Source organism: Clostridioides sp. ES-S-0010-02 (assembly GCA_020641055.1).
Classification (GTDB): domain Bacteria; phylum Bacillota; class Clostridia; order Peptostreptococcales; family Peptostreptococcaceae; genus Clostridioides.
Window position 1 is genome coordinate 3542055 of sequence record CP067345.1, and the last position, 57671, is coordinate 3599725.

The 57671-nt window shown below is 29.9% G+C and carries 49 protein-coding genes, 1 tRNA gene and 1 other annotated feature (2 of these 51 cut by a window edge); of the genes, 4 read left to right on the forward strand and 46 right to left on the reverse strand.

Annotated elements, in window-relative coordinates; all coding sequences use genetic code 11:
* The 14 genes from JJC01_16485 to JJC01_16550 form a co-directional block, all read right to left on the reverse strand.
* Positions 1 to 175: the beginning of a prepilin-type N-terminal cleavage/methylation domain-containing protein gene (locus JJC01_16485; protein ID UDN57747.1), read on the reverse strand. It extends 635 nt beyond the left edge of the window; only the first 175 of its 810 coding nucleotides appear in the window; its start codon is at positions 173 to 175; its stop codon lies off the left edge, out of view.
* A gap of 46 nt (positions 176 to 221) precedes the next feature.
* A complete protein-coding gene (gene crcB, locus JJC01_16490) occupies positions 222 to 596 on the reverse strand; it encodes a fluoride efflux transporter CrcB (protein ID UDN57748.1) in 375 nt (124 codons plus the stop codon).
* A gap of 38 nt (positions 597 to 634) precedes the next feature.
* Positions 635 to 1810 (reverse strand): tRNA 4-thiouridine(8) synthase ThiI, encoded by a 1176-nt coding sequence (thiI, locus tag JJC01_16495; protein ID UDN57749.1) that lies wholly within the window; start codon positions 1808 to 1810, stop codon positions 635 to 637.
* A gap of 45 nt (positions 1811 to 1855) precedes the next feature.
* Positions 1856 to 3007 carry a cysteine desulfurase gene (locus JJC01_16500; protein ID UDN57750.1) on the reverse strand — a complete coding sequence of 384 codons (1152 nt, stop codon included), beginning with the start codon at positions 3005 to 3007 and terminating at the stop codon, positions 1856 to 1858.
* 656 nt (positions 3008 to 3663) lie between these two features.
* Positions 3664 to 4386, reverse strand: coding sequence for an amino acid ABC transporter ATP-binding protein (locus tag JJC01_16505; protein UDN57751.1), 723 nt, complete (start codon positions 4384 to 4386; stop codon positions 3664 to 3666).
* Between the two features lie 58 nt (positions 4387 to 4444).
* Complete coding sequence (locus JJC01_16510) at positions 4445 to 5122, reverse strand: amino acid ABC transporter permease (GenBank protein UDN57752.1); 678 nt, start codon at positions 5120 to 5122, stop codon at positions 4445 to 4447.
* Between the two features lie 27 nt (positions 5123 to 5149).
* A complete protein-coding gene (locus JJC01_16515; GenBank protein UDN57753.1) occupies positions 5150 to 5965 on the reverse strand; it encodes a transporter substrate-binding domain-containing protein in 816 nt (271 codons plus the stop codon).
* Positions 5966 to 6193: 228 nt separating this feature from the next.
* Positions 6194 to 6408, reverse strand: a binding site (T-box leader).
* 344 nt (positions 6409 to 6752) lie between these two features.
* Entirely contained in the window at positions 6753 to 8819 is a 2067-nt protein-coding gene (locus JJC01_16520; GenBank protein UDN57754.1) for an ATP-dependent helicase, read from the reverse strand.
* Between the two features lie 78 nt (positions 8820 to 8897).
* Positions 8898 to 11927 (reverse strand): EAL domain-containing protein, encoded by a 3030-nt coding sequence (locus tag JJC01_16525; GenBank protein UDN57755.1) that lies wholly within the window; start codon positions 11925 to 11927, stop codon positions 8898 to 8900.
* A gap of 50 nt (positions 11928 to 11977) precedes the next feature.
* Positions 11978 to 13438: an extracellular solute-binding protein gene (locus JJC01_16530; protein UDN57756.1), complete on the reverse strand. Its 1461-nt coding sequence runs from the start codon at positions 13436 to 13438 to the stop codon at positions 11978 to 11980.
* Between the two features lie 92 nt (positions 13439 to 13530).
* Entirely contained in the window at positions 13531 to 13905 is a 375-nt protein-coding gene (locus JJC01_16535; GenBank protein ID UDN57757.1) for a hypothetical protein, read from the reverse strand.
* 179 nt (positions 13906 to 14084) lie between these two features.
* Complete coding sequence (locus JJC01_16540; protein ID UDN57758.1) at positions 14085 to 14825, reverse strand: OmpA family protein; 741 nt, start codon at positions 14823 to 14825, stop codon at positions 14085 to 14087.
* Positions 14826 to 14845: 20 nt separating this feature from the next.
* Complete coding sequence (locus JJC01_16545) at positions 14846 to 15634, reverse strand: flagellar motor protein (GenBank protein UDN57759.1); 789 nt, start codon at positions 15632 to 15634, stop codon at positions 14846 to 14848.
* 95 nt (positions 15635 to 15729) lie between these two features.
* Positions 15730 to 15820: transfer RNA gene (locus JJC01_16550), tRNA-Ser, on the reverse strand.
* Positions 15821 to 16079: 259 nt separating this feature from the next.
* On the opposite strand from JJC01_16550, the gene JJC01_16555 reads away from it, so the two are divergent.
* Positions 16080 to 16844, forward strand: a complete 765-nt coding sequence (locus tag JJC01_16555) for a DeoR/GlpR transcriptional regulator (GenBank protein UDN57760.1) — start codon at positions 16080 to 16082, stop codon at positions 16842 to 16844.
* Positions 16845 to 17044: 200 nt separating this feature from the next.
* Here the strand turns inward: JJC01_16555 and JJC01_16560 are convergent, their stop codons facing one another.
* Together JJC01_16560 and glpK are read right to left on the reverse strand one after the other, a co-directional pair.
* Positions 17045 to 18160, reverse strand: a complete 1116-nt coding sequence (locus JJC01_16560) for an ethanolamine utilization protein EutH (GenBank protein ID UDN57761.1) — start codon at positions 18158 to 18160, stop codon at positions 17045 to 17047.
* 39 nt (positions 18161 to 18199) lie between these two features.
* Entirely contained in the window at positions 18200 to 19726 is a 1527-nt protein-coding gene (gene glpK / locus JJC01_16565; protein UDN57762.1) for a glycerol kinase GlpK, read from the reverse strand.
* A 291-nt stretch (positions 19727 to 20017) separates the two neighbouring features.
* On the opposite strand from glpK, the gene JJC01_16570 reads away from it, so the two are divergent.
* A complete protein-coding gene (locus JJC01_16570; GenBank protein UDN57763.1) occupies positions 20018 to 21115 on the forward strand; it encodes an alanine--glyoxylate aminotransferase family protein in 1098 nt (365 codons plus the stop codon).
* A gap of 358 nt (positions 21116 to 21473) precedes the next feature.
* On the opposite strand, the gene JJC01_16575 is transcribed toward JJC01_16570, so the two are convergent.
* Positions 21474 to 21986, reverse strand: coding sequence for a hypothetical protein (locus tag JJC01_16575; protein ID UDN57764.1), 513 nt, complete (start codon positions 21984 to 21986; stop codon positions 21474 to 21476).
* A 551-nt stretch (positions 21987 to 22537) separates the two neighbouring features.
* Between JJC01_16575 and JJC01_16580 the strand changes: the two genes are divergently transcribed.
* Complete coding sequence (locus JJC01_16580; protein ID UDN57765.1) at positions 22538 to 23416, forward strand: DUF4300 family protein; 879 nt, start codon at positions 22538 to 22540, stop codon at positions 23414 to 23416.
* Between the two features lie 233 nt (positions 23417 to 23649).
* Here the strand turns inward: JJC01_16580 and hisJ are convergent, their stop codons facing one another.
* The 25 genes from hisJ to JJC01_16705 all read right to left on the reverse strand — a co-directional run bounded on the left by hisJ (position 23650) and on the right by JJC01_16705 (position 51669).
* Complete coding sequence (gene hisJ, locus JJC01_16585) at positions 23650 to 24429, reverse strand: histidinol-phosphatase HisJ (GenBank protein ID UDN57766.1); 780 nt, start codon at positions 24427 to 24429, stop codon at positions 23650 to 23652.
* Positions 24430 to 24641: 212 nt separating this feature from the next.
* A complete protein-coding gene (locus JJC01_16590) occupies positions 24642 to 24995 on the reverse strand; it encodes a zinc transporter (protein ID UDN57767.1) in 354 nt (117 codons plus the stop codon).
* A 15-nt stretch (positions 24996 to 25010) separates the two neighbouring features.
* Positions 25011 to 25427 (reverse strand): DUF3842 family protein, encoded by a 417-nt coding sequence (locus JJC01_16595; GenBank protein ID UDN57768.1) that lies wholly within the window; start codon positions 25425 to 25427, stop codon positions 25011 to 25013.
* 18 nt (positions 25428 to 25445) lie between these two features.
* Positions 25446 to 25637: a CooT family nickel-binding protein gene (locus JJC01_16600; protein ID UDN57769.1), complete on the reverse strand. Its 192-nt coding sequence runs from the start codon at positions 25635 to 25637 to the stop codon at positions 25446 to 25448.
* A gap of 150 nt (positions 25638 to 25787) precedes the next feature.
* Positions 25788 to 26603, reverse strand: a complete 816-nt coding sequence (locus tag JJC01_16605) for a lipoate--protein ligase family protein (GenBank protein ID UDN57770.1) — start codon at positions 26601 to 26603, stop codon at positions 25788 to 25790.
* Positions 26604 to 26649: 46 nt separating this feature from the next.
* Positions 26650 to 27588, reverse strand: a complete 939-nt coding sequence (locus JJC01_16610) for a radical SAM protein (protein UDN57771.1) — start codon at positions 27586 to 27588, stop codon at positions 26650 to 26652.
* Positions 27585 to 28457 (reverse strand): radical SAM protein, encoded by an 873-nt coding sequence (locus tag JJC01_16615; GenBank protein ID UDN57772.1) that lies wholly within the window; start codon positions 28455 to 28457, stop codon positions 27585 to 27587. Before JJC01_16615 ends, JJC01_16610 begins: the two co-directional genes overlap by 4 nt.
* Positions 28458 to 28524: 67 nt before the next feature.
* Positions 28525 to 30453 (reverse strand): DUF4445 domain-containing protein, encoded by a 1929-nt coding sequence (locus JJC01_16620; GenBank protein ID UDN57773.1) that lies wholly within the window; start codon positions 30451 to 30453, stop codon positions 28525 to 28527.
* 112 nt (positions 30454 to 30565) lie between these two features.
* Positions 30566 to 30943 (reverse strand): glycine cleavage system protein GcvH, encoded by a 378-nt coding sequence (gene gcvH, locus JJC01_16625; protein UDN57774.1) that lies wholly within the window; start codon positions 30941 to 30943, stop codon positions 30566 to 30568.
* A gap of 86 nt (positions 30944 to 31029) precedes the next feature.
* Positions 31030 to 33156: a CO dehydrogenase/CO-methylating acetyl-CoA synthase complex subunit beta gene (gene cdhC / locus JJC01_16630; GenBank protein ID UDN57775.1), complete on the reverse strand. Its 2127-nt coding sequence runs from the start codon at positions 33154 to 33156 to the stop codon at positions 31030 to 31032.
* Positions 33157 to 33212: 56 nt separating this feature from the next.
* The gene (locus JJC01_16635) at positions 33213 to 34019 is read right to left on the reverse strand and encodes a dihydropteroate synthase (GenBank protein ID UDN57776.1); all 807 of its coding nucleotides are present in this window, start codon (positions 34017 to 34019) and stop codon (positions 33213 to 33215) included.
* 49 nt (positions 34020 to 34068) lie between these two features.
* The gene (locus JJC01_16640; GenBank protein ID UDN57777.1) at positions 34069 to 35436 is read right to left on the reverse strand and encodes an acetyl-CoA decarbonylase/synthase complex subunit gamma; all 1368 of its coding nucleotides are present in this window, start codon (positions 35434 to 35436) and stop codon (positions 34069 to 34071) included.
* 30 nt (positions 35437 to 35466) lie between these two features.
* On the reverse strand, positions 35467 to 36411 hold the full coding sequence (locus JJC01_16645; GenBank protein UDN57778.1) for an acetyl-CoA decarbonylase/synthase complex subunit delta: 945 nt from the start codon (positions 36409 to 36411) through the stop codon (positions 35467 to 35469).
* A 19-nt stretch (positions 36412 to 36430) separates the two neighbouring features.
* The gene (locus JJC01_16650) at positions 36431 to 37201 is read right to left on the reverse strand and encodes an AAA family ATPase (GenBank protein ID UDN57779.1); all 771 of its coding nucleotides are present in this window, start codon (positions 37199 to 37201) and stop codon (positions 36431 to 36433) included.
* A 55-nt stretch (positions 37202 to 37256) separates the two neighbouring features.
* Positions 37257 to 38642: a dihydrolipoyl dehydrogenase gene (lpdA, locus tag JJC01_16655; protein ID UDN57780.1), complete on the reverse strand. Its 1386-nt coding sequence runs from the start codon at positions 38640 to 38642 to the stop codon at positions 37257 to 37259.
* 41 nt (positions 38643 to 38683) lie between these two features.
* Complete coding sequence (locus JJC01_16660; protein UDN57781.1) at positions 38684 to 39565, reverse strand: methylenetetrahydrofolate reductase; 882 nt, start codon at positions 39563 to 39565, stop codon at positions 38684 to 38686.
* Positions 39566 to 39600: 35 nt separating this feature from the next.
* The gene (locus JJC01_16665; protein UDN57782.1) at positions 39601 to 40275 is read right to left on the reverse strand and encodes a methylenetetrahydrofolate reductase C-terminal domain-containing protein; all 675 of its coding nucleotides are present in this window, start codon (positions 40273 to 40275) and stop codon (positions 39601 to 39603) included.
* 31 nt (positions 40276 to 40306) lie between these two features.
* The gene (locus JJC01_16670; GenBank protein UDN57783.1) at positions 40307 to 41179 is read right to left on the reverse strand and encodes a bifunctional 5,10-methylene-tetrahydrofolate dehydrogenase/5,10-methylene-tetrahydrofolate cyclohydrolase; all 873 of its coding nucleotides are present in this window, start codon (positions 41177 to 41179) and stop codon (positions 40307 to 40309) included.
* 91 nt (positions 41180 to 41270) lie between these two features.
* Positions 41271 to 41903, reverse strand: a complete 633-nt coding sequence (locus JJC01_16675; GenBank protein ID UDN57784.1) for a cyclodeaminase/cyclohydrolase family protein — start codon at positions 41901 to 41903, stop codon at positions 41271 to 41273.
* Positions 41904 to 41987: 84 nt separating this feature from the next.
* Positions 41988 to 43664, reverse strand: coding sequence for a formate--tetrahydrofolate ligase (locus JJC01_16680; GenBank protein UDN57785.1), 1677 nt, complete (start codon positions 43662 to 43664; stop codon positions 41988 to 41990).
* A gap of 241 nt (positions 43665 to 43905) precedes the next feature.
* The gene (locus tag JJC01_16685) at positions 43906 to 44685 is read right to left on the reverse strand and encodes an AAA family ATPase (GenBank protein UDN57786.1); all 780 of its coding nucleotides are present in this window, start codon (positions 44683 to 44685) and stop codon (positions 43906 to 43908) included.
* A 300-nt stretch (positions 44686 to 44985) separates the two neighbouring features.
* A complete protein-coding gene (gene cooS, locus JJC01_16690) occupies positions 44986 to 46905 on the reverse strand; it encodes an anaerobic carbon-monoxide dehydrogenase catalytic subunit (GenBank protein UDN57787.1) in 1920 nt (639 codons plus the stop codon).
* 611 nt (positions 46906 to 47516) lie between these two features.
* Positions 47517 to 48428 carry a bifunctional enoyl-CoA hydratase/phosphate acetyltransferase gene (locus tag JJC01_16695; GenBank protein ID UDN57788.1) on the reverse strand — a complete coding sequence of 304 codons (912 nt, stop codon included), beginning with the start codon at positions 48426 to 48428 and terminating at the stop codon, positions 47517 to 47519.
* 326 nt (positions 48429 to 48754) lie between these two features.
* A complete protein-coding gene (locus JJC01_16700) occupies positions 48755 to 49897 on the reverse strand; it encodes a tetratricopeptide repeat protein (GenBank protein ID UDN57789.1) in 1143 nt (380 codons plus the stop codon).
* 17 nt (positions 49898 to 49914) lie between these two features.
* Positions 49915 to 51669 (reverse strand): B12-binding domain-containing radical SAM protein, encoded by a 1755-nt coding sequence (locus JJC01_16705; GenBank protein UDN57790.1) that lies wholly within the window; start codon positions 51667 to 51669, stop codon positions 49915 to 49917.
* Between the two features lie 134 nt (positions 51670 to 51803).
* Between JJC01_16705 and JJC01_16710 the strand changes: the two genes are divergently transcribed.
* A complete protein-coding gene (locus JJC01_16710) occupies positions 51804 to 52010 on the forward strand; it encodes a hypothetical protein (GenBank protein ID UDN57791.1) in 207 nt (68 codons plus the stop codon).
* A gap of 4 nt (positions 52011 to 52014) precedes the next feature.
* On the opposite strand, the gene JJC01_16715 is transcribed toward JJC01_16710, so the two are convergent.
* The 4 genes from JJC01_16715 to JJC01_16730 all read right to left on the reverse strand — a co-directional run.
* Positions 52015 to 52938: a hypothetical protein gene (locus JJC01_16715; protein UDN57792.1), complete on the reverse strand. Its 924-nt coding sequence runs from the start codon at positions 52936 to 52938 to the stop codon at positions 52015 to 52017.
* Positions 52939 to 53190: 252 nt separating this feature from the next.
* On the reverse strand, positions 53191 to 54891 hold the full coding sequence (locus JJC01_16720; GenBank protein UDN57793.1) for an arginine--tRNA ligase: 1701 nt from the start codon (positions 54889 to 54891) through the stop codon (positions 53191 to 53193).
* Between the two features lie 177 nt (positions 54892 to 55068).
* Positions 55069 to 55485 (reverse strand): DUF523 domain-containing protein, encoded by a 417-nt coding sequence (locus JJC01_16725; protein UDN57794.1) that lies wholly within the window; start codon positions 55483 to 55485, stop codon positions 55069 to 55071.
* A gap of 21 nt (positions 55486 to 55506) precedes the next feature.
* Positions 55507 to 57671, reverse strand: the 3' portion of a protein-coding gene (locus JJC01_16730; protein UDN57795.1) for an endonuclease MutS2. The gene runs 214 nt beyond the window's last position; only the last 2165 of its 2379 coding nucleotides appear in the window; its start codon lies beyond the right edge, outside the window — the gene reads right to left on this strand; the stop codon is at positions 55507 to 55509.

Consider the following 57671-nt stretch of genomic DNA (forward strand, 5'->3'; position numbering starts at 1 on the left):
CCTCAGCCACAGCAATAACAATTTGAGTCTTTATATTTTCTCTATTAGAAAGACATGTTACTGCTTTACTTTTCTCTATATTTTTAAAAAGCGCTGGTAACGCAACTATAACCAAAATTCCTATTATAGATATAACTACCAATAATTCAATTAGTGTAAAACCCTTTTTATTCATAATAATCATTCCCATTAAATAAAATTATAGTGTTTAATTTAATCTGCTATACAGTAATAAAGTGTCTACATAAAGTCCTTCCAACAAAAACTCCCAAAATACTTAATGCCAAATTAAAAAATATGTTTAGTCCAAATAATATATAATTCCCACTATCAAAAAACTTTACAGTTTCGAAGCTAAAAGTAGAAAATGTAGTTAGTCCTCCCATTAAACCAGTTGTCAAAAACAATTTTAAATTATTAGAAATAGAATCTGTCCTTATACTCATTTCCATTACAAAGCCAATTAAAATTCCACCCAGAATATTGACCACCAAAGTCCCAAATGGAAACTTAGTTCCTACAAACTTTAGAGATATTAAATATCTTAATATAGCTCCTAAAAATCCACCAATACCAACATATAATACTTGAATCACATATAACACCTACCCCAAATAACTAAATCACTTCCATATTAAAATTCTATGTCTTCAACCTCTATTCCGTCAATTGCATCCTGTACTAATTTTTCAATATCAAGTGACAACTCAGATTTTTCTATTTTTTCTAGTCTAGGTTTAGTAACAGGTTTTCTAGGAGAAAATACGCTACAGCAATCTTCTTCAGGTATTATAGATGTTTCAAAAGTCCCTATTTTCTTAGCTATATCAACTATGTCTGATTTGTCCATAGCTATAAGTGGTCTAAATACTGGTAAATTTACAACAGCATTAGTGCAAGTAAGCCCTTGTATAGTTTGAGATGCAACTTGACCAATACTTTCACCTGTAATCAAAGCATCACAATGTCTTTTTTCAGAAAGTTTTTGTGCTATTCTCATCATAAATCTTCTTGAAAGAATAGTCGCTTCTTCTTCATTACAATTCTCGCCAATTGCTTTTTGTATTTCTAGTATATTTACCTTATGAAGCCTTACTCTACCACAATATTTAGCTAATATCTTAGCTAAATCTTTAACTTTTTCTTGTGACCTTTCACTTGTGAATGGATAGCTGTGAAAATGCACTGCTTCTACTTCCATACCCCTTTTTGCGACCATCCATGTTGCTACTGGACTATCTATACCACCAGACAAAAGAGACATCGCTCTACCATTAGTTCCAAGTGGTAATCCACCGTATCCAGGTATAGTATCACTATAAACCATAGTATGAAATTCTCTGTATTCACATTTTATTTTAACTTCTGGATTTCTTACATCAACATCAATTCTATCTCCTACCTTTGATAATAAGTACCCACCTATATCCATACTCATTTCTTGAGAAGTTAATCTAAAAGACTTATCTCCTCTTCTTGACTCTACCTTAAAAGTTTTATATCCAGCATCTATTTTTTCTTCTAGCATCTTTAAAGCTATTTCTTTTAATGTATCATAATCTTTTTTAGCTCTTACTCCAGGACACACACCTACTATACCAAATACTTTTCTAACTTCTTCAATAACTTCTTCATAATCATAATCTTCTAAATCGACATATATTCTTCCATACTCTTTATATACATTAAATTTGCCAATTGGCTTTAACATATTTCTTATATTTCTTATAAGTCTATTCTCAAATATATATCTATTTTTTCCTTTTACTCCAATTTCTCCATACTTTACTATTAATATATTATACACCATTTCACCTCTTAAACTACTTTCTTCTTATTATTTATACAGTATTCTTTATTTCTTTCTCATTATTGACCTTAAATCACAAATTGATTCTTTTAATACTTTCACAGCTTCAGATATCTCATCTTCTGTATTCATATCAGATAGGCTAAACCTTATTGTTCCATTGATTTCTTCATTTGTAAGACCTATGGCATTCAAAACATGACTACCTTTTTTCTTAGAAGAACATGCAGATCCAGTTGACACATAAATTCCTTTTTGCTCTAGGTAATGAAGTAAAACTTCTCCCTTTGTACCTATAAATGATACATTTAATATATGACATACGCCATCTTCTGGAGAATTAATTTTTATATCTTCTATATTCTCAACTATTTTATTTCTAAATATGTTTTTTAAGTTATTTATCTTCAAAATAACAGCATCTAAATCTTTACTTAATATATTTACAGCTTCTCCAAGCCCATATATTCCAGGTACATTTTCTGTTCCAGACCTAATTCCAATTTCTTGTCCTCCTCCTGTTAGCATAGGCTTTAAGCGATTATTTTCCTTAATATACATAAATCCAATTCCCTTTGGACCATGAAATTTATGTGCGCTTACACTCATAAAATCTATATTGTATTTAGATGGTCTAAAGTTTATTTTTCCATATGATTGAATAGCGTCTACATGGAAATATATCTTCTCTTTTAAAGACTTCAGATATTTTCCAACTTCATCTATTGGCTGTATAGTTCCTATTTCATTGTTAACATGCATCATACTTACTAAACATGTAGCTGATTTTATAGCATTTTTCAAATCTTCTATATTTATCTTTCCATCTTTTCCGACCTCTAAGTAAGTTACTTCAAATCCATCTTCTTCTAAATCTTTTAGTGTGTTTAAAACAGAAGGATGTTCTATATTTGTAGATATTATATGATTTCTTCTCTTCTTATTTAGATTGGCAATACCTCTTATTATAGTATTATTACATTCTGTTCCACCTGATGTAAAATAAATCTCTTTATCTTTCGCGCCTAGAGATTTAGCTATAATTTGTCTTACTTCTTTTATACCTTTTTCAACTTCCACACCTTTTCTATGAACAGAAGAAGGATTTCCATAATCCGTACTAAGTGCATATACCATTTTATCTATAACTTCTGGATAAGGTTTTGTAGTTGCACTATTATCTAAGTATATTTCCAACTTAATTACACCTGCCTTTATTTAAAATCTTCAACTCTAATTATTATACCATTAATTACAGTATTTTTTTTGTTAATCTTTATTAAAAAGATAATCTTAAGTTTATAGAATCTTCTTTCATAAAAATCTAGTTTTTCACTTAACTACAAAATTTTATGCTAAAATATAATATATTTATACTATACCCTACAAAAATACGTGATAACATACAATATATGATAAAATAATATATTATATAAAATAAATATATTATATTATACATATACTTATTTTTGCTATAAAGTCTATTTTTATAAGCTTACTTGTTATAAAAATAACTTTTATAATTTATATCAAAAAAAATATTGATTTTTGTGTCGCATTTTGTTATAATAAATTAAGGTTATCCCCCTGGTAACCCTAGTTAGTTAATATATCTATTCCCAATACCCTTTCATAAGGATATATTTTATATTTATTAAAAATCGAATTAATATCGGAAACTAATTCGATGGAAAAAAAGAGCTTACCCCGAGCTCTTTTTTTTTCTGCAAAAATATAATATTAAGCTAAGATAAAGTTAATGTAAGTATAATTTTAATTTTAAAAATCATATTAATTAGCACTAAAAAAGGATGTATTGAATTTCTAATATCAATACATCCTTTTTTTATATATTATAACACTTTTGCTAAGAATGATTTTGTTCTATCGTGTTTTGGATTTCCAAAGACTTCTTCTGGAGAATCCTCCTCAAGAATACTTCCTCCATCTATAAAGATAACTCTATCTGCAACTTCTTTAGCAAATCCCATTTCATGAGTTACAATTGCCATTGTCATTCCTTCTTTAGCAAGTTCTTTTATAACATCCAAAACTTCATTTACCATTTCTGGGTCAAGAGCAGATGTTGGCTCATCAAATAACATCATATCTGGTTCCATAGCAAGAGCTCGCGCTATTGCTATTCTTTGCTTTTGCCCTCCAGATAATTGTGATGGATATGAATCTTTTTTATCTAAAAGACCAACTCTACTTAATAAAACTTCTGCTTTTTTTTCTGCTTCTTCCTTAGTCATTTTTTTTAATTTAATTGGTGCCAATGTTATATTATCTAAAATAGTCTTATGTGGGAATAAATTAAAGTTCTGAAACACCATACCTATATTTTGTCTAACTTCATCAATATTAGTTTTTTTATCAACTAAATTTTTTCCTTCAAATATTATCTCTCCACCTGTAGGTATTTCTAATAAATTCATACATCTAAGAAGTGTACTTTTACCAGAGCCACTTGGACCTACTATAACCATTATTTCGCCTTTAGCGATTTCTAAGTCTATATTTTTTAATACATTTAAATCTCCAAAAGATTTACTTAAATTTTTTATTGTAATCATATTATCACTTTCCTTTTTACTATTCTATGTTTTCCCTAAATGCTAAACATGCTCTCATCTAGTTAGACACAGATAGTTTCTTTTCTAATAATCCAACTAATCTTGATAGAGTAAATGTTATAACAAAATAAATTGCTGCTGCTACTATTAATGGCTCTAATGCTCTGAATGCTGCATTTTTTACTATATCAGCAGTACGCATTATCTCAACAACACCTATTACAGATATTATTGAAGATTCTTTTACAAGTGTAATAAACTCATTTGCTAATGAAGGTAGTATATTTTTTATAGCTTGAGGTATTATTATATATCTCATAGTTGACCAGTAATTTAATCCTAATGATCTACTTGCTTCCATTTGTCCATTATCAACTGATTGTATACCTGATCTAAGTATCTCTGCCACATATGCACCAGAGTTTACTGACAATGCAAATGCACTAGCTATAAATTCACTTGGTATACCAAATAACATAGGGAATCTTATTCCTAATTGAGGTAATCCAAACCATACTATATATATCTGTACTAATAATGGTGTTCCTCTTAAAATCTCAATATAGATTGATGATATTACTCTTAATACTTTACTCTTTGATATTTTTGCCATACAGATAATTATACCTATTACAAATCCAAAGCATAATGCCACAAGAGAAATTCCTACTGTCACACCTGTTCCTTCCAAAAAAGAAGTCCCAAATCTACTTAAAAAACTAAAATCTAAACTCATAATTTCATCTCCCACATAACTTTCTTACTAATTTGAAGCAGCTTCAGTAGATGCTTCATTTAAAAATTCTTCTATTTTTTTACCATCTTGTAATTCTTTTATTTTTTTATTTAATAATTCTATAAAGTCTTTGTTGTTATCAGCTTTTTTAATTGCTGCTGCCATACCTTCTGTTACATCTTTACCAACTTCAGTATTTGCCATTTTTATTCCATCATATTTTTTAACATTTATTAAAGAAACTGCTTCATTAACAACAACTGCATCTATATTTCCATTTTTTAATTCTGTGATTAGGTCAGGTACTGCTTTTAAAGATTTTGTAGTTGTCATTTTTAGAGTGTTAACTACATATTCTTCTTGAATGCTTCCTGCCTGTACCCCTACTCTAAGTTTTTTCAAATCGTCTTCAGTTTTTACTTTGTCTATATCTGCATCTTTAACTATAACTGCATTTCTACTTAAATAATATAATTCTGAGAAATCAACACTCTTTTCTCTTTCTGGTGTTGGAGACATCCCTGCAAGAACCATATCAACTTGGTCTGCATTTAAAGCACCTATTAATCCATCAAATGACATATCTTTAATTTCAACCTTTACACCAAGTTCCTTTGCAAATTCTTCAGCCAACATTACATCAAATCCTTTTATTGAATCTTTACCATCTACTACTTTATGAAATTCAAATGGTGGGAATTCTGCACTAGTACCAACAACTAATTTTCCACTTTCTTTTATTTGCTCTAATTTTGTTTTTTCTTCTCCACCACTACATCCTACTAGCGATAATGTTAATCCTAATACTAATCCTAAACTTAATAATTTTTTAAATACTTTCATTTTAACTACCCCTCTCTTTTAATTATAATTTTCCCTCAAATTTTTAATACTTTAATGTTTCGAGTTACAAAAAAAGTCCCTCAGTCTTTAATGACTAAGAGACGACTTTACCGCGTTACCACTCTTATTGATAAATACTTATACAACCTTCAAAATTTGTGAATTTTAGCCTTTATAGCTACAGGGATATTTTAATTTTAAAATCAAAAAAGTCCCTTAGCTTTACAGCTAAGAGACGAATTATATCCGCGTTACCACTCTTTTTGATAAGTAAGTACTTATCCTCTCAATCCCTTAAGGCGGGCAAACCAATTATCATACTAACTAAAACTTCTGATAATTTCCTCCAGAGCTCTCTTCACATAGACTTCATTGCTAGGCTTACACCAACCCCTAACTCGCTGTAAATCCATATATGCTACTTTCTCTATCACTGGATTTGTTTCCTTAAATTGTTAATACAATTGTACTTCCTTCTAATATTTTTGTCAATAAGTTTTTTATTTTTTTAATAATTTTATTTTCTAAAATTTAGATATTTTATTACATGCTTGTTGATATTATCCATATATTTATAAATAATGTATTTCTTATTTATTTCTGTTCTTTAGGTAATTACAAATAATATACTTCTTATTTGTTTCTATTTCTTAAATGCTTATAAATAATATTTTTCTTTTTATTTCCATTATTTAAATACTTATAAATAATATTTTTCTTTTTCATTTTCATTGCTTAAATACTTATAAATAATATATCTTATATTTATTAAATTTTATATACTAAGTTAAATAATATGGATTATATTCTTCAATAAACAAGTTTTCAAATCTAAAGTTCGCTCTCTATCTTTAAACTTTATCGTAAACATGTTTCCATCTTTTTTGATTATTTCGCCTTCGTGAAATTTTTTATGGTATACCTTATCACCAACACCAATACTATCAATTTCTTTTTTAGTTGGAGATTTTATATCATTGATAAACAATGATTTATCAACTTTTTTACCATATTTATTTAAAGTAGAACTTATACATAGTTTTTCTTCAGCTCTTGTAATAGCTACATACATAAGTCTTCTTTCTTCTTCTAATTGTTCCTCTTTTTTTTCTTCCTTACAAATATCATATGATTTTTCATGAGGTATTGTTCCTTCATTTGCACCTATAATATAGACATTCCTAAATTCTAATCCTTTTGCACTATGCATAGTTGTAAATATAACACCATCAGTCTGTTTATTCTTGTTATTTTCCATTAACTCAATCTTTACTCTCTCAATATGGTCTAAAAACTCTGTCACTGTATTGAAATTTGTAGCAGAACTCTCAAGTTCGTTTAATATCTCTACAAGCCCATTAGTCTTTATCTTTCTATTGCTACAGTAATCCAAGACATATCTATCATAATCAAGACTAGTTCTAATATAAGATATTGCATTTTTAGGATTTAAAGTATTCAAATAGCTCAAGTCTATCTCCAAATCTGTTATTGTTTTGACTTGTTTGGGATGAAGGTTACATTTGTTTATTAGTGCTGTTACAAAATCTTTTTCATCTTTAACCATATTTACATTATCTTTAGATATATATCTAAATGGCTTATTTATAATTCTTAACCAATCTTTATTTGATTTTGGATTAATACCTATTCTTAAATATGCTAGTATATCCTGACTTGCCCAATGGTCATATATTGTAATTACTGAATCTTTTACTACAAATGGAATTCTCATATCCATAAATACATCTACTAAGGCTCTTGACTGTATATTAGTTCTATAAATTACTGCAAAATCTGAATACTCTACATAATCCTTTTTTATTTCGTCAATTATTTCCTTGGCAATATGCAAAGCTTCTTCCTCTGAATCATATGGAGAAATATAACTCACAATGCCTCCCTTACCTTGACTACATTTAATAACTTTTTCATATCTATTTCTATTTTTTTCTATAAGCCTGTTTGCAGTATTTACTATTTCACTTTTAGACCTATAATTTACATCCAGCACTATTTTTTTAGTATTATTAAAATATTTTTCAAATTCAAGCAAAAAATCTGGTCTAGCTCCTCTAAAACCATATATACTTTGGTCTTCGTCTCCAACCGCAAATATGTTGTTTAGTGGATTACAAATTAACTTTAAAACCTCAAATTGCACTTTATTTATATCTTGGAATTCATCTATCAATATATATTTATATACATTCCTAACCATTTCTAAGGCTGATTTATTATTCAAAAGCAAATAATAAGTCTTTATAAGCATATCATCAAAATCAATCTTATTAACTTTTGATTTTTGCTCTTCATATAAATTATATACTTTTAAAAACTCATCTTTTGTCAACACTTCTGAGCTAAATTCATTCTTATCCATAAGTTCATTTTTTACATAAGATATTTCATTTATAACTTGACCTATATTTTCATCATCATCTGCATTTTCTATATTTAGACTTTTTAATATTGCCTTTATTGTTATCCTCTTTGACTTTTCATCAAATATGCTATCTAAATTGTACCTTTCAAAATACCTCAAAATCTTAAAAAACACAGAATGAAAAGTGCCATATGTTACCTTATTGAGTCTTATATCATCACTTAAACTCAATGCTCTATTTTTCATTTCTACTGAGGATGCTTTGGTAAAACTTATCGCCAATATTCTTGCTGGTGCTATATTTTTGTTTACTACCATATTAGCTATTCTATATGTAATTACCCTAGTCTTACCTGAACCAGGCCCTGCAAGTATCATGCAAGGCCCATCTATATGTTCAACTGCTTCTAGTTGATTTTCATTTAACTGTCTTATATCTATATTTGTTGTGATTATTATATCCACCACCTTAATTTATAATCATCCTATTTTCTTTTTTAATTATAAACTAAAAGTATCCTAAAAATACATTTAATTTTTCTTCTATTAAACTATATCATCTCTATTTTCATAACATATCTTGAGTTCCTGTTTAATTTTATCACTTATATCTTGAGGAACAAATTCTGGTTTACCAATGTAATATCCTTGAATATAATCTATTCCAATAGCTACTAATGCTTCCATTTCACTTTTGGTTTCTACACCTTCTGCTATAACTTTAATATTTCTTTCTTTAGAATATGAAATAAGGTTTTTTAGTATTTTTCTTCTATCTTCATCTTTGTCAATACCTCTTACAATAGACATATCAATCTTCACATAATTTGGCATTATGTACAGTAGTACAGCATCGCCATTGTAACCTGTTCCAAAATCATCTAAAGCAATTTCTATATTCCACTGATTTATATACACTTTCTTTTTGTCAATAAAATCTTCACTAATCTTATCATTCTCTGTTATTTCTAGCACTACCCTATTTAGATAATTACCATATAAATCTTCTATTTCTTCAAAATCAACTTTTGATAAATTATTATTTGGTATAGAATTTAAGAACAATTTACACACTCCAAACTGTTCCCTATATCTCTTAAAAGATTTAAGTGCTTTGAACCATGTGATACGTTCGATTTGATATAACTTAGACTGTGAACGAGCCAATCTAATAACATCCATTGGAGAACTAAAAGTTTCCATTTTGGGTCTCATAAGTGCTTCATATGCAAATACTTCACCTTTACAATCCACAATAGGCTGAAATGCATATTCAACCAATTGACCATCAATTAATTTATTTAACTCTTCTCTATTATGCAACAAGAATGAATCTTTATTATATATATTGACATCAAATTCACTTACTTCGCCTTTAATTGTATTTTTAATTTGATACATAGCAAAATCTGCATATTTCATTAGTTCATCATAGTTAGTTGAATCGCTAGGATACCAAGAAATTCCTGCTGATGCTCTTATTTTAAATTCTGTCCCATCATGAAGCTTTAATAAAGTATTATTCATCTGTATCTTAACAGAGTTAATAATAGTTCTTATGCTATCTTTACTTTCATACCCATATATGAATACATAAAACTCATCCCCTGAAAGTCTAGAAACTATACCATTCCATGATATAAACTTTTTAAGTATATCTGCTGCACATCTAATATATTCATCACCAGCATCATGACCATAGGTATCATTAATATATTTTAAATTATCTAAATCCCACATTATAAATGCAGCTATTTTAATCTCTTCTTTATTTTCAAATTTTTCTCGTACTTGTGAATAAAAAGCTCTCCTATTTAGAAGATTTGTTAAAATATCAAAATCTCTTTCATACTCAATTTTCATTTTCTCAATAAACTCTTTTGTAACATCAACAACAACACCTAATATCTTTAAGTCATCTTCAACAATATTTAATCTTATCCACTTAGAAGTTTTATCTTTAGATTCAAATTTATATATGTATATATTTTCTGTCTTATAATTTTTCTGTAAATATGTATCCATTTCATTCATTTTTTTTATAAATTTACTTTTTGATATATATCCATATTCTTGAAATTCATCATCCGTAGTAAATATACTAAAAAATCCTTTTGTACAAAAAACATTATCTCCATTTTTATATAATTCAAAAGCTCCAATTGGCATATCTGCAATTTCAATAATTTGTGATAATTTTGATGAGGAATCTGCAACATTTGCACTAAGTAGCTCTATGGCTGAAGATAATTCATCTATTTCAGATATGTTTATTTTATCAAGATTTACTGGTTTTGATGGATTACTATTTCTAACTTTATTAACCAAAAGAACAATTGGTTTTGTAAACAATCTCGACGCAATATAAATACCTATAAGCCCTATCACTAAGGAAACTGCAACAGACACTATTACCAAGGTTTCCACTCTTTTTGAAAAACACAATAAACTTTTTTCTTCAATAATTCCCAAAAGAGCCCAACGCTCATTTTCAAATGGAGTATTGGAATTGTATAAATCTAAATATTGTACACTAGCATAAGTACTTTCTTTAATTTTACCATCATCTTCATTTTTAACTTTATATACATTTTTATAAGATTCTTTTTGCTCAAGGTTCGAATGTAAACCATCCCAAAATTTGTCTTTAAATGTATAACCATTCGAAACAACATTTTCAAATGCCAAATCATCATTTCTATCTACGCCTAAAATATAATTACCTTTTTTATTTTCATTTATCTCCCCATATGGAAGCAACTCTCTTAAATAATTTATACCTAAATCTATTCCAAGTACTCCATATACAGTTCCATCTTCATAAATAAGAGGAACTGAATATGTTATAACTCTATCGCCTTCATTTGTTAATAAGAACTGACTTCCCCAGTATCCTAAATTAGAACTTGATGTATTTGGATTATCAATTGCAGCTCTAAATGGTTTATAAAAGAAATTATCTCCTTTTTCCTCATTTTCACTTTTAAAGGAAAACTTTGGAGCCCAATAACTATCCATAGATATTCCAAAACTTCTTGCTATCTCTGAGGAGCCTCTTTCAATTAGCAAATCAGAATTATCATTTGGGTTAAATTTAGGGTCTAGGTCTCTTATATACAATCCTGTCTTACTTATTTCATCTTTACTATTTATTGAATCATATTCAATATCTTTGTTATTTAAAATTATGAAAGAACCTGTAACAGAATTTTTTCTCAAAAGATATATTAAATCTTTTGATATATTTTTTATAATTTCTTTATTAATTTCTTCGTTTATACCCACATCTTTAATTGAGACATTATTTTCATCTAAAACCTTTTTTACAGATGAGTTAATAGCTAGTTCTGTCTCGCTTGTCTTTGACCATCTTTGTAACATCTCATTTTGTATATAATTTTTACGATTAATTACTCTTTCATTTAAAATATCAAATGAATTATCATTTAGTCTTTTAATAGTTCCTCCCCATAAAATTGTGGCACAAAATAAACTTGTTTGAATTAGCATAACAATAATTAGAGGAAATATCATCTTTTTCATTATTGAGTTATTCTTTTTTAGATTATTTTCCATATTTATTCCACCCATACCTTTGTGCATTTTGGTACACGTTGCCAATTCACCTACTCTTTTACAGCATTTTCAAGCTCAGTCTTAAAATTTAAAAACCATGCTGAAAAATTTTCATTATTATTAAATTGTGCTACTGCATTCTCTTTAGAGGTTCCATTTTTTATTAATTCATTTATTTTATTTAAATCTTCTTTAGCTTTATCAATCATTGAATACTCAAGGATTTGTCTGGCTTTTGTCCCACCATCAAATGCTTTATTAGTGTACAACTTACAACTATTAATCTGTTCAATAGATGAAACAATTGAACTTTCCACTTTACTTGATACCTTTAAATCGTCTTTATTCATAACATCCTTTATAACATCCAAATTATTTGTTTTTTTCTTTACTGGTAGATATCCAGAAGCAATAGAGAATTTTACATTAGACTCTTTATCTGTAAACCATTTTAAAAATTCTACTGATGCATACTCTTCTTCTTTAGTAGATTTTGTTACAGCCATTCCTGCCCCTTGTTGTACAGCATATTTTTCTTTATCTTTAAAACGTGGAGCTTGAAAGACAGATGTCTCAATTTTATAACTCTCATTATCATTTAACATTACTTCATCTGGAAAATATGATGCTCCTGAACTAGAGCCAACAAGAGCTAGTATATCTCCTGTTTTTGCATCATCAGAACGGAACTTACCATAAGATGCAAAATATCCATTTATATATGGGACATAAAAATTATGCCATAATTTTTTCATAACCTTTTCATCAAGATTCAATGTAACTTTTCCATCTTTAACTGAAAAAATTTCTACTCCTAACTGCTTACTTCCTATAATAATATAATTTGCTAGAGCATCTCTTCCAAAAAATGCTTTACCATCATTAGGCTCTTTTGTTAAACTATCTGTCCATTCATAGTATTTCTTTGATGTCTCTACTAATCCTTCAATTGTTTGTATATCATTTATATTTGAATTTGTTGCTTTGGCAAACTTATCCCAATCTGTCTTATTTAACATCAAAATCTCAGTAGACTTTGCAATCGGAAAAAGCTTAAGTTCGTTATCAGAATTTAGTCTACCTTCATCTACATATTCTTCTATATACTCATTTAATTCATCCTTACTTATGTACTTATCAATATCTACTAGTAGTTTTAATTTATCCATTTCATATGCAGTATCTGAGTACGCTGCAAAAATATTTGGAACATCTTCAGAACCAACCTTTTTATTAGCAGAATCCAGCACCTTTTCAGATAAATCAACTACATTTCCCTGACTAAACGCTTCAACAATAATTCCTTTTTCAGCACCTACAGTGTCATTAAATTCCTTAACTAGCTTATCAAACGCCATTTTTTGCTGTCCATTATAATAATGCCAAATTTCTATTGATGTCGGATTTTCTGGATCTAGTTTATAACTCTCTTCCTTTTTCAAATCACACCCTGTAAGTAATAAAATAATCATTGATGTGATAATTAATTTTACAAATCCACTCCTATTCATAAAATCGACTCCTTCAAATGTATAAAATTTATTATAGCATTAAAACCGTAACTTAATTACTTATATTAATTATAAAATATTTACTGATATATTTAAATAGGACTAACAGTATATTTAAAAGCAACTAGAAAACAAATGATTACAAATATTGAAAATATACCTTTAGCATAATTCTTCTCTCTAAATGCACCAAATGATACCAAACCTTGTTGAATAGCCACTGTAATTACTAAAAGTGTCATTATTATATTAAGCTGAACTAACTTAAACAGATAAAGTAAAGAAAATATTACTAAAAGAACACATAATACAATACTAGATTTATTAATAATAGTAGTAATCTTATCTTCTTTTTTATGTTGTTTATTAGATTCTTTTAACTTCTCTTTATTTAAAGTTTCAACCTTTTTATTATACCTTGCCCTTGTTTTATCTTTATATTTTGTGTTTTTATTCTTATTACCCATTTATTTACTCACCTTTGATATCAATTTTAAAATTGAGTCCTTTCATAATTTAAATATTATATATTTAAGATACCATATATTATCACAAAAAGGTAACTTACTAATCATCTATTTTTAATTTTCGCATAAAAAAGCTATCCCTTATTAGAAATAACTCTGTATTGAGATAGCTTATTTAACTATTTATTTTCTCCAACATTTTCTACATCATCGAACTTACTATCAACCAAGACTATATCAACTCTTCTGTTTTTTGATTTGCCATCTGGAGATGAATTGTCAGCTATTGGTCTAAATTCACCATATCCTACAGCAGACAACTTATTTGGTGCAATACCTGCACTATCAATAAGAAGTTGGACAACATTGGTTGCTCTCATAACTGATAAATCCCAATTAGATTTAAATTCAGAATTTTTTATAGATAGGTTATCTGTATGACCTTCTACTCTTATATAACTATTCATTTCATTTAACATCTTACCTATTTGAATAATCTTATCTCTAGAATCATTTATTATAACAGCTTTTCCAGTATCAAATAATATAGTATCTTTAAGGCTTATTACTAGTCCTCTATCTTGAGCTTTTAATGATACCGAATTTGCCAATCCACTTTCATTTAAATACTTTTGAATATTTTCACCAACTTCTTTAAACTCAGGATTTTGTAAACTATCTAGATTATTATTGTTTTGGTCAACTACTGGTTCTATTTTATTTTGTCCACCTTCAATAACTCCAGATGAACCACCAAATGCAGAACTTAGAGATTGAGATAATTGTTTATATTTCTCTGCATCAACATTACTCATAGAATACATTATGACAAAGAAAATCATAAGTAATGTTATGAGGTCTGAATAAGTTAAAAGCCATCGCTCATTATTTTCTTCTTTTTCGTCTTCATCATGTAACATAAATATTCCATCCTTTTATATTATTCAATTCTACCATCAGCTTCTCCAAGTTCAATTAATTCTTTTGAATTTAAAAATATCTTTAATTTTTCTGTCATTAAATTAGAATTATCTCCCTCAAGTATAGATAGTATCGCTTCTATCACTAAAAGTCTTTCATTAGTTTCTTGCTGATTTATAGCTTTAAGCTTTGATGCTATTGGTAACCAAATTAAATTGGCTGAACCAACACCGTATAAAGTAGCCAAAAACGCTACAGATATCTGAGGTCCAAGTGCATCTGGATTACTCGAAAGATTTCCTAAAATATGTACTAATCCCATAACTGTACCTATGATTCCCAGTGTAGGTGCATACCCTCCTGCTGAATCGAATATTGCTATTCCTTCTTTATGTCTTTTTGATGTTATTTGTATTTGAGATTCTAATATATTTCTTATTGTAGCTGCATCAACGCCGTCTACCATAAGTTCAAGACCTTTTCTAATAAATGGGTCCAATTCATCATTTTCGCTTATTTCTTTATCAATACTAAGAAGACCTTCTTTTCTGGCCTTGATTGCAATTTCTTTGAAATAAACTATGTTTTCTATATTGTTAGGCTTTTTATTTTTAAAAGCTAACAACATTATCTTTATGGACTTTTTGAATACAGGAAATGGTGTTGAAGCACCAACAGCCCCTATAGTTCCACCAAAAACAACAAGTGCTGATGAAAATACAAATAAGGCTCCAATGTGTCCCCCATCAATAACGAAAGCAACCACTAAAGATGCTATTCCCACTATAAAGAAAATTAAAGTTGTCATATATTACCTCCTTTCTTTAATTATGTCTGCTAGGTTGTTTTTATTAATAGACATTACAAAAAAGACTACCTTCAACAAGGATAGCCTTTGATAATTGGCGGAGAAGGAGGGATTCGAACCCTCGCACCGGTTACCCAGCCTAATCCCTTAGCAGGGGATCCTCTTGAGCCACTTGAGTACTTCTCCTTATTTCTATGCAATTAAATTATATAATAAAATTATATTTTAGTCAATTAATTTATGAAATTTAAGGTATTTTAAGTCATTAAATATCTATTTTCACTTTTTTACTTAAATGTAAGTTTGAAATATGGTAAAATTATCTTGCATAACGCTTATAATATTATTTACTAAATATACACACATTAACATATAGACATAAATCCTTAATTCATCATAAGTTATGCTTAAAACTAAAATAATATTAATCCAAGGAGGATTTTCCATGTTACCACAGGAAAGATATGAGAAGATTTTAAGTATTCTCGAATCAGATAATATAATTAAAATAAATGACATAGTCCAAATGTTTGATATATCAATAGAAACAGCACGAAGAGACCTAGCACATATGGAAAGTATTGGACTTTTAAAAAGAGTTTATGGTGGTGCTATACCAGTTATAGCAAGTAGCGTAGAACTTAACTATATTAAAAGAAAAAAAATAAATTCAAATGATAAAAAACAAATTGCTCTTAAATGTAGTGAATTTATAAATACAAATGACACTATTTTTATGGATACTGGAACTACTGTTCTTGAAGTTGCAAAAAGTTTAAAAGACAAAAAAAACTTAACTGTAATAACTAACTCAATTTTGGTTGCAAATGAACTTATGAATACTAATATAAAAGTATATGTACTTGGTGGATATCTTAGAGAAACTGAAGGTTCTTTTTCTGGACCACTTACATTAGCAGCCATTGAACAATTTAATGTTGATAAGGCAATTTTAGGTGCTGGAGGTATTACACTTGAAAATGGTATTTCTGACTATCACTTAGAAGAATCACTTGTTCGAAAAAAAATGATTGAAAGGTCTAGAAAGTCAATAGTAGTTGTTGAGCCACCTAAGTTTGGAATAAATTCATTTGCTTCTGTTGCTCCTATAGAGCATATAGATACTATTATTACATCTGCTAGTATAGACCACGACATAATTATAGAATTTTCTCAAAAAGGAATACCTTTAGTCATAGCTGATAATTAGCTTATATGATTGCTTTTTAGTTCCTTATAAAATATCATTGATTAAAGTTAAGGAGCCAAATAATTATTTATTTAGCTCCATTTATACCTAAACTATACAGTGTTTTTACTATGTCACTATGTCTTTTTTTATTTACCTTATTTTTTTAACTTAACTCTATTTTTTAATTTAGCTTAACGCTTACTTTAACATTAATTCTTTTATACAACCTCTTTTTTCATTTTACTACTTTGCTCTTCTTCTGCTGTTAAATCTTTTGTCATTACCATAGCAAGTGCAATCGCCAATACTCCACCAACTAACTTTCCAATTACAACAGGTGTAATCATCTCTGGCACTACTCCTGCTGTAAATCCTAGGTGATCACCTAGTGCTGCTGTTGCACAAACTAACCATGCTGTATTTACTACTTTTCCCTTTGGGCTCATGTCTTTCATCATTTTATACACTGGAATACTATTAGCTAAAGTGAAAACTAATCCAGCTGCACTTGTTGCATCCATACCTAATTTTCCACCTATTGCTGTAAGTGGTTTATTTAAAACTTTAACTAATAAATGTAGTATAGGAAAAGTACCCAATAATACTATTGCAATACTTCCAATTACTTGAATACCCTCTCTTATAGGTGTCATTCCTTTTATAAGTACTACCCCTGTTATTTCTTGAAATGCTGCTGCACCTAATCCTATTGTTATCAATATAGATATAATTTTTCCAAAAACTAAAGACCCATTTATCATAAGTGTTGAATTTACTTTCAGACCTATTGCTAATATTACTGCTAATATTATTACTGGCACCATATTTATAATCACCATTGATAAATTAAATCCTGCTATCATTCCTCCTACAATCCCTCCAAAAGGTATTGTTATTAATCCTATTAATAACCCTTTTGCAAAAAATGGTCTGTCTTCATACTCTATAAGGCCTAATCCTACTGGGATTGAAAATACAAGTGTACACCCAAGCATTGATGATACAACTAATCCTGCAAGCATCCCTGCTTCTTTATTGTGTGCAAGTTCCATCGCTAATGGATATCCTCCCATATCATTTGCTAATATGGTTGCAAACATAGATGGGTCTGCTCCACATAAATTGAATATTGGTATTATTACTGGTCCTAATACATTTGAGATAACTGGAGCTAAACAAACTATACCAACCATCCCTAAAGCTAGTGGACCCATTGAATTAAAACCTTCTTCGAATTGTTCACCAAGACCAAATTTATTTCCAATTATCCTATCTAATGCTCCTAAAAGCACCCCTACAGCCATTATATATAATATAACTTTATCAAAGGGCATATTTAATTCCTCCTATACATGTAAATACTATGTTGTACTTTAATTAGCACACATCTTTTTGGTATCGTTTTCCCAGTTCATAGCTCTTTTTACTGCTTGATTCCACCCAAGCAAAATTTCTTCTCTTTTTTGTTTTGTCATATTTGGAGTGTATTCTTTACTTATTGTAAACTCATTTCTAATTTCATCAATACTATTCCAAACACCACAGGAAAGACCTGCCATATATCCTACTCCAAGCACTGTTGTCTCAGGATTTTCTGCAATTTCAATTGGTATATCTAATATATCGGATTGAAACTGCATTGTAAAATTATTTTTTGTAATTCCACCATCCACTCTTAGCATTTTTATATCCTTTCCTGAAGCTAAATTCATAGAGTCAACAACATCTTTGACCTGAAGTGCAACAGATTCAAGAGTAGCTCTTACTATATGCTCTTTCTTAGTACTGCCTGTTATACCAACCATTGTACCTCTTGCATATTGGTCCCAATAAGGTGCTGCAATCCCTGCAAACGCTGGAACAAAATATACACCACCAGTACTTGGTATTGAGTTAGCCATATCATCAGTTTCTGAGTAATTTTTTATAACTCCAATTCCATCTCTAAGCCACTGTATTGCAGCACCTGCTATATATACTCCGCCATCATAAGCATATGTAATTTTGTCTCCTATTTTCCAAGCAACAGTTGTTAATATACCATTACCCGCTATTTTCAACTCTTCACCTATATTCATATATAAGAAACATCCTGTTCCATAAGTATTTTTAACCATACCTGGCTCAAAGCATCCATTTCCAAATAGAGCTGCTGGCTGGTCAACCATCGAAGCAGTAATTTTTATTGATACACCACAAAATGCCCCTTTGTCTGTAGTCCCAAAATCACCACTTGTAGGCATTATATCCGCTAAAATACTTCTAGGAACTCCTATAATATCAAGTAATTCTCTATCCCAATTCATATCTCTTATATTAAAAAGCATGGTTCTTGCTGCTGTAGAAACATCAGTTAAAAAAGACTTTCCTCCTGTCATTTTCCAAATTAACCAGCTATCTAATGTTCCAGCAAGTACTTCTCCATTTTTGATTTTTTCTTTTACACCTTTTACATTATCTATTATCCATTTAATTTTTGTCCCTGAAAAATAAGGGTCTATGATTAGTCCTGTTTTATCTATTATCTTATTTTCTAATCCTGGTATATTCTTTAAATTTTCAACATAATCATAGGTTCTTCTGCACTGCCATACAATTGCATTGTATAATGGCATACCTGTATTTTTATCCCATAGCATTACTGTTTCACCTTGATTATCTATACCTATTCCCTTTATATCACTTTCATCTATTCCACTTTTAAAAGCTTGTTGTAGTACATTATTACTTACAGTTTTTGTGTTATTCCAAATTTCTATAGGGTCATGTTCGACGTATCCAGATTGTGGATAGATTTGAGTATGCTCCATATAATCACTAAAAACAAACTCTGATTTTTCATTTATTAATACTGCTCTTGTTCCTGTTGTTCCTTGATCAATTGCTAATACATATTTCACTTTAAGCGTCCCCCTTTATTTTCAGAATTAATAGATTTTTTATTATTTTTTGAATATAAAATCTATTCAACTTATTTATATTCTATATCATCTTGGGGATTTATACAATATTTATTACAATATTTTTTGTATATTTTTACTTTTTTTGATTGTTAAAGTATTTTAATTAAAATATTATTGCAATATTATTAGTTTTATTCTATAATCTAGTTAAATTAACACATAAACTTTTAATATATACACATAAACAGTCATCATAAAATTTAAATTAAACTTTAAGGAGGATTTGCAATGAAAAAAACATATCTATTTAGTCCTGGACCAGTAATGGTTACAGATAGGGTTAGAAATTCACTTCTTCACTATGATATATGTCATAGAGGAAATGAATTCATGAATTTATTTAAAGATACACAACAAAAAATCGGTAAATTATATAATGCAACTTCTGATTATTATTCTCTAGTTGTATCTGGTTCTGGAACATCTGTAAATGAATGTGTATTATCTTCTATATTTGATAAAGAAGATGCTGCTTTATTAGTTAGTAATGGTGTATTTGGAGAAAGGCTAGAAGAAATATTATCTGCTTATAGTGTTAAGACCTACAAACCAGACTTTAAATGGGCTGAATATCCAGACTTAGATATTTTAGAAAAATACTTACTTGAAAATCCTGACATAAAAGTAATTGCTATGGTATTTCATGAGACTAGTTCAGGAATGATAAATCCTGTACCTGAATTAGGAAAACTTGCAAAAAAATATAACAAAATATTTTTTGTTGATGCAATAAGTGCATCTGCTGGTGAATACATTGATGTTGATGAGTTTAATATAGATATAATAACAGGTGTTGGTGGTAAAGCCCTTGGGGCATTTCCAGGCTCTGCATATCTTTGTGCTAAAGAAAGCGTTTTACAAAATATTAAAGAAGATCAATGTAAAAATGTGTATCTTAGCCTTTACAAACATTATAAGCTTGCAAAATCATCTTCTCAAACACCAAATACACCTAATGTCACTTTAATATTTGCTCTTAATGAAGCTTTAACTGAATTTTTAGAAGATGACAGTAAGATAGAAAGATATAAAGAATGTTCTGCTATTTTAAGAAATGGTATGGAGGAACTAGGTCTAACATTTTTACTTCCAGATAAATATATGTCTAATACTGTTACGTCTGTATTTCTTCCTAAAGAAATTGATATAAATAGATTTATATTAGAACTAGAAGAAGAAAATGGTTATGTGGTATATCCAGGAAAAGGCAAATTTCTAGATGATAATATGTTCCAAGTTGCAAATATGGGAGAAATTTATCCAGACGATTGTTATAAATTCCTTGATATTTTAAAATCAAAGCTAGAAGTTAAAAAAGCCATATAAATATCTCAAGACCATAAATAAAAAAACTATATAAATATCTCAAGTTAAACTAGATTATGGTCTGTAAATAACAGCTATCTATAAATAATCACTCTATATGAACATATTCAAAAATATACTTGAACATTAAATATAGCCAGATGTTGTTTTATATTTTTTTATAAGGGTGAACTCTAATATGTAAAGTTCACCCCTATATGAAAAATTTATTTTTATACAATTCTTTTTATATTTAATTCTTTTATATTTTTGATACAATTCGGCTATTTAACTGTATAGATTGTTATAAATTTAAAATCTATACATGATACTATATACTTTTAAATCTGATTCTTTTTTTAATTAAAGGCTTTAAATATTACTTTTCAAGCTCATCAAAGTAATTATATACAATAACTTCACCTGTTTCTTTATCTGTTGTCTTTATAATCCCTTTAGCTCCATTTACCTCTTCTTTTGTGAATTCATCGTCTAGTACAACTTTAAATTTATCTTCATTTCCATATCCTTGCTGAAACTCAGCTCTTAAAATTACATTTTTTTCAGCTTTTGGTTTTAATTCAAATTCAATTCCTGATTTCATTTCATCAAAATAATTTAAAACTACAACCTCATTATTCATTTTATTAGTTGTCTTTATAATCCCTTTAGCTCCATTTACTTCTTCTTTTGTAAATTCATCATCTAGCACGACTTTGAATTTATCTTCCTTTCCATACTCTTCTTGAAATTCTTTTTTCATTTCACTGTACTTAGTCTCAAATTCTTCACTCCTGTTTAATTCCATAGCTGATACATTTATCAGTGACGTCCCAATAGTTATTATTGTTAATGCCATGACCATACCAGTTTTTAATTTTTTTAACTTCATATTTTACCTCCTAAATTAAATGTTCTTAGTGAAATTATATAAATAAAAATCTAATTTTTACAGTTTCATTCTTGTAACTAAAATTACTATTATGTAACCAAACTTTTTAATTTAACTATTCCTTAAAACCTAATTTTTTGGGGAATAGTTGAATTAAAAAAATAAAATTTTTAAACTTTTAATGAGTCTAATAGTATATTTATTGAACTTAATAAATTTTATTTTTAATAAAGTAAAATTTATCATATATCTCAAACCTACTTATTTACCAAAATACTACATCCAAAAAACTAGTCTCACTATATATTTCATTGATAGCTTACTCATTTTTTACTTATAAAATTCTATAATCAATCTCCAAATAAATTAGTTAAAAATTCAAAGAATATATACCCCTATTTAGTATATATTTTTATATATTAAAAAAAAGTTTTAAATAAAGTTATATTTTTTGCAACAGTTTTGTAATTAAAAACATATTGAAGCTAAAATTAAATGTACTATATACTATAAATATGTCGACAAAATAAATTTATAAAGGAGAAAAACAGGTGAGAAAAAATTTACTAATAGCAATATTGTCTGCTATTTTAGTGTTATCAAGCATACTTACAATCTTTGCATATTCAACTATTAAAGATAATAGCAGATTAGTATACTCTAACATAATAGATAGAAAGACACAAAATCAAGTGAAAAATGTATTAGAAAAAAATAAAATAAATAAGAAAGATATTGATATTTTTATTAAATCAGTTAGGAGCTACAACAAACTTCAAATTAAAATACTTCAAAACAATGTAAATATATCTAAGTCTGGATATAGTTCAATTAACACAAAACAGGTTCCATACAATTTAGATAAATTACAAAGTAACTGGATGGAAAAGTTTCCTAACTATATGGATGTAAATTGTAGAATAACAGCATTTAGACTTTTTAAAGATTTCATCAACTCAAAAGAGAAGTTTACTGGAGATTCTATCGATTTAAGTATTGATTTAGATACTATAATGAATAATAGAGATGCAAAATTTAACTCAAAGGATGTAGAAAAATTTATTAACTTTTTCTCTGCAATACCAACTCAAGACACAGATGATATAAATAAAAATGCAGAACAAATAAAAAAAGAGTGGAAAAAAAGAAAAATATCTTTTAAAGATAATAAAAATATGTCTATTATAAGTGGCTTTCTTCGTTATCCAGAAACTAAAAATGTATTTATAGGTCATACAGGTATATGTATCAAAACTGATAAAGATATCTTATTTATAGAAAAATATGGTTCTACATCACCTTACCAAGTTACTAAGTTCAAAAGTAAAAAAGATGTGAAAAATTATATGTTCAATAGATTAAAGATGTCAGAAGGAAATGTAGAATTACTAGACCCAATAATAATGGAAAATGATAAACTTATGCAGTAATATCTCTAAACACTAAAAGCACTTTATGATTGTTAAGATAAGTAAAAATAGGCTATATCCATGAAAAAATATTAATTATAAAACTTTCATACTGAACAAATCTATAAATATTTTTCTAATTTAACAAAAAGACTGTAAGTAGATTTATTTTACATAAATCTACTTACAGTCTTTTAAATAAATACTTTAAAAATATAAATTATCATAACTTTAGGATTATAATATATACATCTTTATCCTATATCATAATTATTTATTTCCTCTGCACAGTGAGAATCTGAGCCAAGAACTAATGGAATATCATATTTTTTTGCTAATTCTAATAAGTATACATCTACATAAGGCTCTTTACAATATTCTTTTCTGTTTCCAGAAACATTGTAATCAAGTTCATATCCTTTTTCTTTAACCAACTTTATTAATTCTTCAAGAACTTTATTTCCTTCATAATTATATGGAAATACTTGATTAAACTTTCTAACTAAATTTAAATGACCTATTCTCTTTGGTTTATATGTACCTAAATCAGCATTTACAGCTTTTATTAATGTTTCATAATACTTATTATAAACAGCTTCAATGCTTCCAAGCTTATCAATCAGATTTTGAAACTCTTCTACACTATAGTCCACACAACAATAGGCACCATCAATTTTAATTATATGTACTGATAATAGAGAATCCTCTAATTCATCACCATATTTATCTAAATTGTTTTTTATGTCTTCTTCATAACCTTCAAGAAAATCTACTTCCGCTCCTACATTTATCTTAATTTTGCTCTCATATTTTTGCTTGAAATTTTTAACATCATCAAGGTAATTTGATAAATTTTCAGGATTCATGCAACTATCATTTTCAGGTGCAGGGTCTTGAAATCCATTTGGATATGGAAAATGCTCTGTAAATGTCATTTCTGTTAGACCAACATCAATTGCCCTTTGTATATATTTTTCAAAATCATCCTTACTTCCATGAGGACAATAAGGTGAATGTATATGACCATCTTTCATAACTAATTCTCTCCTTTTATTAAATTGAACTACTCCTCCTTAACTATCTCCAGTAATATTTGAAGCCGAAGATATATTAAATAACTCAGTTTTATAATAAATTTCCTCATTAAAGTATAGTACATACTCATTAGAAATTTCAATAATTAAATATAAATAAGGCATAAAAAATCGCCTATATCAAAATATATAAGCGATTTTAACAATCATATTTACATATGTTTTTTAGCCTCTAATAACATTTTATTTGCTTCTTCCATACATTCTATAGCTTTTTCAATACTCTTTGCAGTTTCTTCTTTTCCAATAGCTCTAGCCTTTTCTACCCATTCTCTAAATCCTTCTTCATGAGTCTCATTGTGATTTATCCAATGTACTAAAAGTATTTTTAAAGTTTTCTCATCTTTAGACTCTGATGATTCTTCATGATTATGTTCGTGGTCATGGTCATGAGCATGGTCGTGTGGATGTTCATGGCACATATCTCCATGAGTATGTTCATGGCAATGGTCGTCATGGTCATGGTGCCCATGGTGGTATCTTATAATCTCTCTATCAAACATCATTAGTTATTCCCCCTGTTATTTTATATTAAATTCTTTTTTTATAACATTAACAGAATCTTTTACAAGTAGTGCTAATGGTTTACCTTCTAATCCAACTAACTCTATATTTTCTGGCATAATAGGTAAAAGTATCTTAAGTGCCTCACTATCTGCAATAGCTTCACTTATATTACAAGTGACTTCCCCCATCATAGAATTAGGTATTATTACAGAAATAGGTGCAACTATTATATTGGCTTTTCTAGCTGATACTACTATAGCATTTTCCCCTGTAGCTCCTTTATTAGCATGAGCCTTCATCATAGAACTAGTTGCTATAGAATTAGTTCCTAGTGCATAAATTTCTACATATGTAGGTAATTCTTCTCTCAGAGAAGAAACTATCTGGGCTCCTATACCTCCACCCATTCCATCTATCACTGCTATTATCATATGAAATTCCCCTATTAATTAATTTTCTTGTATTATTATCTTATGGTCCATCAATCTTATTTCTTTAATTATTCCATCTATTATTTTTTGTTCTCCTAATAAATCAGTTAAATAAATCTTTCCATCACAAGGGTCTATATTAACCACATTCTCCATAACCTTTTCTAATTCATTGTTATTCTTACAAATGAAAGCTGATGATTCACACATATAAATCTCCTCCTAATATGATTTTTATTAAAAATCAAAAAAAGACTTCCTCAGGTATTTCAATACACCAAAGAAACCTTCATGATTTCAATTTTCGTATATTATTATACCTTAAGTATATCACTTTAATTTACTTAAAGTCAATTAAAGTTAACGCTTTTTATTATACTCTTCATCCTTGTATTTTTTATATAATTCTTCAGCTAATTGCTTTTCATAATCAGTCAAGTCTTCTTCTACAAACTCAACATTAAATTGACTAGCCAGTCCTTTTATTAGATTAGCTTGTAGAATATCTATGTCTATTTTTTTACCAATTTCATTCTCTATTCCACTGGCCTTTTTAGCTGTGAATTTCATTGCTCTTTCTTTTAGTTCTGGTGTTTTAGCCTTTATTAATTTAAACAATTTTTCTACATCAAAATCCATTATTATTGAACCATGCTGTAACAAAACACCGTCTTTTCTACTTTGAGCACTTCCAATTACCTTTTTATTATTAATAGTAACTTCATATGATGCATGTGCATTAAAGCATGCAGCTGATAAATTTTCTCTACCTATTCTCTCTCCACTATTTAAGTTATCTGTTTCTATACCACTTAAATTCAATCCTCTAACTAAACCTTCACTTATATATCTATAAGATAGATTTATACTTTTATCAATTAAAGGATTATCTTCTCCTATAATTATACTATAAGTTAGCTCATTATCATGTAATACAGCTCTTCCTCCTGTGATTCTTCTGACATAGTCTATATTCATGCACTTACACTTATCTAAATCTACCTCATCTTCAAGTTTTTGAAAATATCCTACACTCAAGCAAGCTGGCTTCCAAGTGTAAAATCTAAGTGTTGGCTTCACACATCCTTTTTTATATGCAGTAAATATAGCTTCATCAATTGCCATATTCATTGCACCATCATATGATTTATTATGTATAACTCTCCACTGATTCATGATTATTACGCCCCAATCTTTAGTATAAACATATTCAAGAAATCATTTACAGATTTAGTTCTCTTATAGCCAAATCTATCTCATCTTGATTTAAAGGTCTTGAATAATTATATATAGTACTTCCTGGTCTTTCATTATAATATGGTCTATTACAATCCTTACAGCCTCTTATCTCAAAAGGGTAACCCCTGTTTATATCTGATACAGTCTCATCATCTAGTTTTATATTTTCCAAGTATCCATTTTTGAATTCAAAGTATTCTTGTGAATAACCTTTATTTATCATATAGGACATTAGCTGTACTCTTCTGTAACTTTCTATATTTGGTTGACTTATTTTTTCCATTTTAGTTCCTCTAACTGGAGTAAACGCAAATAAACTAATAGTTATATTGTTCTTCTTTAAATAAGTATATAGGTTGTATATGTCTTCATGACTTTCTCCCATACCAACAATTATATGTGTGCTGATTTTATTAGGATATAACTTTGACATTTTTGTTATAAAATTCAATTTTTCATCATAATTATATCCTTTTATTTTTTCATATAAGTCTTTACTTGCTGCATCTATCGCTATTCCTATTTTATCTACTCCAGCAGAAAAAAACTTGTTTATTTCTTCATCACTTTCTAATTTTGCAGACAATGAAATAGGCATATCTATTTTACCATTTATGTAATTTATAAAATCTAAAACAGATTTATGTGCCTCTTCACTTGCCATTGATTGTATACATATTCTCTTTATATTTTTCCCGTTATATGCTCTCAAAGCATTCAATATTTCCTCTTTAGAATACTCTGGCCAAACTACTCTTGATAATTTATCTTTTCTAGTACTGCTTTCTATTGATTGAGAACAAAAACTACATTTGTTTATGCATTTTTCCCCAATCATTATATATGCTGTAGTAGGAGGTATATCGCTTTTTTTATTTAATATTCCAAGTTCTATTGCTGTCCCTGATGATAATCTAATCATAAAACGCAACACTCCTTACATTCAGTTATTGTCATATTCATATCTATAGCCTTATTCTTAGCAGATTTTGATGGAAGAACTATTCTATTAACTCCACACATTATAGCTAATTGGTCTAGTTCTTTTCTATACACACCTCTAGGTCTCATACAACCTAGGTTAATCTCGGTATTTGGTAAACTAATTCTAGCTTCACATAAAACATCTGTTACTTCTTTCAAATTAGGAGGTTCTACATCTTCATATTCAGTACCTTTTGTAGGAATAAGAACTATAAATGTCAGTTTATTAGGAGGATTTTTTTGTAAGTATTCTATAATCTCATACTCACCTTTTACTTTTCCTCCTTTTAAACCAATACATATATGTGGTGCTACTTCTGTATTTTCTCTTATTGTATTGTAAGCTTTAATATAATCTTCTTTGCTTTTATCCATCTTATAAACTTCTTTTATAGTTTCTTTATCGAATACCAAGTCGAAAGAAACTATATCTAAATACTTACATAATTCTATAATACTCTCTTTATCCATAAGCCCTAAATGAGCATTTAATCTGTATCCTTGTTCCTTTAACTTTTTAATGGTCTGTATATGGGTATTTATTGGGACATCACCTTCATAACTACAACCACCACTTAATAAAAAACTAGTTATATTTCTTGATTTAACTTTTTCTTTATAGTCCTCAATTGGTATCATATTTTCTAAATAATGACCATTACAATGAGCACATTTAAGACTACACTTATTACTTGTAGTACTAAGAGCTAGAGTCTGATTCGGATAAGCAAACTCTATCTCATTTCCGAAATTTCTTAATTTAATGTCAAACGCAGTTCTCATTTTCTCAGACAAATCCTTATACATAATTTAATCCTCTACATTTATGTTTTTATGTTTTAATCCTCTACCTATGCATTTATATTTTGATATTTTACTCTTCTAGTAGTTGCTTTGCAGTTGGGAACTGCTCTATATTTGTATGTGGTAAGAAGCATGCAGAAATAAATTCGTCCATGTAACTTGGATAAACACTAAGTTCAACATAAGTTATTTGTTTACCTATTTCTTCAAGTTTATTTTTGGCATCTTTACTTATAAGAGCCAAGTAAGAACCTACAAGTGAACTATTTCCTATATAAGTAAATTTCTCTCTATCGATATCAGGAAGTAATCCTATAATTATTGAATTTTCTATATCTAGGTTATTTCCTATACCACCTGCTATATAAACTCTATCTAATATACTAAAATCCATACCCAAGCTATCTACAAGAGTATATGCGCCTGAATATATAGCTCCTTTAGCTCTAATAAAATTATCTATGTCCACTTCATTTACTACTATATCATTTTCCAAATCAAATTCTTCTTTAAATGCTAATACATACTCTCCTATTTCATGTTCATTAAATCTGACTCTCTTATTATTTAAATCTCTATATATCTTACCTCTTCTATCTATTACACCCTTAGTAATCATTTGGCAAATTAAATCAATTATACCAGAACCACATATACCAACTGGTGCACATTCATCTATTATTTTTAATGTAGGCTCTAAAGTTCCTTTATCAATAGCCACCTTCTCTATTGCTCCTGCTGATGCTCTCATTCCACAGCTTATGCCTCCACCTTCAAATGCAGGACCTGCTGAACATGCACAGCTCATCATATAGTCTTGATTTCCAAATACTATCTCTCCATTGGTACCTAAGTCTATAAATAAAACATTTTCTTCACTTGACCATATACCAGCTGATAATACCCCTGCTGTTATATCTCCTCCTACATAACTTGCTACAGATGGAGCTAAGTACACATATGCACTATCATTTACAAAAAGACCTACATTTTCACCCATAAGTTTTGGAGATTTTAAAAATGGTGGTATATAAGGTTCTTGTCTTAAAAAGTCTGTATACACCCCTAAGAATAAACTTGTCATAGTTGTATTTCCAGCAGCTACTAAAGTGACTACATCCTCCTTATTTATGCCATTTCTTTCATATAATGTTTTTAATAGAGGATTTATAGTTTCATCGACTATAGCTTTGTGTAAAGTTTCTAATCCATTTTTCTTAGTCGAATATATAATCCTATTTATAACATCTGCTCCATATTTTATCTGAGCATTTCCAGATGATGCTTTATCTACTACTTCTTTTGAATATAAGTCTACTAAACATACAACTACCGAAGTTGTACCAATATCTATTGCAACTCCATACAGAGAATTTTCCTTATTTCCTTCTTCTATATTTATGATTGTAAGTTTCTTTTGTTTTTGAACATATGTTATTGTAACTTTGAAATCGCTCTTTCTAAATATCGTTGGCATCTTTCTAAGTATATCTAATCTAAAATCTATTTCATTGTATCCCAGATGATTTCTAACATGTCTTTCTAATCTATCTACATCACTTATATTGTCATCTAAGTTTGGCTCTTCCATTTCTATGTATTTCTTTTTTATATTTGTCTTAAATTGTAAGTTATGCTTTTCTATTATTTTTTTAGCTCTCTCAAAAATTTCTCTATCTTTTTGTTTATTGCTACCTTCAATCTTCATACCATGCATAGAAGATGATACTTTAGAAGGAACTTCAATTTCTATATCTGAGATTACTTTTGTACAACAAGCTAATATATAACCTTGCTCCCATTCGTCATCTGTTATATGTCTCGTTTTTTCTGTATCAACCTTACCTTTTAACAACTTTACCTTACATTTACCACAAGACATATTTCCATTACAAGGAGCATCTATAAATATATCAGCATTTCTTGCAACTTCTAGTAATATATCCCCCTCATTACAATAAACTTCTTTATTGTTTGGCATAAAATTTACCTTTATCATGATATCCCTCCCAATTTGTTCTATATATTATAAAAGGAAAGTATAGCTAAATTTGCGTGCACTCAAATTTTACTATACTTTCCCCAATTATAATAACATCCCTAGTCTTTAATTATTCTAATCCAGCCTCGTATTCTTTATCACTTAATAATGTATCAAGCTCAGCAACATCAGCTAGTTTTACTTTTAATATCCAGTTTTCGTATGGGTCTTCATTTATACATTCTGGTTCATCTTCTAATTTTTCATTAACTTCTAATACTTCACCATTAACAGGAGATATTAAATCAGAAGCTACTTTAGAAGATTCAACTACTCCAAAATCTACTCCCTTAGTTACAGTATCTTCTACTTCTGGTGTTTCAACAAATAATATTTCTCCTAATTGATCTTGAGCATAATCTGTTATACCTATATATACAACATCTCCATCAATTACTTTTACCCATTCATGATCTTTAGAGTATTTTAATTCTGGTAATAATTTCATTTCGATAGACCCCCAATATTATATTATTGATTAATTTATTTAAATCATATTAATATTATATCACATTATTTTAAATTTTCCATCAATTACATTACACTTTCCATAGCTAATGCTGGATGACCTTTTTCTTCTAAGAAAGCTAATACTCCTTCAGAATCGTCAGCTATAGTTTCATCACAAATCATATCACAGAAGTTCTCTATTCCAGTCATTTCTTTAACTGTAGCATTTAATTTATCAGCTACATAATCTTTTAATTCTTTTGGCATCCAAACTATTCTTTCTGGTCCACCTTCTGCATAAGCGAATTTTTTAGAAGATATGAAATGTCTTCCGTGTCCCATGAATCCTGGAGTTTGAACTCCTCCACCTGTCATAGAAGCAAGTTCTCCGAAAGTCATACCAACTGGAGTAACGCTTGGGAATTCTCTGTTAACTACAACAAATCCATTTGCTTCTGGCATTATACCACAGATACACTCGAAGCATCCACAAGAAGTCATAGGGTCTTCTAATATAGAGTATAATGTAACAGCTTCAACTGCACCTTGAGATATTTGGTTTACAGTTTCATTTACAGAGTTCCATACACCTGTTCTATCGTCTAAACATTCACCTTTTTCTATTGGTTGACAAGGACCTGTAGGGTCTAATTCTTTAGTAGCTTTAGCATCTAACCAGCTAACTGCTCCACAAAGACCAAGTCTTTCAGGAGTAACAACACAAACGTGAGCTGGTGCAAATGATTGACATAAGTTACAAGAATAGAAAGTCTCTACACTTTCATCAACCAATGAAGCTAATCTCTCATCTCTAGCATTGTATTTAGCTATTGCTTCACCTTTTAATTCAGAAACTTTTTCTGCATCTGTAATTATAGTTATTTCACACTTATCAACAACTGATTCAAATTCATCTAACATCTTAGCATATAAAACTTCTCCTATATGCTCAAGTCTAAATCCTTTATCAAATGCATCTTTAGAGATTCTTACCCAAGCCATATCTCTTTGTCCAACGTGCATTACACCTTCTATATAGTTTAAGAAGTAGTGGAAACGTCTTTCAAGAACTGGTTCGAAATCTTCTTGCATGTTTTTACCAGCTATTTTAACTATTACAGCAAGTGGTAATCTTAATACACCATCTGCTTCAACTTCATCTATGTTTGGTCCTATTATTTCTATCTTATGGTCTTCAACTTCAGCAGCTTCTTTCTTAACAACAAGCTCCCAAGCTTCAGTTTTATTTCCACCAAATTCAGCAAACATGTCGCTCTTTCTAATTCTTTCACCTTCAAATGCTGCTGCAAATGAAACTGGTATAGGTATTTCAGTAACTTTTATTTTTATTCCTCTAGCTTCTAATGAAGTAGCTACTATCTTATCATAATCTTTTTGAGTTAATAAATTCATTGGAACTTCAAGAACAGTTTGGTCAGTTACAACTGGGAATCCTAAAGCTATTGCTCCAGCACCTGCAGATACAACTAATTCACTTAATGGTCCAAAAGCATTAACAAATGCAGGAACTCTATTAGCTGTGTATTCTAATAATCCGTTTAAATCACCAGGAGTTAATCCACCGAATATTAATGCTGCTCTTACTGCAACAGATACAACGTGGATAACAGAAGTTACATCATATCCTAGAGGTATAACTCTTAGTTCAAGACCCATTTTTACTCCAGCTTCTATAGCTTGGTCTATAACCTTACCAACTAAGAAAGTTAATAAACCTTTAGATTGGTAGTCTTTTATAACTTTTGCTGCTGATTCAGCATCAGGACATTCTCCAAGAACAACTGCAACACCAGGTATATCTCCTGTAACTAGTGGTACACCAAGTGATCTGATTATAGGGTCAGTTATATGACCTGCACATGGCTCACTATATGGAGCATCCATAGTTGAGTATTTTAATGCTTCAATTACTTCTGCAGCTAAAGCAGTAGCTAAACCAGCATTAAAAGCATGTTCTAATAAATGAGTTCTATTGATTAAAGATTTTACTACTTCTAAAGCACCTTCTAAGTCCCCTAAAGTGTTCATTTTTTGTCCTGTTGCAGCATATATACAAGGTAATGAATATGCTGTATCAGGGAAAGCTACTTTATGTTCTTTTCCGTTTTTTTCTATAGCTTCATTTAACATAGCTTGAGCTGCACCCAAAGCTTGTTCTGACCCTGTAAAGATTATATTATATAGATTCATTCTATTTCCCCCTTTAATATTTACACCTATTTTTTATTAACTATACCCTAAAAACCCTAGAAAGCAAATCCACCTTCATTTAACTCTAAGAAAGAGTCTGCATATAAAGATGCCCCGTTGATTATGTCACAAGATTTTACAGTTTTCATTAATTCTGGGTCACATGGATTCATTATAGCTGAACTAAATCCATTAGCCATTGCCATTGCTAAGAATGCACTATCTAAAACAGGTCTAACATGTTTAGGACATCCATTAGATACATTAGATAATCCTCCTGTAGTTAAAAGTCCCATTTCAGTCATCATCTTTATAGCTTCTAAAACTTCTACTTGTTTTTCTTGCATACCTTTTATAACTAAGCATAATGGGTCAAATAATATATCAGTTGGCTCCATTCCTAGCATTAAGCCTTTTTCTAGTATCTCTTGGCAGTAAGCCATACGTTCATCATTATCTCTTGGGATACCTTCTTTTGCACATAAACCTATAACCATTGATTCATATTCAGCTGCTATATCTATTAAATCAAATCTTGAACCAGCATCAGCAGAGTTTATTATTGGTTTTGCATTAGTTCTATCATAAACCTTAAGTCCAGCTTCGATAGCTTTTTTATTAGCTGTATCTAATGCTATAGGAACATTGTTAAATTCAGATTGAAGTAGCTTAACTCCCCATGTCATTATCTCTTCGCCATCTCTTTCAGCAGGCCCTATATTGAAATCTATATAGTGTGCTCCTGCTTCTAATTGTTCTTTTGCTCTTTTTAATATTGGAGCTGGATCTCTTTCTGCTAATGCCTTTCTTATTGAAGGTGAGATACAGTGTATTCTTTCACCTATAATCATAAATTTTTCCATTTATAATGTCCCCCTTTAAATTTAATATTAATAGTTAGTTAATATTTTATTAGTTTGTTTGGCATGCTTTTTCTTGGTATCCTTTTAAGAACTTAGGTAATTCCATAGATTCTTCTGGTCCTATAACTACATTCCATCCTGGTAAGTTATCTTCTATATCACCTTTAAGTACTGCAACTTTTCCTGGGATGATAATGTCTTTACAATTAGTTACTTCTTCTACTTTACTTTCTTTGATGAAAGCAGAGATTGAATTTCCACCAAATTTACCAGCAGCCCAAGATGTAAGAACTGAATATCCACCTGCATCTGGTATTACTAACCATACTGGAACTTTTGATCTTTCTATATCTCCAGCAACTATGAAATAAGTTAATGCAAAGTCAACAGTAACTAATACTGGAGAATTTTCATCTGGGTTATTAATTGGGTAAATCTTTGGTTCAACTCTCATTGGTCTTTGTGGGTCAGTGTATATATTTTGTCTTAATGCAAATAATGGTAATGCTTTAGCATAACTAATATCATCTATTACTATTATAGAACCATATTTTATAGTAAATATTGATGATAAAGCAATTTCCATCATAGGATTTGAGTTAGATAATCTATTTGCAAATACTATTGAAGGATATCCAAATGTTCTATCTTGTTCTTTTAAAGCTATTCTTCTAACTTGCACAGCATTAGTGTAAGTATCTTTTATATTTTCTCCAGTTACATCTAATACTAATTCTTTATATCCAGCAGATTGAACTAATTCAACTGTTTCATATAATTCTTCTAAGCTAGCTGCTTTTACTCCTAATGGTAGGTTTGCTCCTTTAACTACTTCTATCATATCTTTGTAGTTATCTTTAGTTGCTCCATATACCATTGGTCTAGCATCTTTTAATACTTCAACAGCTTCTTTAACTGCTTGTGCATCATCACAAGCTAAAATATAAGCTACTTCTAATCCGCTACCTTTTATTTTGTCTATTAGTTTTAAATATGCATCTTTGTCTCCACAGTATTCTAAAACAACCATTTCAACTTTCATTTGTTCACCAATTCTTATATAGTCAACTTTTTTCATGTTAGCTATTTTAGCGTCTACTGCTTCATCACTCATACAAGTACAGAATGAAACTGCATATCTATTTCTACTTACTAATGTTTTTTCATGTCTAAATAATACTGTTTCCCCGCCTAGTTCATATTCAGATGCTCCAGTACCAACTTTTAATGCTTTCATTAAAGGTGCTGTAGCTTCTGATAGTTTTGCTATAGCGTCATCAGACATATGTGGGCATTTGCCTACTTCTACAGCTCCTGAAGCAACCTTCATAGAGAAAGCCATACAAGTTGGGAATCCACAATCCTTACAGTTTTTCTTTGGTGTTAATTTAAATATATCTAAAGCTTTTAATGCCATTATTTTCTCCCCCTAACCTTAACAATTTAATTAAGCTAATGCGTTAACCAATTCTTTTATAGTTTCTATTGATTTTGGATGACGAAGTATAACTGCGTTTGAACCACCTACTAAAACACTTGCTGCAGTTGAAACTTCCATTGCTATAGTTCTTTCTTCTGGACAACCCCAATCTGGCTCATCTTCTACTGGAGCTATAGCTTCTTTAACATGACCTACTTCGAAAGCTACTGGTGTTATGATAGGCATTTGTAATGTCTTATCATTTTGACCAAATGCTGCAAGTCTAATTCTATCCATAGTAGATGCAACATATTCATATCCATAACCAACTGCTGAACATCCAACATTCATAACTATATTTTCACCTTTAACGCCTAATTGAGTTAACAGTACGTTTAATTGTTTTGCTAGGTTTATATCAACAGAAGATTCTGCTCCAACTTTGTGTGAATAAGCCATTCCAGCTGATGCTCCTACTCCTTTGTAGTTATCTTCTACTGCTGACATAAATAGACAGTTATGCCCATCCAACGCTTGAGCTAATTTTTCAAACAGTTTACCATCTTTTTCATGATTTCCTGAACCAGCTACTACTAAAGGCAATGTTATTGCTTCAACTACTGCTTTAGCAACTTCAGCACAGTCATCAACTGATTTATCTAATCCATTTGGGTCAGAACCATCAAATTTTAAACAAATAAAATCTGCTTGTGTATTAGCTTCAACATATTTAGCCCATTCTACTGGACAATTAGCTACATCTTTGTATAACTCTTTATATGAATCAGTCCAGCTTTCAGGATAAACGTCTGATATTTCTATACCTATTTTTGGAGTATTCCCTACTTCTCCATCAAAACTATAAAAAGGTAATACATTTTCCCCACCTAATTTAATTGCTTTTTCCCCTATTCCTACTTCAACTTCTGATATTTTTCCAGAATATTTTTGAGTAGACATTTTAAATGCCATATTTTTTTCCCCCTTAAGCCTATTTTAATTCTAATTTAGCAAAAATCTCTTTCATAGCCACTTTAGATTTTGAATCTTCAGGTAAATTAACTAAAGGAATACCTGTAGAATCATATTCATATATCAATTCATCCATAGGTACAACACCAATTAGCTCTAGGTTATGTTTTTCTATTTCCTCTTTAACACCATCATTCATAACCCCATTTGGAACCTTATTTACAATTAGAAGTATTCTTCCAACATTTAATTTTAGTTCCTCAGCTAAATCTCTTATTCTAGCAACAGCTTGTATGCTACGTCTTGAGCAATCACTAACCAATAAAAGTGTATCAACATGTCTAGTAACTTTTCTGCTTAGATGTTCCATACCAGCTTCGTTGTCCATGACTAAGTATTTGTAGTGACCAGATATTTTGTTTACTTGTTCTCTAAGTATCCCATTTACAAAACAGTAACATCCTTCCCCTTCTGATCTCCCCATTACTAACAAGTCATATCCTTCTCCTTCTTCAATTATAGAATTTAATCTAAATTGTAGATATTGTGCTTTTGTCATACCACCTGGGAATGCATTGCCTAACTTTTCTCTTTGATTTACTTCTTCTCTTATTTCTCCTATTGTTGCTTCAACTTCAATACCTAATACTTCATTTATGTTAGCATTAGCATCAGCATCTACAACTAATACTGGTCCCTTATTGTCCTTAACCAAATAATCAATCAAAAGCCCTGTGAGACTTGTTTTACCAGTTCCACCTTTTCCTGCAACAGCTATATTGTATCCCATTTTAAGACTTCCCCCTTAAATCTAGCCACAGAGCCTTATGTACTCTGTTTACTTATTATAATTTAGGTACAGAATGAACACATTCTCCATGTACATCATGAAGTGCTTCCATTAGTCCTTCAGATAAACTTGGATGTGGATGTATTGCATCCCCTACTTGTTCTACAGTTAATCCTAGATGAACAGCAAGTGATAACTCTGTTAATAAATCTGTAGCATGAGGACCTACTACTGCTGCACCTATTATTTTATCTGTTTCTTTATCAGCTATTATTTTTACAAATCCTTGGAAATGTCCTATAGCCTGTGCTTTTCCAAGTCCTCTAAAATCAAATTGACCTACATTGTATTCTACACCTTCAGCTTCAAGTTGTTTTTCAGTTTTACCAACACCAGCAACTTCAGGTTCAGTATAAACACATCTTGGAATTGCTCTATAATCTACTACTTTAGTTTTTCCTAAAGCATTTTCAACTGCAACAATACCTTCTTTAGAAGCAACATGTGCTAAGAAAGGAGTATCTATTATATCACCTATTGCATATATACCTTCTACATTAGTTTCAAGATGCTCATTAACTACTACTTTTCCTCTTTCCATTTCAATTCCTATATCTTCTACTCCAGAATTATCAAGGTTAGGTCTTCTACCAACACATACTAATGCATATTGTGCTTCTATAACCTTTCCATTAGAAAGAGTTGCAACAGCTTTACCATCAACTACTTCACAAGTTTGTACTCCAATACCTGTAATAACTTTAATCTTATCTTTCTTAAATTGTCTAAGTAGTTGTTTTGCTACATCTTTATCTTCATTTAATAGTATCTGGTCAACCATTTCAACTATAGTTACTTCTGTTCCTAAGGCTCTAAAGAATTGCCCTATTTCACATCCTATAACTCCACCACCTACTATTAACATAGATTCAGGTATATCTTCAAGTCCAAGAACTTCATCACTAGTTATTACAATCTTTCCATCATATGGGAACATTCTTGGTACAACTGGAACAGAACCATTAGCTAGTATTATCTTATCAGCTTTTATAGATTCTACTGTTCCATCATCTTTTGTTACTTCTATAGTATTTTTATCAATTAATTTTCCAAAACCATTAACTAGTTTTACTCCTCTTTTCTCAAATAGGAATTCTATACCACTTATTAATTGATTTACAACTTTATTTTTTCTTTCCATTATGGCAGTGAAATTTGGTGTAACTGTACCATCTATCTCTATACCAAAATCCTTTGCTTCCTTCACAGTATTTAATACCCCTGAAGAAGCAAGAAGTGCTTTAGTTGGTATACATCCTGCATTTAAGCAAGTTCCTCCAACTCTTCTTTTTTCAACAACTGTCACCTCTGCACCAAGCATAGAAGCTTTTATAGCTGCTACATATCCTCCTGGTCCACCACCTACTACTACTATTTTCATCCTTAATTCCCCCAAACCTTATAATCTACAATCTTGTAATACTATAAACCTGCGGCATCTAGTATAGCAGGTATATTTTCTTCTGCCCCAATTGCCATTATATGAACACCATCACATAAATCTTCTTCTTTTAATTGTTTGATAAGTTCTCCTGCCATTTTTATTCCTTCACTTACCCAGTTTTCTTTTCCAGCTGCTCTTAATCTTTCGATTTGTTCATCTGGCACAAATATTCCTGGTACATTTGCAGTCATAAATTTAGCCATTCCTGGAGATTTTAAAGGTACTATCCCTGCCAATACCTTGCAATCCATATCTCTTGTTAGTTCTCTAAACCTTCTCATTGTATTTATGTCATAAAGTGCTTGAGTTTGGAAAAATTTAGCTCCAGCTTTTATTTTCTTTTGCATTTTTAATAATTGAACTTCTATTGGAGAATATTCTGGAGTTACTGATGCTCCTAGATAAAAATCTGGAGAACCTTTTAATTTATTACCAGCCATATCCGTACCTGCCATTAGAGTTTCAGCAGTTTGAAGTATCCCTACAGAGTCTAAATCAAATACACCTTTAGCTTGTGGATGGTCTCCTACGCTAGTATGGTCTCCTGTTAATGCCAACAAGTTGTTTATCCCAAATACACCTGCTGACAACATTTCTCCTTGTATAGCTATCCTATTTCTATCTCTCCCTGTTATTTGAATCACTGGCTCTAATCCAGCATCTTTTAGTAATTTACATGTAGCAAGAGAAGTTGCTCTCATAACTGCTGATTGAAAGTCTGTCACATTTGCTGCATGAACTCTTCCAACTAACGGCTTTGCACATTCAATTAAATGTGAAAGGTCAGTCCCTTTTGGAGGAGCCATCTCAGTAGTAACTGCAAATTTTCCACTCTCTAATGTTTCTCTTAATAAGCTCATCTCTAATCCCCCTTTTAACCTTCTAAAAAAAACTTTTATGAATTGGCTGTTGCTTCTTTCTTTTTCTTTGCACTTAAGCTTCTTGGATTATTTTGCTTAGAATAGTCTTTTGGTGGTCTTATTTCTGCTAAATTATCTAATTGGCCTATAGATTCCAATCTTTCATATATTTTTATCCAAGCACAATCATTTTCTGGATTTACTTCACATTTACCATTTTTAGCTCCACCACAAGCCCCATTCATAAGACCTTTAGCACACATAGTTACTGGACATATTCCACCTGTCCAACCAAGTTCACAGTCTCCACAAGCCTTACAGGCTTCCTCATATTCTCCAACCCTTTGTACTTCCCCTATAAACAAAGTGTTGTTAGCTGGATAAACTGGTTTATTTTTTAGGTTTTTAACTATTGTTTGTGTCCCATCTCCACATGCTAAAGATAAAACTGCATCAGCTTCTTTAGTTTCTTCTTTTAGAGCCTTTAAGTCCTTTTTAGACTTTAAAAGGTTACAAGCAGGATCAAGCATTACATATCCTAAGATTTTTTTGCCCTCACCTTCAAGAGTTTCCTTCATTTTTAGAACTTCTTCTTCTCCACCACTCTTACAAGTCGCTGCACATTGATTACAACCAACTAAAACTAGCTTGTCAAAATTCTTTAAGTACCCTAGCACTTCTTCCAATGGTTTATTTTCAGAAATTATCATATCTACTTCCCCCCTAAACCTTCCACAATATCTATTTATTGTTTTGCAACTTACAAGCTTTAACTACATGTTTTGCAAGTATAGATGTTGTAACTGAACCAACCCCCGCTGGAACTGGAGTTATCATCGATACTTTATTTAAAACTGCATTTGTATCAACATCTCCACATAAATTTCCTTCTTCATCAACATTTATACCAACGTCTATAACTACTGCTCCATCTTTCACAAAACTTTCATCTACCATCTTAGCTCTACCAATAGCTGCTATCAATACGTCCGCTTCTGCAGCTACATCTGATAAGTTTTTAGTCTTTGAATGGCATATTGTAACAGTTGCATGTTCACTTAATAAAAGCATTGATACTGGCTTCCCAACTACCATTGATCTTCCAAGAACTGTTACCTTACTTCCTTTTAAATCAACATTATAATGTTTTAATATTTCTACTACTGCTGTAGGAGTACATGGTGGGAATCCACTCTTATCTCCTTCCATGACTTTAGCAGAGTTTATTGGGCTAAAACAATCTACATCTTTTTCTGGTGCAATGACATATTTTATAACTTCTTCATTTAAGTGTTTTGGAAGTGGTCTAAAACATAATATACCATTAACATCCTTGTCATCATTAACTTTCTTTAAAACATCAATATATTCTTCTTGAGTTATATCTTCAGCTAATTCCAACACTTCAGTTGTTATACCAATGTTTTGACATCTTTTTAGTGCTCCTCTTTCATATGATAAATCATCGCTTCTTGCTCCAACTCTAACTATTGTTAGCTTAGGATTTATACCTTCTTTAACTAGTAACTCGACTTCTTTTATTAAGTCTTCACTAATCTTATCAGCTACAGGTTTTCCTTTTATAATCTGTCCTTTAGTTGACATTACTTCCATATATTCACAACTCCCCTACAAGCAAACTTAAATTAATTTATTCTATATACCACATATTAATAACATAGTATCTACTTTCGTCATTTAAAAATTATTTTCCAAGCGCTTTTTCAACTTTAGCATAAACTTCATCACAAGTTTTAACGCCATCTTCAACTAATTTATCTACTTCTGTTTTTACTTTACTAACATACTCTTGATCTTGTATAGAATTTATATTTATAACTACATTTAATTGTCCACCAAGTATAGCAGCTCTTAAACATTGAACCCCTACACCAACGTCGCTTATAGCAAGTCTTGAACCTTTATCAACTAAATCTTCATGTAACTTAATAGCTTCATAACAAACTCTTACTATATTTAATGGTACTTCACAAGCAACTTTTAGCGCTTTTTCCATTGTTTCTGCTTTTATTCTTTTTTCCTCTTCTGTTTCTTTAGGAAGCCCATAAGCTTTTGATAATGGTAAGAAACATTCTGCATCATCATCTATCATTTTTAATAAATCTTTTTCTAATTTTCCTGCTTTATTTAATATATCTTTTACACTTTCTTCATACTCAGCATACTTTTTCTTTCCTATTGTAAGATTGCATACCATACTCCCTAAAGCCATACCAATTGCACCAACTAGTGCGGCAGCTCCACCGCCACCTGGTACTGCTTCTTTAGAAGATAGTACTTCTACAAAATCAACACAAGTTTTATCTGCTATTTTCATGATAATCCTCCTTAAAAGGATGTAGGAAAATATCCTAAATTATCTTAGAGATATTTCCTACTCTTTATTTATAAATTAATACACTTAGAATAATCCAGCTATTACTCCATTTTCATCAACATCTATTTTTTCTGCTGCTGGAACTTTTGGTAATCCTGGCATTTTCATTATTTCTCCAGTAAGTGCAACTATAAATCCAGCTCCTGCTGAAATTGATGCTTGTCTTACAGTTATTCTAAATCCTGTTGGTCTACCTAATTTAGTTTGGTCATCAGTTAAAGAATATTGAGTTTTAGCCATACATACTGGAACTTTAGTAAATCCAAGTTTTTCTAAGTTAGCTATTTCTTTATCAGCTTCTGGAGTATAATCTACACCATCTGCTCCATAAATCTTAGTAGCTATAGCATTTATCTTATCTTTTATAGATAAATCATCTTCATAGCAGAATCTAAAATTATTTTCTTCTTCATCTAATAATCTTAAAACTTCTTTAGCTACTGCAATTCCACCTTCTCCACCTTTTGCCCATACTTCAGAAAGAGCAACATTAACGCCTAATTCTTTACACTTGTCTTCAACAAGTTTAAGTTCAGCTTCAGTATCAAGTGGGAATCTGTTTATTGCAACAACTGCTGGTAATCCATATACTTGAGTTATGTTTTCAACATGTTTTAATAAGTTTGGAAGTCCTTTTTCAAGAGCTTCTAGATTTTCTTCGTTTAAGTCTGCTTTAGCAACTCCACCATTGTATTTTAATGCTCTTACAGTAGCAACTATTATAACAGCATCTGGTTTTAAGTTTGCCATTCTACATTTTATATCTAAGAATTTTTCTGCTCCAAGGTCAGCACCGAAACCAGCCTCAGTTATTACATAATCTGCAAAGTGCATAGCCATTCTTGTAGCTATAACAGAGTTACATCCATGAGCTATATTTGCAAATGGTCCACCATGTACAAATGATGGTGTTCCTTCAAGAGTTTGAACTAGGTTTGGTTTTAAAGCATCTTTTAATAATGCAGCCATAGCACCATTAGCTTTTAATTGTCTAGCTGTTACAGGTGCACCTTCGTAGCTATATCCAACTATTATGTTTCCTAATCTTTCTTTTAAGTCAGCTATATCACTTGCCAAACAGAACGCTGCCATTATTTCAGAAGCAACAGTTATATCAAATCCATCTTGTCTAACTGCTCCATCGCCTTTTTTACCCATACCATCAACGATATTTCTAAGTTGTCTATCGTTCATGTCTACACATCTTCTCCAAGTTATTTTCTTAGGGTCTATTCTAAGTTCATTTCCTTGATGAATATGATTGTCAAGCATAGCAGCTAAAAGGTTATTAGCAGCTCCTATAGCATGAAAGTCTCCTGTGAAGTGTAAGTTTATATCTTCCATAGGAACAACTTGTGCATATCCTCCACCAGCTGCCCCACCTTTAACACCAAATACTGGTCCTAGAGATGGTTCTCTTAAAGCAACTAATACATTTTTATCTAATTTTGCAAATGCATCAGCAACACCGATAGTAGTAGTAGTTTTTCCTTCACCTGCTGGAGTTGGGTTTATAGCTGTAGTTAATATTAACTTAGCTTTTTTCCCAGTTTCTCTTTTTAGTAGATTGTAGTCAACTTTGGCTTTGTATTTACCATATAGTTCTACATCTTCTTCACCTAGTCCTAATTTTTTTGCAACCTCTCTAATATCTTGAGGTTTAGCTTCTTGAGCTATTTCAATGTCAGATTTAAATCCCATAACTGAATCTCCTCCCACAACCTAAATAGATTTAAAATATAATTTTTGTATAAATTGTATTAATATGTAAAAATTATATTTTATAAGATAATTATACATGTAAAATTGCTTAAAAACTAGCTACTAAGCTATTAAAATATCTTTAACTTAATAGCTAGTCATTTATCTAATTAATCATTTATTACCTATCTAATACCTATTTATTGCCTTTAACCAACAACCCAATTATAAATCAAAATTTCTATTTATCTTTAAGTGACATTAATTTCTCTTTTATTTCTTTAATTTGTGCCTTTGTTGTTTCACTAGAATCATATGGAGATTGATTAGCTCTATCAGAATCTATAACATCTTGATTGTAATAGATAAATCCTAAAGATTCCCCATCTTCTAAGTTTTGTATTATAAATTCTTCATCTTCTTTATTTCTGATTTTGTTACCTACAACAAATACCTTATTTACGCCTATATCATGACCAAGTTTTTTAACTTTTCTATATGTTTGGAGACTTCTTTCTCCTGGCTCTACAACTACTATAAAAGCATCTACACCTTGAGCTGTTCCTCTTCCTAAGTGTTCAATTCCAGCTTCCATATCCATAACAACTACATCTTTATTTTGTAGTATTAAGTGTGAACAGAGTCTTTTTAAAAGAACGTGCTCTGGACATACACATCCAGTGCCACCAGAATCCACTGTTCCTAATGTAAGTAATCTCACTCCGTTGTATTCTTTACAGAAATTTTCAGGTATATCGTCTACTTTAGGATTCATCTTAAACATTTTTCCAAATGAACCTACAGAAGCAGCTGTTCTATCTGAAACTAACTTTTTCATTTCTGATATAGGTACTATTGATTCATATACTTCTTTTGGAAAACCTAGTGCTAAAGCTAAATTAGCATCAGGATCGGCATCAACAGCAACAACTCTGTATCCGTCTTCAGCAAACATCCTAGAGAGCATTGAAGAAAAAGTCGTTTTACCTACTCCACCTTTACCTGTTATTGCTATCTTCATAATCCCTACCACCTTTATTACTATTTGCTTTTTATTTTATTTATGTTTTAGTGTAGTTATCTATTTTTTAAACACTAAAAATAAACTACAGCTAGTCCTTACAGGAACCAATTACATTTACCCTACTAGCTTTTCAAAGCAGCATGTATAGTTTTAGTATTCTTCATTATATTGTTTATATTTTATTTATTCAGTATATTCATTGTATTTTGATGTTCTTTTCTTTAATATTTGACTTCATTCAACTATAAAACCTTTATTTAGATATAAAATCGTTTTTTCTAAGGCTTTAGCCATTTTCTAAGCTTCTGCTTCAACACCCATTTTTTCTTCAACTAATGCTTCGAAGTGAACACGTTTCTTTTCTATATCTTCTATTATTGTAGCTGCTAACTCTTTTGGATTTGTATTTACAGTAAATGTTGCACCAACTTTATCTTTTAATTCGCTAGTTAATATATCTACTGCTCTTGAAGAACCAGCTATTGGAGGCATTATTCCTAAGTAAGTGTCTATACCAGAAGCTACAACATAGCATCCTATAGCAACTGCTTTTTCTGACATCCACTCTGGAGCTATACCTACAACTGGAAGGTCACACATATCCATATCTAAGTAATTAGCTGCTGCTCCAACTAAATCTAATATACGGCTTATATCAACGCAAGAACCCATATGTAGTACTGGTGGGATTCCTACTAATTTACAGACAGTTGCAAGACCTTTACCTGCATATTTTTCAGCTGCATCAGTTTCCATTAAACCAAATTTAGCTGCTGCTGAAGCACCACATCCTGTAGTAACTACTATTATGTCGTTTTTAATTAATTCTTTCATTATTGTTACGTGAGCCTCATTTGAAACTCCTTTAGCATTGTTACATCCAACTACACCAGCTGCTCCTCTTAATACTCCAGATTTTAAACAGTCTGTTAATGGCTTAACTGTTCCTGCTGGATCTATATGAGAGTTTACAACTCTGTCTAATTGATTTACTACTGCTTCTACACTATACCCAACTGTTGCCCCTGATTTTAATTCAGGTATAAGTACTTTTGATTTATCTCTATTTTTAAAGTTTAAGATAGCTTCTTTAACTATTGATTTAGCATCATCAAGAGCTTGTTCTTCTCTAAATTCAATATAAGTTGAACCTGTTATTTTAGCTTTTGGAGAAGTTGTTACAAATTTAGTGTGGTAACAATCTGCTACTCTAGCTAGTGCAGGGAATATACATTGAACGTCAACTATTACAGCCTCAACTGCTCCAGTTACTATTGCAAGTTCTTGTTGATGGAAGTCTCCTGCTATTCTTACACCATGTCTCATTGTAATTTCATTACCTGTACAACACATACCAGCTAAGTTTATTCCATCTGCTCCAACTTCTTTAGCTAAAGCTATTAAGTCTGGTTCTTCTGCAGCTAAAACTATCATTTCTGATAATGCTGGCTCATGTCCATGTAATATTATATTAACTTTATTTTCTTCTAATACTGCTAAGTTAGCTTCTGTTCTTCTTGGTACTGGAGTTCCAAATAAGATATCGCTTAAACGAGTACCTATCATAGAACCACCCCAACCATCAGCCATAGAAGTTCTTAGACTCATGTGTATTAAACTATCTATATCACCAGTACAACCTATATGAGTAGAGTGCATTATTGTTGCAATTTCTCTATCTATAGCTCTTGGTTCTATAGCATATTCTTTCCATATTTTTTGTCTTGGTTCTGGCGCATTTTTTATAAATCTTAATGTCCCAAAAGGTTTACCAAATTCCATTAATGCAATTTCTGCCACTTCATGTGCTACATCATAGATATCTCTACCTTCTGTTTCTACATCCCATTCTTTAGCTAAAGTAATTAATTTAGCTTCGTCTCTTATTTTATAGTTTCCATTTGGATCAGCTAATGCTAATGTATGTGCTATATCTCTAGCATGGTCTGAATGGGCAGCTGTCCCACCAGCAACCATTCTTGCAAAGTTTCTACCTACTATAGTGTGTTCGTCTGCTCCACATAACCCTCTTGGAGTTTTAGGACTTATTCTACATGGTCCCATTCCACATATTCTACAGCAAACCCCTTGAAGACCAAAACCACATTGTGCTTTAAAGCCTTCTTTTCTATCATACATTGTTTCTACGCCTTCTTCTCTAGCTTTTGCTATCATCTTCTGGCTGTTTAAATCAATTGTTAACATTTTTTCATCCATATTCCTATCCCCTTTTTTTGATTTTTAAAATCCCCCAGGTGACTGACTTCATGTCATAAAATAATAAAATAAATGCTTTCTAAGTTGATTATATACTAATTTTCAGCACTTTGCTCTAGATTTAAATATTTTTTTAACAAAATTAGATAATACATAAAAATTTTATTTTTAATACCTAATTTAAGTTAATTTAACTACTCATTTTTGGCTATTTTTTAATACTTGAGCCTACTTTTTTGATACTTTAGTTTAATTAAATTATGTTTTGATTTTTTTAAATCAATTTTGAATTATTTCTAGTCAATTTTTTGATATTATATCTTATTTGTGTGTTTATTATTTCTCACTACTTTTTTGGACTTGTTACAGATTTTTACTCCCTATACCATAATTAGTAAAAACTTCTTAGAATAGCATTTTTTGGACTAATTTTTTGAAATTTTTTTATTTTTCTTACTTTAATATTAATTATAGCTTCAAATTGAACATTTGTATATATTCATTTGAAGCTATAATTATTTTTTATATAAAATTTTTTTAATATTGCATTAATTTAGATACTATGACTACATTTTATCTTTTAACGCATTTATTTTACACACTTAATGTTTTTATTTCATACTTTTAGCTACAATAGCTCCATACGCAATAGAGTACAATTTAGATTCATGTGAATCAGCTCTTGATACTAAAACTATAGGAGCTTTTGCGCCCATAATTATACCTGCTGATTTAGAATCTGCCATGTATGTAAAGGCTTTTCCTATGCCATTACCAACTTCTATTGTTGGAACCAACATAATATCTACATCTCCAGATACTTCACTTTTAAATCCTTTTATCTCACTAGCTTCTTTTGAAACTGCTAAGTCAAAAGCTAAAGGACCTTCTACAATTACATTATCTCCAAATTCTCCTGCTTGACAAGCTTTTGCTAGCATATCTGCATCTACAGTAGCTTGCATTTTAGGATTTACTTTTTCCTTAGCTGCTAAGCATGCAACTTTTACAGTTTCCATACCTAAAGCTTTTGCTGCTTTTATAGAATTTTTTAATATCTTTGCCTTTTGTTCATAGTCAGGAGCTATATTCATTCCTCCATCTGTAGTTATCAATAGCTTATGGTATCTTTCTAACTCATATACCATAACATGACTTAATAAACTATCAGTTCTAAGACCATAATCTTTATTTAACACTTCTTTCAAGATAACGGATGTATCTAATAAACCTTTCATTACAAAATCAGCTTCTTTACTTGATACTAATTTAACTGCTATTTCAGCACAGTCTTTAATATCATCCTTGTCAATAATTTTAATTCCACCCAAATCAAATTCTATTTCTTTTGATATTTCTCTTATCTTTCCTTCATTTCCAACCAATATAGGAGTAATTATATTTCTTTCTACAGCATCCTTTATAGCCATTAAAACTTCTTTGTCGTGAGCTGCTGCTACAGAAAGTACTATTTTTTCTCCTCCTTTAAGCTGCTCTAAAATATCATCTAATTTCTTTATCAAAAGTAACCCCTCCCTTATATATATTTAACTAAATAATACCATATTTGATATGTCTTTTATCAATTTATTTTTTATGTTACAAAAAATTTGTACAACTAAAATCTGCTTTAATATTTAATTATTATAAATTCAAGATACTTATGAAATATAATATTACAAATAGTAAATAAGAGTAAAAATACTTAGACAAAGTAAATAAAAAAAGTGGTACAACATAATAAATGTTCTACCACTCTTAATTAATAAAATTTAATAGCATCAGATAAAACTCGCTAGCATCAAATCTAACCTAATAAAGTAAAACCTAATAGAATCTAATAACATTCTTACTTATTTATACCAAGCTCTCTTAAACAAGCAATCGTAATCTCATCCTGTGGATTTAATTCATAAGCTCTTTCTATATAGTAAGTTGCATCATCAATTTCACCATTGTTTAAGTAAGCCATACCTAAATTACAAAGAATTTCTGGGTCCTCTTTTATCTTAGCAGCTTGCTCAAAATACTCTATTGCTTTATCTAAATTATATTTAGAAGCTTCACAAAGCCCTAATTCAACTATAGCATCTACTTGCTTAGGTTTTATTACTAATATCTTCTCAAAATACATCTTAGCCTGCTCTATTTCGCCCATACCCTTATATCCTAGCCCTATCATAAACAGCAAATTCCACCAATCCATATGTTCTTCTTCCAGTGGCAGTAATTTTTCTAATCCCTCTTTAAACTTACCATGGAATATAAGTGTATATCCTTCTTCATACTGTACTTTAAAATCCATCTTTCCTAAATTTTCTTGTATCTCAGCCACTAAGTCAGCATCTAAACCTAATCTTAATGCATCTTCCCATGTCAATTTAGTCTTCAAATATTGACCTTGATTATAATAATGATAACCTAAATGATAATAACCTAATGCAAAATCATTATCAATATCTATTATCTTTTCAAGTTTGGCCATTGCCTCAAGTAAAAATGCATTCATAGCCTTATCATCTAGGTCTTTTTGATATTGTTTTGCTATCTCTTGGCACACAATTGCATAATTATACATTGCATCTAAATCATCTGGATACATAGTTATAAATGCTTTTATATATATTAAAGAATCTGTATGCTCTCCAATCTCAAAGTATTTTCTAGACATGTATCCCATATATGCTTTTAAATCTAAGTTAATATCCTTAGACAAAGCATCTAAAAACTTTTCATATTCTCCATTATTTTTAAATTTACTATCTATACCAATTATATATATCATTGCATCTGCTATAGACATTGAGTTTAACTTATCTTGAGCAGTTTTTTCTTTTATACCTTTTACTAGTACCTCATTTTTTATAGGTACATCTAGCCCACCTTTTGGCACATCATAACTCTTTAATTTAAATTCTCCACCATGCTTTATAGTTATAAAAGCTAGTTCTTCTGCCTTCTTCAGTAAATACTTTTCTATTTTAAAATCCATTGTTTCCTCCTAAATACTTAAATTTCTACTTTATGAGTTTTAGATTTCTCAAATATTTTTTTATCATCATATTCAAATAAGACTATATTTTCTTCTTCTCTTATTTCTGTATTTATATTATTTTTTAAATCCACAATATTAAATTTAAATGGTTCAAAATGAACATATTTTATTATATGTTTTGCTGGTTTATCAACAAAATTAGGTAGATATGTTGATAAGTTATCATTATCTTGTAAAAATACATGACATCTATTCTTAAAGTCATCCACATCTAACTTATTAAAAAACTGTGGTATATTTGATGTCTTACCTAGTGAAATGTAGTCATACTTTAATATATCATTAAATACATCATTGTCTATATTTATTTTTTCATTATAGAAATCCAGTAATATTTTGTATAATTGATTTTTCCCCTGTGCCAAGTCAAAATACCCATTTTCATCAAAGTACTTAGCAAAAGTTTCAAAAAATTTAAAAGGACTTTGTTTATAAAATTTGCCTATAATATATCTCATGGACAACACAAAGTTTTTAGAATTGTAGTATCTTTCAAGTACATCTTCTATATCCTTTAATTTCAATGTTTCTTCATAGCTTATATAATTATTGTATAAAAACTCATATGGAGCATAATCCTTATATTTAAATCCATGCTCATCTGCTACCTTTCTCATACCTGTACCCTTAATCATCTTTAAGAAACCTAATTGTAAGTGTTCTATCCCTAGATTAAATACATCATTAAATGAGTTCTCAAAGCTTTCATAATCCTCATAGGGAAGTCCTGCAATTAAGTCTAAATGTTGATGTATATTTCTATAAGATGCTACTGTCTGAACAACATGAGATAACTTTTTGAAATCATCTCTTCTTCCTACTGCATCAAGTGTTTTTTCATTTGTCGACTGTACTCCTATTTCAAACTGGAAAAGCCCTTCTTTACAGTCAGCCAAAAACTCTAGCATCTTGTCATCTATCAAATATGCCGTAACTTCAAAATGATAGGTTGTATATCCATTATCATTTTTCATAAGAAAATCCATAATTTCCATAGCTACTTTTTTATTTGCATTAAAAGTTCTATCAATAAATTTAATTTGTGAGACTCTTGCATCTATTAAAGCTTTTAAATCTCTTTTTATTCTATCTAAGCTGAAATATCTCAGACCAGGAATGGTAGAAGATAAGCAGTATTGACAGTTAAATGGACAACCTCTTGACGACTCATAATATACTATTCTATTTTCATATTCCTTTGGATTTAAATTTTCATAAGGACTAGGAATCTCGTCCAAATTTTGAAGAAGTTCCATAGGTTTATTTACTATTATCTCGCTTCCTTGTCTATATACCAATCCGTCTACACTTTTTATTTCTTTTTTTCCTTTAAGATGAAGCACTAAATCTCTAAAGATTAATTCTCCTTCTCCATAAAGTATATAATCTACAAAATCGTATTTCTTCATTGCCTCATAGCTATCATAACTCACTTCTGGCCCGCCCAAAGCTATTTTAGTATTTGGTCTAATTTTTTTTAGATTATCACAAAGTTTAACTATATCTCCTATATTCCAGATATATGTTGAGAATAAAATTATATCATATTCATTTTTGTATATATCTTTTAAAATATAATCTAAGTCATTGTTTATCGTATATTCTTTCATGTCAACTTCTAGCAAATTCCTTACAAATTCTTTTAGGTATCTTATAGCTAAATTTGTATGAATAAACTTAGAATTCAACGTTGTTAATAAAATTTTCAAATATTTCTCACCTCTTTTTAATATTATACTGCTTTTTGTACCCCTTATAGGTTAAAATAGTATATGTAAAGTCTATATAACATTTATATAATTAGATTATTAATTTCAAGTAATGTGAGGAAAGGAAGTTTTTTATGGAATTAATTGAAAAAGTATCTATCAACTCTTTATCAAAAAGAGATTTACTGCTTATTATAAAGTCTCTTGAATACACTAATGAAAATACCCAAATTAGTGATTTTATCGACCTTAGAAATAATATAGTAAAAGAATTATGTTTCTTAACTGACACTAAAGAAAAAGATTTTTTGGATTACTTAGAAAAAAACAGTAATCTCTAGTAACCTAAACCTTTTTAAACTTTAATATATAAATACCTGATTTAGAATGTATCTTTATGCTTAATATATTATCACTAAAGGTTTTCGACATAACTGTTATTTGATTAAATATGGGGTCTATTGTAGTATCGCCTTCTTCAAGGCTTATAAGACTTCTTGGTTCTATTTTTTTATTATACATTTTAACCCCAATTTTATATTTTCTCAACTTAACAACATATTCTGACATAGAAAGAATAAAATCTATATTATCTTCGTTTAATTCAGTCTCTTCACCTAAAATAGATAATATAGATTTTTTCATGCTTTTAATTCCTTCATTTTCTACATTTCTGTCTTCTATATAAATATCATATAAAATATTTAAAACACTTGATAGAATACTTTCTTCATCATAATCTTCATATTTTAAATCAATATATTTATCAATTAATTGTATTGTGCCTATCCTTGCCATCTGAAACTTTACAATATCAGACTTGTCTAATTCTATAGAAAAACCTATTATCTTGTCTTTAATATTTTGTAGTAATTCGACATATTCAATTTTACTGTTATTTATAAGATTGTGCATAACAGAATTATATGCTACAGAACTTAATAAATAATCAAATAAGAATTCCTCTTTTCTAAAGTAACTCACATATTTTTTTATTAATTTAACAACCTCATCTTCACTTTTTTGAATATTAGTATTTGATAAAATTAATGGTAATAAAATATTTAAAAAATTGACATTACCTATTTTTTCTCCATAAAATCTGAAGTAAATAAGTTCATCTTTCAATCTCTTTTCGTCTATATATACACATCTTTGAGTTTTATCATCTATTAAGGATTTTGTATTTATTATAATTAAATCTTTAAGAGTCTTACTTCCATTATTAAAAGAAGATGTGTAGACTTTTTTTATTAATACGTCATTCATAAATATATCCTTTCTCAAAAACTTAATTTAAATATCCTGCTATTAAAAAAAAAGAGACAGCCCGTTAAGAAGCTGTCATATATAGGGGGATAGTAGTGTACAAAAATCATTGTAATCTACTATCTATATATTATTATACGATACTACTTTTTTATATGTAAAGCATCAGTTTTCGACATCCCTATATTCTACAGTTATACAAATTGCGTACTAAGTTCAATTTTATTCTTTTTATTTCAACATTTTGTTGTATTACATTCTTTCTGGAGCGTGCATTCCCAACAGCTTCAGAGAATTTTCTAAAGTTTGTTTTGTGGCTTGTACCAAAGCAAGTCTCGATTTTCTAATCTCTAAATTTTCCACTAAAATTGGATTGTCATGATAAAATTTATTAAACGCTTGAGCTAAATCTAGCATAAATCTTGTAACTATATGCGGCTCATTCTTCTTTAGAGCAAGTAAAATATTTTTATTAAATGACTCTATAACTCTAAGAACTTCTGCACTATCTTCATCAGCCAATAGACTATAATCTATATCAGAAGTGATTTCTTCTTTTGCTTTTCTTAAAACTGCACAACATCTAGCATGTGTATATTGAACATATGGCCCAGTCTCTCCATCAAAGCTTAATGTTCTTTCCCATGAGAAAGTATAGTCTTTTATTCTACTATTAGATAGTTCTTGGAATACTACAGCTCCAACACCTACTTGTTTAGATATTTCATCTACATTTTTAGCATCTGGGTTTTTAGTTAGTATAATATCCTTAGTTTTATCTATAGCTTGATTTAATGCATCTTCTAAAAATACAACTCTTCCTTTTCTAGTTGACATAGTCCCTTCTTCAAGAGCTACCATACCAAATCCAACATGCACTAAGTCTTTTGCCCATTCATATCCCATAAGTTCAATTACTTTAAACCATTGTTGGAAATGTAGGTTTTGTTGAGAACCAACTACATATATACACTTATCAAAATCATAAGTTTCTTTTCTATATATTGCTGCAGCTAAATCTCTTGTCATATATAATGTTGAGCCATCATTCTTAGTAATAAGAGCTGGTGGCATCTTATATTCTTCTAAATCAACGATTCTTGCACCTTTAGACTCTTGTAAAAGATTTTTCTCTTCTAACAACTCTATTACTCTGTCCATCTTATCAGAATAGAAACTTTCACCTGCTAAAGAATCAAATTCTATATCTAAAAGTTTATATACTCTACTAAATTCTTTTAGACTTTCATCTCTAAACCATTGCCATAATTCTTTTGCTTCTTCGTCACCATTTTCTAATTTAGTAAACCATGCTCTTGCTTCATCTTCCATTTCTGGATGTTGTTCTGCTTCCTCATGGAATCTTACATATAATTTTAATAATTCTGGGATTGGATTAGATTCTACTACTTCCTTTTCTCCCCACTTTTTAAAGGCCACTATTAACTTACCAAATTGAGTTCCATAGTCACCTAAATGATTTATTCTTATAGTTTTGTATCCTTGTGATTCATATATCTTATATAGAGCATTACCTATTACTGTAGTTCTTATATGCCCTATATGGAAAGGCTTTGCTATATTTGGAGAAGAGTATTCAACTATTACAGTTTTATCTTTTCCAAAATCACTACGACCATAATTTTCTTTTTCATCTAATACTTTTTTGATTACAGTTTCTGCTAATTGAGATTTGTTTACAAAGAAATTCACATATCCGCCTAATTGTATTACTTTTGTTATCTCTCCACTAGCTTCTATACTTTCTGCTAATTCACTTGCTATCATGTTTGGAGCTTTTCTAAATACTTTAGCTAATTTAAAGCATGGAAAAGCATAGTCACCCATGTCCTTGTTTGGTGGAACTTCTATAAGTGCCTCTATCTCTTCTATCGACAGTTCTTCTATTTTCTCTTTAAGGCAATTTGATATTGCTACCTTGAAATCTTGCATCTTGTTGCTCCTCTCTACATTGTTCCTGGTTTATATTGTGCTTATCTCTTTATGTTAAATCAAATTTAGTGTTTTTTCAAGTATTTCATTACAGGGCAAAACACTTTAATAATTATGTTTTCTGTATATATTAAAAATACTATAATTACAGTTTTTATCTATACGATTATTGCTTTTCTATAAGTCTTTTTCACTCTTGACTTTTATTCCTTCTTCTTCCAGTAACTTTGCTGTGATACCTTTCCCTGGTATTTTTTTGCCTGAAAAACTACCATCATACACTAGATTACATCCACAAGAGGGGCTACCCTCTTTTAGTATTGCTTCGCTACATACATATAATCTTGCTATTTTTAGAGTTTCTTCAGCCCCTCTTACAAAGTTTTCTGTTACATCTTTATTATCTTCTTTTGTGATTACTTTTCCATCAACTATCTCAGCAGGAGGTCTTGGTGTAGATAAACCACCTAACTGTTCTGGACATACAAGAGTAAAATCTTTACCTTTTAGGTATTCTTTTACTTCTTCATTTTCATTATTATCGCCACTATATTTACAATTTATTCCTATTAAACATGCAGATACTAATATCATAAAAATGTGCTCCTATACAAATTATTTTAGTTTAACAATTGTTACTCCTGCTCCACCTTCTCCATACTGGCCACCTCTTTGTGATTTTACATGTCTATTTTTTCTTAAAATGTCTTGTAGTCCTGATTTTAGCACTCCTGTACCAATTCCATGTATTACTGTTACAGATTCTAGACCTGCTACATATGCATCATCTAGATATTTTTCGACTTCCATTATAGCTTCTTCTAAATTTAAACCTCTAAGGTCAACTTCACTTTTTATATTTCCAGATTTTGCCCTTATGATATTTCTTGTTGATTTAGTAACGTGTTTTGAAACATCCTTGTGAGATTTTTGTAAAGATTTAAAAGGTAGAGTCATCTTCATTATACCAATTTGCACTACTGCTTCTTTTCTCTTTTTGTCTACAGAAACCACACTACCATTTTGATTTAAAGTTATTACTCTAACTTCTTCCCCTGGTTTTAGGTCTTTTATTTCTTTACTTGAAACTTTTGGAACTATCATACTTTTTACTGTCGGTTGAAGACTTCCCATAGAACTAGTCAATTCTTTTCTAAGTTCTTCTATTTTACGATTTTTTTCTTTAGAAGCTCTTTCTTGTTCTAAACTTCTAAGTTCCTTTATTATAAGGTCTACTTCTTCCTTAGCTTGTCTTGTTATTGAAAATGCTTCTGATTTAGCCTTTTCAATCATCTTATCTCTTTGAGTAACTAATTTTTCAAGTTTTTCGTCGTATTCTACTTTTAGTCTTTCTATCTCTTCCTTCAATCTCTCAGCTTCTTCTCTATCTTCAATAGCTTTGATTCTGTTCTTTTCAACATTTTGTAATACATCTTCTAAAGCTATGTTATCTGTGTTTATATATTCTTTGGCACGTGAAATTACATAGTCACTAAGTCCAAGTTTTCTGGAAATCTCAAACGCATTTGATTTTCCAGGAACACCTATAAGTAACTTATATGTTGGACTTAAAGTTTCTATATCAAATTCAACTGCTGCATTTTCTACACCAGATTTAGTAAGAGCATAATTTTTAAGTTCACTATAGTGAGTAGTTGCTATACATTTCGCTCCTACAGAGTTTATATCTTCTAATACTGCTATTGCAAGTGCAGCTCCCTCAACAGGGTCTGTTCCTGCTCCTAATTCGTCAAATATAACTAAAGAGTCTGCTGTTACGGTTTTTAGTATTGATACTATATTTGTCATGTGAGATGAAAATGTAGATAAACTTTGCTCAATACTTTGTTCATCTCCTATATCTGCAAATACATTATCATATACACACATACTACTTCCATAATCAGCAGGTATGTGAAGTCCACTTTGTGTCATAAGTGCAAATAAACCTACAGTTTTTATTGTAACTGTTTTACCACCTGTATTTGGACCTGTTATTACCAATGTGTGGAAGTCTCTTCCTAAATAAATAGTATTTGCCACTACTTTTTTCTTATCTAATAGTGGATGTCTTCCATTTTTTATATTTAAATATTTATCCTCATTTAATGTAGGCTCTATACCTCTCATTTGTATAGAAAGTTTTCCTTTTGAAAATGCAAAGTCTAATCTTCCAAGTATCTCTTGATTGGATATCAAATCTTCACTTACTTCTCCAACCATTGCAGAAAGTTCTGATAAAATTCTCTCTATCTCTTCTTGCTCTCCTAATTTTAGCTGTCTTAACTCATTGTTCATCTCTACTATAGTCATTGGCTCTATAAAAAGTGTCGCACCAGAAGATGACTGGTCATGTACTATACCAGCTACTTGCGACCTATATTCAGATTTTACAGGTACTACAAATCTATCACCTCTTAGAGAAATTATGGCATCTTGTAAGTATTTTTGATAAGTAGTTGAACTTATTATTGAATTTAATTTAGACCTAATGGATTGATTTTTTTGAGCTATTCTTCTTCTGATATCTCTAAGTGTACTTGAAGCATTGTCAGATATTTCTACTTCACTTATTATCGCATTGTATATCTGTTCTTCTATATCTTTATATACATATAGAGAATTTGATAGAGATTGTATTATTGGATAATTAAAATCTTCTTCATCACTGCTAGATAGACTATTTTTTAATCTTCTAGCTACTCTTAAAGTATCCGCTATCATAATTAAACTTCCTGGGTCAAGAGATGCACCTATATAGGCTCTTTTAACCTTATCTT

What these genes read in the sequence shown, in the direction of transcription:
- thiI (UDN57749.1), bottom strand. Translation starts at nt 1,810, where the DNA reads ATGGTGTATAATATATTAATAGTAAAGTATGGAGAAATTGGAGTAAAA.
- JJC01_16505 (UDN57751.1), bottom strand. Translation starts at nt 4,386, where the DNA reads ATGATTACAATAAAAAATTTAAGTAAATCTTTTGGAGATTTAAATGTA.
- JJC01_16510 (UDN57752.1), bottom strand. Translation starts at nt 5,122, where the DNA reads ATGAGTTTAGATTTTAGTTTTTTAAGTAGATTTGGGACTTCTTTTTTG.
- JJC01_16515 (UDN57753.1), bottom strand. Translation starts at nt 5,965, where the DNA reads ATGAAAGTATTTAAAAAATTATTAAGTTTAGGATTAGTATTAGGATTA.
- JJC01_16525 (UDN57755.1), bottom strand. Translation starts at nt 11,927, where the DNA reads ATGGAAAATAATCTAAAAAAGAATAACTCAATAATGAAAAAGATGATA.
- JJC01_16530 (UDN57756.1), bottom strand. Translation starts at nt 13,438, where the DNA reads ATGAATAGGAGTGGATTTGTAAAATTAATTATCACATCAATGATTATT.
- JJC01_16535 (UDN57757.1), bottom strand. Translation starts at nt 13,905, where the DNA reads ATGGGTAATAAGAATAAAAACACAAAATATAAAGATAAAACAAGGGCA.
- JJC01_16540 (UDN57758.1), bottom strand. Translation starts at nt 14,825, where the DNA reads ATGTTACATGATGAAGACGAAAAAGAAGAAAATAATGAGCGATGGCTT.
- JJC01_16545 (UDN57759.1), bottom strand. Translation starts at nt 15,634, where the DNA reads ATGACAACTTTAATTTTCTTTATAGTGGGAATAGCATCTTTAGTGGTT.
- JJC01_16555 (UDN57760.1), top strand. Translation starts at nt 16,080, where the DNA reads ATGTTACCACAGGAAAGATATGAGAAGATTTTAAGTATTCTCGAATCA.
- JJC01_16560 (UDN57761.1), bottom strand. Translation starts at nt 18,160, where the DNA reads ATGCCCTTTGATAAAGTTATATTATATATAATGGCTGTAGGGGTGCTT.
- JJC01_16570 (UDN57763.1), top strand. Translation starts at nt 20,018, where the DNA reads ATGAAAAAAACATATCTATTTAGTCCTGGACCAGTAATGGTTACAGAT.
- JJC01_16575 (UDN57764.1), bottom strand. Translation starts at nt 21,986, where the DNA reads ATGAAGTTAAAAAAATTAAAAACTGGTATGGTCATGGCATTAACAATA.
- hisJ (UDN57766.1), bottom strand. Translation starts at nt 24,429, where the DNA reads ATGAAAGATGGTCATATACATTCACCTTATTGTCCTCATGGAAGTAAG.
- JJC01_16590 (UDN57767.1), bottom strand. Translation starts at nt 24,995, where the DNA reads ATGATGTTTGATAGAGAGATTATAAGATACCACCATGGGCACCATGAC.
- JJC01_16595 (UDN57768.1), bottom strand. Translation starts at nt 25,427, where the DNA reads ATGATAATAGCAGTGATAGATGGAATGGGTGGAGGTATAGGAGCCCAG.
- JJC01_16600 (UDN57769.1), bottom strand. Translation starts at nt 25,637, where the DNA reads ATGTGTGAATCATCAGCTTTCATTTGTAAGAATAACAATGAATTAGAA.
- JJC01_16605 (UDN57770.1), bottom strand. Translation starts at nt 26,603, where the DNA reads ATGAATCAGTGGAGAGTTATACATAATAAATCATATGATGGTGCAATG.
- JJC01_16610 (UDN57771.1), bottom strand. Translation starts at nt 27,588, where the DNA reads ATGATTAGATTATCATCAGGGACAGCAATAGAACTTGGAATATTAAAT.
- JJC01_16615 (UDN57772.1), bottom strand. Translation starts at nt 28,457, where the DNA reads ATGTATAAGGATTTGTCTGAGAAAATGAGAACTGCGTTTGACATTAAA.
- JJC01_16620 (UDN57773.1), bottom strand. Translation starts at nt 30,453, where the DNA reads ATGATAAAGGTAAATTTTATGCCAAACAATAAAGAAGTTTATTGTAAT.
- gcvH (UDN57774.1), bottom strand. Translation starts at nt 30,943, where the DNA reads ATGAAATTATTACCAGAATTAAAATACTCTAAAGATCATGAATGGGTA.
- cdhC (UDN57775.1), bottom strand. Translation starts at nt 33,156, where the DNA reads ATGAATCTATATAATATAATCTTTACAGGGTCAGAACAAGCTTTGGGT.
- JJC01_16635 (UDN57776.1), bottom strand. Translation starts at nt 34,019, where the DNA reads ATGGAAAAATTTATGATTATAGGTGAAAGAATACACTGTATCTCACCT.
- JJC01_16640 (UDN57777.1), bottom strand. Translation starts at nt 35,436, where the DNA reads ATGGCATTAAAAGCTTTAGATATATTTAAATTAACACCAAAGAAAAAC.
- JJC01_16645 (UDN57778.1), bottom strand. Translation starts at nt 36,411, where the DNA reads ATGGCATTTAAAATGTCTACTCAAAAATATTCTGGAAAAATATCAGAA.
- JJC01_16650 (UDN57779.1), bottom strand. Translation starts at nt 37,201, where the DNA reads ATGGGATACAATATAGCTGTTGCAGGAAAAGGTGGAACTGGTAAAACA.
- lpdA (UDN57780.1), bottom strand. Translation starts at nt 38,642, where the DNA reads ATGAAAATAGTAGTAGTAGGTGGTGGACCAGGAGGATATGTAGCAGCT.
- JJC01_16660 (UDN57781.1), bottom strand. Translation starts at nt 39,565, where the DNA reads ATGAGCTTATTAAGAGAAACATTAGAGAGTGGAAAATTTGCAGTTACT.
- JJC01_16665 (UDN57782.1), bottom strand. Translation starts at nt 40,275, where the DNA reads ATGATAATTTCTGAAAATAAACCATTGGAAGAAGTGCTAGGGTACTTA.
- JJC01_16670 (UDN57783.1), bottom strand. Translation starts at nt 41,179, where the DNA reads ATGGAAGTAATGTCAACTAAAGGACAGATTATAAAAGGAAAACCTGTA.
- JJC01_16675 (UDN57784.1), bottom strand. Translation starts at nt 41,903, where the DNA reads ATGAAAATAGCAGATAAAACTTGTGTTGATTTTGTAGAAGTACTATCT.
- JJC01_16680 (UDN57785.1), bottom strand. Translation starts at nt 43,664, where the DNA reads ATGGGATTTAAATCTGACATTGAAATAGCTCAAGAAGCTAAACCTCAA.
- JJC01_16685 (UDN57786.1), bottom strand. Translation starts at nt 44,685, where the DNA reads ATGAAGATAGCAATAACAGGTAAAGGTGGAGTAGGTAAAACGACTTTT.
- cooS (UDN57787.1), bottom strand. Translation starts at nt 46,905, where the DNA reads ATGGATGAAAAAATGTTAACAATTGATTTAAACAGCCAGAAGATGATA.
- JJC01_16700 (UDN57789.1), bottom strand. Translation starts at nt 49,897, where the DNA reads ATGGATTTTAAAATAGAAAAGTATTTACTGAAGAAGGCAGAAGAACTA.
- JJC01_16710 (UDN57791.1), top strand. Translation starts at nt 51,804, where the DNA reads ATGGAATTAATTGAAAAAGTATCTATCAACTCTTTATCAAAAAGAGAT.
- JJC01_16715 (UDN57792.1), bottom strand. Translation starts at nt 52,938, where the DNA reads ATGAATGACGTATTAATAAAAAAAGTCTACACATCTTCTTTTAATAAT.
- JJC01_16720 (UDN57793.1), bottom strand. Translation starts at nt 54,891, where the DNA reads ATGCAAGATTTCAAGGTAGCAATATCAAATTGCCTTAAAGAGAAAATA.
- JJC01_16725 (UDN57794.1), bottom strand. Translation starts at nt 55,485, where the DNA reads ATGATATTAGTATCTGCATGTTTAATAGGAATAAATTGTAAATATAGT.